The organism is Acinetobacter sp. V110_1 (genome assembly GCF_031798975.1).
In the GTDB taxonomy this organism is placed as follows: Bacteria; Pseudomonadota; Gammaproteobacteria; order Pseudomonadales; family Moraxellaceae; genus Acinetobacter; species Acinetobacter nosocomialis_A.
Map to the genome: position 1 here is coordinate 55,575 of NZ_JAVQNN010000017.1, position 57,671 is coordinate 113,245.

The window sequence follows — 57,671 nt, forward strand, 5'->3', positions numbered from 1 at the left end:
ATGGATGAATGGCGAACACCCAGATCGCGTCTTTTCTGCAAAACACTCGTGTCCTGAATGTGACCGTGCAGTGGCAGAGCTTGAGCCACGTTTATTTTCATTTAACAACCCATTCGGTGCCTGCCCTGTTTGTGATGGTTTAGGTACACGTAGCCACTTTAGCTCTGAAAAGCTCATTCCAAATCCTGAGTTGGCAATTAGCGAAGGTGCTATTCGTGGTTGGGATCGTCAGCGTCCATATTACTATTCGATGCTACAAAAAGTTGCCGACCATTTTGGCTTTCAACTTGATACGCCTTGGAACCAGTTAGATAAAGACACTCAAAAGAAATTTCTACAAGGTACTGGCAAAGAAAAAATCGATTTAAGTTATATCGATGAGCGTGGCCGCAAGCATACACGGGTGCAACCTTTTGAAGGGATTTTGCCGCACCTTGAACGCCGTTACCGTGAAACTGAAAGTAACTACGTACGTGATGATTTAGCTCAATATCTCTCTAATGCAGCGTGTGATGCATGCGGTGGTTCACGTCTAAATGAAATTTCACGTCATGTTCGTGTAAAAGATAAAACGATTGCCGACATTACCCGCATGTCGATTGGTGATGCAGAAAGCTACTATCAAGATTTAAACCTTGAAGGTGCTAAAGGCGAAATCGCAGATAAAATCTTTAAAGAAATCCGTGAGCGTCTACACTTCTTGGTGAGTGTTGGTCTGAACTATTTAAGTCTGGCTCGCTCTGCCGAAACGTTATCAGGTGGTGAGGCACAACGTATCCGTCTAGCTTCACAAATTGGCGCAGGTTTGATGGGTGTGATGTATGTACTTGATGAACCGTCTATTGGCTTACATCAACGCGATAATGATCGTTTATTACAAACCCTCATTCGCTTACGTGATTTAGGTAATACAGTTTTAGTTGTTGAGCACGATGAAGATGCCATTCGTGCAGCTGACCATATTATTGATATTGGTCCAGGTGCTGGTGTACACGGCGGTGTGATTATTGCTGAAGGTACTTATGATGAATTGGCTAAACATGCCGACTCACTCACAGGACAATACCTTTCTGGCAAACTCAAAATTGAAGTGCCAAAAAAACGGACTCAATCACCACGTCCAGATGAATTTATCAAACTTTCTGGTGCAGCAGGCCATAACTTAAAAAATGTCGATTTAACCATTCCACTTGGCATTATGACCTGTGTGACTGGCGTTTCAGGTTCGGGTAAATCAACACTTATTAACCGTACTTTGCTTCCATTGGCTGCAACACAACTTAATGGTGCAACGACCTTAACCGCTGAAAAGTTTGATTCAATTGATGGTCTACAACACCTTGATAAAGTTGTTGATATTGACCAAAGCCCAATTGGACGTACGCCACGTTCTAACCCTGCAACGTATACAGGGTTATTTACGCCAATCCGTGAGTTATTTGCGCAAACACCAGAGGCAAAAGCCCGTGGTTATAGTGCAGGCCGTTTCTCGTTTAACGTGAAAGGCGGACGCTGTGAAGCCTGTGAAGGCGACGGCATGATTAAAGTCGCAATGCACTTCTTACCAGATATGTATGTGCCTTGCGATGCATGTCATGGCAAACGTTATAACCGTGAAACACTTGAAGTCGGCTATAAAGGCAAAAACATTTCTGATGTTTTAGAAATGACGGTTGAAGATGCTGCTGAGTTCTTTAGTGCTATTCCAGTTATTCACCGTCGTTTAGAAACCTTAACTCAGGTAGGTCTAGGCTATATTCGTTTAGGTCAGGCGGCTACTACTTTATCTGGTGGTGAAGCACAGCGTGTCAAACTCGCACGTGAGTTAGCAAAACGAGATACAGGTAAAACCTTATATATCTTGGATGAACCGACAACAGGTCTACATTTCCATGATATTGCCAAGTTGCTCGATATTTTGCATGAGCTACGCAACAAGGGTAATACCATTGTAGTGATTGAACATAACCTTGATGTGATTAAAACAGCGGACTGGGTTGTTGACTTAGGCCCTGAAGGTGGTTCGGGTGGTGGTATGATCATTGCCGAAGGTACACCTGAACAAGTCGCTGAGGTCGAGATTTCCCATACGGGTCGTTTCTTAAAACCGATGTTGAAACAATAAAAAAAAGCCGGAAATCATTTTCCGGCTTTTTTATCCCTCTACAACATTTCGGCCCCGAGCTTTAGCTTTTAAAAGTGAACGGTCTGCTTTTTCTAACAGTTCCATCCAGCTTGTTGCTCCAATCGCAAAACCAATACTGACCGATACATGCAATTTTTCATGCGTATTAGATAAATTAACTTCTTCTAAAGAAATCGCAATACGAATTTTTTCAGCCAAGAGACGTGCATCTAAAAATGGTATCTGTTCTAATAAGATTAAGAACTCATCGCCACCATAACGAACGATTAAATCCGAAGCGCGCACATTCACTTTTAATTGATCTGCAATACGTTTAATCACTTGATCACCGACAATATGACCATATTGGTCATTCACATCTTTAAAGCGATCTATATCAATAATCATTAAACAAGTTTGTGAAAATTTTTGAGGGTAGCTCTCTACAATTTTTAGATATTCAGATAAAGCCAAACGATTGGATACACCTGTTAAAGGGTCTGTATTTGCAATATTTTTAAGTTGGAATTCAAAAGCATCTCGCTGCTTAAGCATTCTTTGTAAACGGTCAATCGCTTCAAATAGTGAAATAAACTCACCCTTTTTAGGATTCAACTCATCTACCGGATAATCTTTGCTATGAGACAAATCAAGAATTAAGGTTCGGGCCTGAATAAGGGGCTCAAATACCCTTCTCTTTGCATAAATTAAGGTAAGTAAAGCAGCCGCTAACGATATGCTAGAAATAAGCAAAGTCAGAAAGAATTTCTTTTTTGCCAAATAATTTTCTTGAGAAGCGATAAAGACACTTTTATTAAGTAGGAAGTTTTGTAAATCGATGACTGTTGTAAATTTATCAACAATTTGGTCTGTCAGTTCAGTTCCATTTAAATGATAAGCCTCATTTTTTTGGCTTTCTTCTAAAAGTTGACCAACAATAGGCACGCCTTTATCTAAAAATTCAGTTTTAACTCTCGCATAAAGGCGATGATATTCTGGAGTCTTGGCCTGCTCAGACTGTAGCGTATCTACAAGTGCCCATAAGTACCGAGCTTGCTGTTGAGTCTGCAAAGAGCGCGCCCGATTATCATTGGGTATGGTTTCTTTAAACGTCACTGGTGCAATAACATTAGATGCGGTGCGACCAGCCTGATCACGCATATCGGTTAATACAACAATCAAAGTAAAATAGTTATTAATTTGACTGTCTTTACTTTTTAACTGCAACATGAGCTTTTGCAAAATTTCTCGGCAACTATCCCAAGCACCGAACATACCCAAAATTGCATGATCGAATTGCATAGAGGTTCGTGCCTGTTCAGGTGTTGCAGCATAGTAGTCGACGACAGCCCGCGCCTGCTTCAAATCATCTTTAAATTTAGTATCTAAAGTATTTGCTAAATCGGAATAGCCTTCTTCCTTTAAAATACGAATAGTTTCATTAATTTGCTGATCGACAGTAAGTCGGTATTCTTTTAGCTTCTTCTGATTTTTTAAAAAGTCGGTAGCGTTACTCGACATTAATTTATTTGCTGGTGCACGCTCTTTAGATACCTTATTTGCAACTTCAGCAATCGATTTTAAGCTTTTGATTTCAACCAAAGCTTGTTTAGTTTTTAAATACTCTTGATAACTGCTAACAATAAGAGGCACAGCCATAAACAGTAAGGACAGAATAATGACCAACATGAAGAAAAATAGTCGATTACTGATATGTTCTGAACGTAATCCTGACATTTCTAGCTGGTACTCCGTAAATGTCCTACCATCATCACAACTATAGAATGAAGTAATTAACTCGCATCCTAGCACTTTAATGAGCAGAAGTTCAGCAACAAAGTTTGAATAACGCAATATACGCATTCATTGTTGGTATTTCATAAAAATCTGATCGAAAGAGCAAATGATGGCTATAGCAAAACTCCATTTTACAGCTGAAGTAAATTTCGCAATCTTATAAAAAGATTCTTTTTCCTCTTGGATGCCACTCCCAGCATCCGAAACCCAGCGCTAAGCTGGATTCTTTTTATACAAACTAAAAAGAAGAAATTTCATGTAATTTTTTTAACAAATGTTAATGTTTTCTTATAGATAAAAAAAAGCTCAACCTTGGGGAAAGCTGAGCTCGTAAAGTCTGATGTGATAACACATCGTATCTGGGAAAGCACTGCTAACTATAAAAATGTTAGATAGTGAACTTTGCAATTGAATTGTGTGACTTATCTCTAATTTTGTAAAGTTGATTAAATTGATCAGAATTAATTTTTTAATCGTTTTTTTGATTTAAAAACGTATTTTTTTTGCCTTATTCAATTATATAATAATTCAAAATAGATAGATTATTTAGATAAACTTATCAAAATAATGTTAACTATTACTCAAAATATATAAAAATTGAAACAAGAATAATGTTTGATCGATTATTTATTAATCATATCGACATTTTTATTAACGTTAAATCCGATTAATAAAATCATTTTTTCCAATTATAAATGTAATTATTTTTAAACTATTTAATGCCAAATCCTTAGGAAGCTTAAGGTTTAGCTGCTTGTTAATGTTCATTTTTTTAGCAGGTTGACATAAAACACTTCAATTGGTCTTTTTTTAACCATTTTTAACATAAGTGTCAAATTTCATTAACATTCCGTTTCATCTATTATTGACTTCATAAATTGTTACAATACAATGACCCAAGCTTTATCTCTTGTTAACGCTGGAAATGATTATGAAAAAACTTGGTTTAGCCACTGCTGTATTATTAGCCATGACCGGTGCTCATGCTTATCAATTTGAAGTTCAAGGTCAATCTGAATATGTTGACACAACTGCAAACGATAAAAACTTCACTGGTACTGCTCAAGGTACTTATTACTTCAAAAATGTTGATGCGTCTAAAGGTCCTTTAGCTGAAGCAGCTTTCTTAAACCAAGCATCTAACGTTTCTGTTGCTTATAACTATATCAAATATGATGAGAAAGACACTGTAAACGTTGAATCTCACACTTATGGTGTTAAAGGTGAAGCATACGTTCCAACTCCTTACGTACCAGTTTATGCTAGCGCATCTTACAACCACACTATCAATGATTTTAAAGATGGCGTAAGTGATGACAACGGTGACCGTTATGCATTAGAAGCTGGTGCAATGTTGTTACCTAACTTCTTAGTTGCTGTTGGTTATACAAGTGTTGCTGATCAAATTTCTTTAGATGCATTCGGTGTTAATAAATACGGAATCGCTAAAGCAGTTGGTGAATCAGTTGCTATTGATGAAAAACAAGATGCTGTAACTGCTCGTACTAAATATGTTGGAAACATTGATGGTACTAACATGGCGATTGGTTTTGAAGCATTTGCTTTATTTGCTGAAGATAATGCTTACGGTATGAAAACTGATCTTTTCCTAACTCCTAAGTTAAGCGTTGGTGCATCTTTTGCTGATGTATCTGCATTTAATTCTGGTTACGACCATGTTTGGGGCGGTCATACTCAATACTTCATCACTCCTGCTATAGCAGTTGGTGCTGATTTCGTTAAAGCAAATGCGAAAGATGGCAACCCACGTGATACACAAACTATCGGCTTAAATGCTAAATTCCGTTTCTAATTTAATTTAGAAATTGAATTCAAAAAAAGGACTCTATCGAGTCCTTTTTTTATGGTTGTTAACTTCGTACGATATTTAAGAAATGTAAATGACGCTCATACTGGTCAATAATATCCTGAATCAAATCCTCTTGAGTCCAGTCCATTACATCATAGTTTTGTCCGCCCTCTCTCAAAAATACCTCGGCTTGGAAATATTGCCCGTCTTCAGCTTCTGTACGCCCAATTAAAAAACTTGGTGGTACTGTTTCACGTGAAACAACTTTATAAATAAAATTAATTTCATGATGGTGATCGACTCGAAGTTGCATACCATCTTCAACTTCACTAATCGATACCTCAAGGTGGCGACGCTTAAACTCATGCTTAATATTTTCAAAAGCACTATAAACTTGCTTTTCAATATATTGCTTAACCTCTTCTTCACTATGTGGATAGTGCATGATTAGGCCTAAACGTTGCTGCCAGCTTCTCGGATTATGAATTGCACGTGGGGTAATTCGGGCTTCCTGAATTGCTTGCATTTTTGTGACATCAAGATGCAAAGCTTTTATTAATCCCCAGCTCATTAAAAGCATGACCACAGTAAATGGTAATGCACTCATAATGATTGAAGACTGCAATGCAGCAAGTCCACCTGCTAAAAGTAAAATAATAGCCAGCACTGCCATGAGTACTGTCCAAAACAAACGTTGCCACGTCGGTGAGTTATCAGTTTTTGCTGTTAAGTAATCAGTAACCAGTGCACCAGAGTCAGCCGAAGTTACAAAGAAAAGAATAACTAATATTGTTGCAATAACATTCATGACACCTGACCATGGCAGGTGCCCTAAGAATTCAAACAGTGCAACTGATGAGTCTTGCTGAACAGCCTGAATGAGAGTGGTTTGATGTTCATGAATAATGCTAAATAACGCAGCATTTCCTAAAAAGCCCATCCAGATAATGGTAAAGCCTGTTGGAATAAGAAGAACGCCTACAATAAACTCTCGAATGGTACGACCACGTGAAACCCTCGCGATAAACATGCCCACAAATGGTGACCATGAAATCCACCAAGCCCAATATAAAATAGTCCATCCCCCAATCCATCCATTTGGCTGATAAGCATATAAATTGAATGTCATGGTAAAAAGGTTAGATATATATTGCCCAGTGTTTTGAATAGTGGTTTGAAGTAAATAAATACTAGGGCCAGCAATGAAGACAAATACTAATAATATTAAAGCTAAAACTAGATTTAGTTCTGATAAGCGTTTAACCCCTTTATCTAGGCCTAAGAACACAGATAATGAAGCTAAAATGCTCACAAAAATAATGAGCAAAACTTGGATATTGGTACTTTGCTCGACACCAAATAAATAATGTAAACCAGAGTTAATCTGGGTGACACCAAATCCCAGAGAAGTCGCTACACCAAATACCGTACCAATGGTCGCAAATATATCAATGCTATCGCCCCAAGGACCATAAATCTTTTTACCAATGAGTGGATAAAGAGCTGAACGGGTCTTTAGAGGCAAATTATGACGATAAGCAAAATAAGCTAATGCTAAACCGACCACAGCATAAATTGCCCATGCATGTAAGCCCCAGTGGAAAAAGGTCACACGTAGAGCTTGTTGGGCTGCATCAATGGTCTGTGCATCTCCACTTGGTGGATTGACATAGTGCATGACAGGTTCAGCAACACCAAAGAACATTAGGCCAATACCCATACCCGCAGTAAACAACATGGCAAACCATGAACCGTTACTGTATTCGGGCTGACTATGGTCAGGGCCTAATTTAATCCGACCTATCGAAGAACAGGCAATATAAATCAGTAGTATAAGAAAGAAAGCAACCGATAAAACATAAAACCAGCTAAATGAATCAGTGATCCACTGTTTTAACTGCTGCGTGAGAAGTTCAAAAGAACTCGGAGCGATCACAACAACTGCTAGGAATAAAGCAATAATGATGACCGTACCCAAAAAGACATTGGGATTAACATTTGCGAACCAACTCGTTTGTTTGGAAGGCATAAATCCTCCATATTATTTTAATGAAAATGACAGGCTTAAAGCCAATAAAGACATTCAGGAATGAACAAAGTTATATCTTTCAATAGAGAAAGCCGATAATACTTTAAGTAAACTTAAATAATATTGCAGTTACAAAGGTGTAAATAAACTCAACACCTCCTTCTTTATTTATCAGAATTCTTTTTAGGTGCGTGTGAGATGTACTGTAAAGCGATTAAACGTGTAACAATTAATGCCAAGTACATAACGCCACAAAACATTTGTAACATCGCTAGAACACGTGCTGGTGGGCTAAGAGGCATGAGGTCAGACAGCCCTGTTGCTGACTGCAAACTAAAGCTTAAAAACAGTAAATCTAGCCAAGTTTGTATGTGATGGACATGGTTTGGATTTTGAAAGCTATTGGGAATTAATAGCTGACAAATGTTGTATAAAAATGCAAAACCCCAAGCGATTAGGGTAAAAACAGCTGCTGCTGCAAACAATTCATCCCGTGTTAGATATCGGTCGGCAAACATATAACGAAATAAACCATAAGCTGCCGAGAAATAAGCTAACGCTTCACAACTATGGGCAAAAATCTGGATCGTTAAATTGCTGTAGCCTAATAAAATAAAAACTGAAGATACAATTGCCCCACTTACAAATGTGAGGCCCAGAAAAGTGAACATGGGGGTCTGACGAATAACCTTAGCAATAATGAGTAAAGCGAGAACTCCCAATGCCCAAGTGAAGGTTCTATACGCCTCATTATCAAAAGTCAGCATGGCAAGAATAAGTAAAATGAACTGCACAAACAGCAACCATGCCGAAGGCAACAATCGAAAGCCTGCCCAAAACTCGATGATAGATCGCATTTAATTATTTTCCATTTTTTCTTTATGTTTTGAATTATAGAAAATCATACTGTACAAAAAATAGGATAAACAAGTTGTTCTTTATTAAGGAGCTTCTTTTGAGTAAGCCATACAAGAGAAACAAAAAAAGCCCCGTAGGGCTTTTTATGAGATGTTCAATATATTTTGATTAGTGATCCGATGCGCCAGAAGCCCCAATACCTGTCATTGAACGTACATATTGTGCATCGAAAGAAGCGCGTTCTTTTTTCGCACGTGCTGAGTTGTCAGTCACTGAGAAGAACCAGCAGCAAAGGAAAGACAATGGCATCGCAAATAATGCAGGACCGTTAAATGGATTGATTGGTGTATCAGAGATTTTTAACGTATCAACCCACACTGCTTTAGACAAGATGATCAGTACAACCGCTGTTACCAAGCCAACCACACCACCGATAACTGCACCACGTGTAGTCAAACCTTTCCAGAACATTGAAAGAACAAGTACCGGGAAGTTTGCACAACATGCTACAGAGAATGCCAAACCTACCATGAATGCTACGTTTTGTTTTTCAAACAAAATACCCAAAATCATGGCAAAGATTGCTAAACCAAGTGTTGCGATTTTTGACATACGAAGTTCAGAAGCTGGAGTCGTTTGACCTTTCTTAAATACGTTAGCGTATAAGTCGTGCGAAATTGCAGACGCACCTGAAAGTGTTAAACCAGCAACAACAGCAAGAATCGTTGCGAACGCTACTGCTGAAATGAAGCCCATGAACAAGTCACCGCCTAAAGCGTCACTTAGATGCACAGCCGCCATGTTGTTACCACCAACCAGCTCAAGCTTGCCTGACACTGCCATTTTTGCAACATCAAGGAATTGCGGGTTGTTTGATACGAACAAGATCGCACCAAAACCAATAATGAAAGTTAAAAGGTAGAAGTAACCAATGAAACCTGTTGCTACCACAACCGACTTACGTGCTTCTTTTGCATCTTTTACAGTGAAGAAACGCATAAGAATATGTGGAAGACCTGCAGTACCAAACATAAGCGCTAAACCAAGAGATAAAGCATCAATTGGATTTGCAGCAAGTTTACCTGGCCCCATAATTTTTGAAGCATCTTCAAAGCTTACGTTATGAACTTTACTAAACACTTCAATAGATTGGGTGAACATGTTGCTGAAGCTAAAACCAACCGCTTTCATCACCATGAATGCCATGAAGGTCGCACCGCTCAGTAACATGACCGCTTTAATGATTTGTACCCATGTGGTTGCCAACATGCCACCAAAAATTACATAGGCCATCATTAATAGACCAACGATGACTACAGCGATGTTGTAGTTCAAACCAAATAGCAATTTAATGAGCTGACCTGCACCCACCATTTGCGCAATCAAGTAAAACGCGACAACAACAAGCGAGCTAAAAGCAGCTAGAGTACGAACTGGTTTTTCTTCAAGACGAAATGACACAACATCGGAAAGGTTATATTTACCGAGGTTACGTAAGCGCTCTGCTACCAAGAATAAAACGATTGGCCAACCTACCATGAATCCAAGTGAATAGAGCAAGCCATCAAAACCTGAGCTAAATACCATTGCGGAAATACCAAGGAATGACGCCGCTGACATATAGTCACCTGCAATTGCCAAACCGTTTTGGAAACCACTGATTCCACCACCCGCAGTATAGAAATCTTGTGCAGATTGGGTTTGCTTTGCAGCCCATTTAGTAATGAACAGTGTGAAACCAACAAAGATGACAAACATGATAATGGCATGCCAGTTGGTTGCTTGTTGCTCTGCTTCACCTAAATCTGGGCTTGCCATAGCAACTGTTGAATATAGCGATGCTGCACCCAATAGGGCTTTCGCTTTTAATGAGTTCCATTTCATATTAGTGTAATCCTTTCTCGTGCGTGATGGCTTCAACTTCCTTCAACGCTTCTTCACTCAACTGGTCAAGGGTATTATTTGCGATATAGGAATAGACACCACAGAGTAGGAAAGATAAAACAATAATTCCTAAACCAAGCGGGATACCCCATGTCGTTACACCACCACTAAAGGAACTCATCAAAAATTCTTTGTTGTAGCCCACAAGTAGCATAAAGCCCACATACAGCACTAGCATGATGATGGTGAGCGTCCAGCTTAATGCACTTTTTTTCTTGACCATTTTTTGAAACTTTGGATTGTGTAGAATCTGTTCTACTTGGCTCTGATCCATAACCAAACTCCTTACCTAGTGCCCAACCTTGGTCACTTTTTTTTAATGTATTTTTTCATAATTAAAGTTAGCAAGATTCCAGCTTAGTCGTAACTTAGACTTTGGTCGTTAAAATTTAATCAATTTATAGCTTTGTTTCGGCTTGGGGTATGATAGACATAAGGTTTCACTTATGTAGGTCATATGAACAGCTGGCTGATTATTGGGGTTCTCACTCTTTATATTGCGCTTTTATTTGTCTGTGCTTTTTTTGGTGAGAAGCATGCCAGTCGTCTCGGCACACGTGGCCGCATGTTTTTATTTAGTTTAACTTTAGGTGTCTACTGCTCTTCATGGACATTTTATGGTGCAACTGGCGCTGCCGTACGTGAAGGCGTCATCTTCTTGCCTATTTATTTGGGTCCACTGTTATTTGTCTGGTTTGGTTATGATATCTGGCGGCGTTTAGGTCGAGTTCGCCAGCATCATGCGATTTCGTCAATCGCTGACTTTGTCGCAGCACGCTATGGTAAAAGTGGTGTACTGGCCTCATTAGTGACTATTCTTGCCGTTATTGCGATTATTCCCTATCTCGCGTTACAGCTCCGTGCGATTGCTTTAAGTACCTCTGTCATTATGGAGCAAAGCTCGCATATTCATACGACGACTAACAGCGTGTTATTGCTCACCAGTGTGCTTGCGATTTTAGCCATGATTTTTGGTACAAGGCAGATTGCAAACACAGAACAACACGGTGGACTCATGCTGGCGGTTGCATTTGAGTCATTTGTGAAGTTATTTGCCTTACTTTGTGTCGCTTTATTTTTTATTTTTGAATCACCGGCTAACCTCAGCCAAATGACCTCGGATGTAAACCAGACTTTTCAAGAAGTACAACTCTTTGGTGTCCCTGAAACTTTCTGGATTCAAACCTTACTGGCAGGCTTAGCCATTATTTGTTTACCACGTCAGTTCCACGTGGCAGTGGTTGAACTACGCGATGAAAAGCATATTCGCGGTGCTCGTAAATGGTTCGCGGTTTATCTCATTTTAACTATTCTTGCCATTATTCCAATTGCAAGTTGGGCTTTGCATGCCGCACCAAAGTTCCTGACTGTGCCCGATGTGGCTGTACTGTCCTTGCCTTTAAGTTATAACCAAGAGTGGCTCGCCTTACTGGCCTTTTTAGGCGGGTTCTCTGCATCAACAGGTATGTTACTGGTGTCATCAGTTGCTTTGTCTATCATGCTCAGTAACGACCTAATTATGCCAGCCTTGTGGCGTTTTAAGTTGCTGTCACGTCACGACAAACATTTACCTAAAGTTCTTAAATTTAGCCGTCGTATCAGTATTGTTGCGGTGATGCTGCTTGGCTTTTTATTCTTCCACTTCTTTAATGATATTAACCAACTTTCAGTATTTGGTTTACTGGCTTTTAGTGCGGTAGCACAATTTGCACCTGCACTCATTGGGGGATTGTATTGGCGAGGTGGAAGCCGCCAAGGTGTTTATGCAGGACTCATCATTGGATTTTTAATGTGGAGTTATACTTTACTATTTCCAACGATTTTACGTAGCTTGCCTGAAGCCTATCAGGATGCTGCTCAAAGTATCTTGCTTTTTGGTCCTTTTGGCATTAATGCCTTACGCCCAGAGTCTCTATTTGGTTTTGAGTCATTTGCACCTTTAACACACGGCGTGATTTGGTCGCTCGGTTTAAATATTCTTTTATATATCTGGATTTCTAAGCTTTACCGACCAAGTGTGGCCGAACAAATTCAGGCAGAAAGCTTTTTTTATTATGAAACCAAGCCGTTACCATCACCGCATACATCTACTGATTTAACCTACCTCCCCCATGATGCAGCTCGCTTAAAAGTAGGTGATTTATTTGCCTTAGCCAAAAGAATTACAGGTGAGCAACCCACTACACAAGCGTTCGAAAACTTTTGTGAGCAAAACCACCTCACCCTTAACCCAAATAGTATTGCCAATGGCATGTGGTGGCGTTTTACCGAGCAATATCTGGCAGGTATTATTGGTGCCGCTTCTGCACGTACATTGCTGACTACAGCAATGATTAATAACGGTCTCGCTTTAGGACAAGTCGCTAATATTTTAGACCAAGCCTCACAATGGCAACGTTTTAATCAGAACCTACTTATGACCATGATTGACCACATGACCCAAGGAGTAAGTGTGGTTGATAAAAATATGTGTCTGGTCGCGTGGAACAACCAATATTTAAAACTATTTGGTTATCCAAAAGACCTTGTTTATGTCGGCTGCCCAATTGCCGACCTGATTCGTTATAACGCTGAACGCGGCGAATGTGGCCCCGGTTCAGTCGAAGAGCATGTACGCAAACGTCTTCACTGGATGAAAGTCGGCAGCGCCCACGAGTTCGAACGTATCCGTAAAGATGGCCGTGTAATTCAAATGCGAGGCAACCCTATTTCTGGTGGTGGCTTTGTGACGACATTTGCTGACATTACCGCTTTCCGTGCGAACGAAGCAGTCCTTGAAGCTCGTGTAAAAGATCGAACCCAGCAGCTTGCTGATGCCTTAACAGAACAACAGCTTGCACGTGAACAAGCTGATATGGCCAATATGTCAAAAAGTCGATTTATTGCCGCGGCAAGTCACGACTTATTGCAACCTATGCATGCGGCTCGTCTGTTTAGTACTGTTCTTGAGCAAAGTATTTCGACAGAGGAAGACCGCCAAACCTTACAACAACTTGACCGAGCACTCTATGGTGCCGAAAGTATGCTGTCTGCCCTGCTCGACATCGCTCGTTTAGAAGGTGGCAGTATCCAGCCAAAAAGACAGCCTTATCCTTTGCATGATTTACTCAGTGACCTTGAGTTGCAGTTTAAATCGATCGCTGCACAGCGGAACATTTCATTAAAAGTTCATGATGTGTCGTTCTGGATTGATACCGACCCACAGTGGATCCGTCGTATTATTCAGAACTTTGTCAGCAATGCCTTACGCTATACCGCCAAAGGTCGAGTGGTGGTTGGTGTGCTTCGTTCTGCACAACAGCCGAATCATATACGAATTGGCGTTTGGGATACTGGACCAGGTATTGCTGAAGAACAACGAATTAAGCTTTTCCAAGAGTTTGAACGTTGTGGGCATTTATCACCTTGGGGTGAACAAGGTTTAGGGTTAGGGCTTGCCATCGTCCAACGTATGACAGGTTTGCTCAATTACCCAGTTCATGTGTACTCGGAGTTGGGCAAAGGCTCATGTTTTATGATTGAAGTGCCTATTGTCGAGCCACCAAAAGTTGCAACTCCGCCTGTACAAGCAGTGCCTTTAAAAACTAAAGCTTACCGTATTTTATGCTTAGACAACGATGAAACTATTTTAGAGGGTATGAGTAGTTTATTAGGTCGATGGGGTTATCAGGTGTTCAAAGCTACCGAACCTGAGCAGGCTTTAGACATTATTCAAAAAGAAAATATTCAGGTTTGGCTCATTGACCAACACTTGAATAACAACCAGCTAGGCGTGGATTTTATTAATCAAAATCGTCAAGAAGATGTTCCCGTTGCTTTAATTACAGCAGATTCTCACCCTGAGTTACCGCAGCAACTTAAAGAGCTGAATATTGTTTTACTTAAAAAACCACTTAAACCTGCCTCATTAAGAGCTTGGTTATCTGGGCTTAAAATTGCCAGCACAGCAGACTAATCTTTTTTCGCTCCTCAACCTTTTATAGGTTTGGGAGCGATTCTTGGCAAAAATGTTTGGCTAAATTTAAGCCAATAGGCAGAACTGCTCAAAAAGTTTACTTTTACCTAATAAATTATTGACCAAAATTTCCAAAGACTCTTTTTCTATGGCAAAGCCCACCTTTTTTGTAAGTGAACACGTGTACACCTAGTTACAATTTAATAAAGCATTGTTTTTATAATTATTTATTTACTAAAAACCACCATATACGACTTTAGTCGTATTCTACTTGCTTTCTGCATGACACATAAATATTCAAAACGCATTTTATTCGTCTGAAAATTTATTTTGCCTTATCGCACCCCTGCTCATGAATTAACGCAAAGGACCACTGCCATGAATATTTCTGATAACAACCCGCAAGGGCAACTTTCATCTCAACAATTTTATCGTCAATACAGTGCCAATGCCTTACTTCCAGAATTAGATTGGCAGAGTATTTTCCCACATAGCAAGCTAAGCGAAGCACATATCAAAGCACTTAACACAATTTATCAGTGTGCAGTCCCACTCGCGCTTAATGTATTTCACGATCTAAATTTTGATGTATTTGCACCTGCTGCTTATCATCCACAAGGCTTGGGCTTATTCGACAAGTTAGCGCAACAAGAAGAGAACTTCTTAAAAGTCCTTACTGCTGAAAGTGAAAATCTTGACCATGAGACACGCCATCAAATCTGGAGCATGCTACTCCGTGGTGGTGCTGTTCTGGTTTTCAAAGCTTGGCTAGGTCATGTCAAACTTGGAGAAAACCAGTTAGATATGACTCAATTTGATGAGCTTTCTGACTTGCTCTTTATTAAAACACCTCCACATCAACTTGCTGAACGTTTGCATGTAGATGAAAAAGCGAAACTTGACCATATCTTCTTAATGTATGGCAATGACATTTTCCTTGATCGATTCAACAGTCTGGAAACAGCTGCTTTGTTTGTTGATTTAGGCGTTTATGATGCAGCTTTCTTAAGCTTGCGTGATGACCGTGTAGCTGAATATTTAAAAAGCAAAGGCTATGTGACCCAAGAACAAATTGATGATTTGCAATGTGCGCTTAACCCTCTGTACTGCGACAGCCTAACACCAAAGCAAGATTGCCTTGCCTAAGTGGAACATATAAAAAAGACCTCAATTGAGGTCTTTTTTTATTTTTAGATTTTCTTATCTTCAATATTTAATGCGCTAATTGCCAATACAGCCTGAGTACGATTTTGTACGCCTAATTTTCTAAAAATAGCGGTTACATGGGCTTTAATAGTGGCTTCTGAAACATCGAGCTCATAAGCGATTTGTTTATTTAACAAGCCTTCTGCAACCATCATCAAAACACGGAATTGCTGAGGCGTTAAAGACTGAATACGTTCAGCCAAAGCAGTTTCATCTGCCGCTCGCGGGTCAAGATTAATATTTGATGGTAGGTTTGGTGGTAACCAGATTTCGCCATCTAGAACTTGACGAATCGCTTCGCCAATATGACTTGGATGAGCCGATTTAGGAATATAACCCATTGCACCATGTGCAATCGCACGTTGAATAATTGAAGCTTCTTCGTGTGCAGAAACCACAATAATAGGAATAGCTGGATATTGTGCTCTTACATAGACCAGAGCCGAAAAGCCTGAAGCACCCGGTAAATTTAAATCGAGTAATACCAGATCAGGTTCTGCCCCATTTTCCAAACGCTCATAAAACTCATCAACCGAAGCTGTTTCATGAATTTGTGCCTGTGGCAGGCTATAACGTACTGCTTGAATTAAAGCATGACGAAACAAAGGATGATCATCAACGATTAAAATATTCATAAGCGATTAAAGTAATCTTGAGCATAAGTATGGCCTATTGTAACCCTACTATTTAGATGAAAGATATGCTCATCTTATCCATTTTTATGCAAAATGTTGATAAATGCTGAACTTAGCCTCAATTTTTAGATGTTTTTACCTTTTAATCAAAATTAATCTGTTTTTTATATAAGCTTACTTTTTATTATAAAAAATATATCACCTATAATTATATGAAATAAAAACAGCAACTTAAACAAATTACAAAGTATAAAAATCAACTATTTAGGTTTTATATTTAAAACTGATAAGGTTGACCAATTTCGTTATTTTACAGTTTGCCGTCATTGTTGATTAATAAGTCCAATGTTGTTTTTTAGGCTTAGGAACCAAATCATGACTGGTATCGCATCATCAAAACCTTTAAATATTGTTGCCGTTTCTGGTGGATTAAATACCCCATCTAAAACCGAAAGTCTGGTTCAGGCCATTCTTGATGAGTTATCTGAAGCAATTGATATTAAAGTTCACTTTATTAAATTAAGTGAAATTGGACCATTATTAGGCGGTGCATTTTATCGCAACCAACTTCCACAGCGTGTACAAGATGACCTTGCAGCAGTTGAAGCAGCAGATGCTCTAATTGTCGGTACTCCTGTTTACCGTGCTTCTTTCACAGGTCTTTTCAAACACTTTTTCGACTTTGTTGAACAAACGGCATTGGTCGATGTGCCTGTACTTTTAGCTGCATCAGGCGGTAGTGATCGTCATGCACTCGTACTCGAACACCAACTCCGCCCATTGTTTAGCTTCTTCCAAGCGCAAACTTTACCAATTGGCGTATACGCGACAGATCGTGACTTTACCCCTGAATATACAGTGAAAAGTGAGCAATTAGCTGACCGTATTACCCTAGCAGTAGCGCGTGCATTACCAATTTTAGAATGGGCGCCAGCAAAAGGTAAACGTGCCGAGGTGATCAAATCTAAGACCCAGCAAGCGAATCAAGAGCTAGGTATTAACAAGCAAATTGAGCAAGAAGAAGTATTACCTTCAGCGGCTGTACCAAATCTTGATGCAGCAGAGTCTCGTTTGCATCACAAGTCTGGCAAATCATTAACGCATGTTGCCTAAGCTCAACATGGCTAAATAAAAATAACGAATGGGGAGAGCGCACCATGACGCAATTACAACAACCGATTAAATTTGCTTATTGGGTACCAAATGTAAGCGGAGGCCTTGTAGTAAGTAACATCGAACAGCGTACAGACTGGAGTTATGACTACAATGTTCGACTTGCACAGGCTGCTGAAAACAATGGTTTTGAATATGCGCTCACCCAAATTCGTTTTACGGCGGGCTATGGGGCAGAAAACCAGCATGAATCTGTGAGTTTCAGTCATGCATTACTTGCAAAAACTGAAAAACTTAAAGTGATTGCTGCGATTCTGCCCGGCCCTTGGAAACCGGCACTTGCAGCAAAACAACTCGCGACAATCGACTATTTAACTCAAGGCCGTATTGCGATTAACGTGGTGAGTGGTTGGTTTAGAGGCGAGTTTGATGCCATTGGTGAAGAGTGGCCTGAGCATGATGAACGTTATGTCCGCTCCGAAGAATTTATTCGCACGCTAAAAGGAATCTGGACCACCGACAACTATAGTTTCGATGGTAAATACTACCAGTTCCAAAACTACACGCTTAAACCGAAACCTTTGCAAAAGCCTTATATTGAAGTTTTCCAAGGTGGTAGCTCACGTGCTGCACGTGACATGGCTTCTCGCGTTTCTGACTGGTATTTCACCAACGGCAATACCGTCGAAGAAATTCAAAAACAAGTAGAAGACATTCGTACCAAAGCAAAAGCCAATAACCATCAGGTTAAAATTGGTGTAAATGCGTTCATTATTGCCCGAGATACCGAAGAAGAAGCAAAAGCAGTACTTCAAGAAATTATTGATAAAGCCAACACTGAAGCAGTAAATGCGTTTGGCGATGCAACTCGTGAAGCAGGTGCAGCTTCTCCAGAGCAACAAGGTAACTGGGCAAAATCAACTTTTGAAGATTTAGTTCAATACAACGATGGCTTTAAAACCAATTTAATTGGTACACCTCAGCAAATTGCAGAGCGTATTGTGGCGCTTAAAAATGTAGGTGTCGATTTGGTACTTTCTGGATTCTTACACTTTATTGAAGAGGTGGAATATTTCGGAGAAAAAGTGCTGCCGCTCGTTCGTCAGTTAGAACTTCAACAGGAAAAGGAGGTAGAAATCCAAGCGAAATCAGCCTAAAAAACTCCAGTTAAAACAGCGCAAGATAATAAAAACAACAAATTAAAATAAAGTTTTATTGGCTCCAAGACTCGGCTTGGAGCTTTTATTTTTTAAGGTTTCTCAACTTCTCGAACGACTGTTTCAACCGAATATCGGCACCATTTTGAAAGAACCTCAATAAATTCATTTAATGCTGCAGGTTCAAAATGACTGACTATCATATAACAAGCATTGCCCATGACTTTAAAGCATTCATCGATTTGTTCGTATTGCTTCACTAAATTTTCAATTTCTTCAAAAGCGCGTTGTTCATTTAAATGCAAATGAATAAATTGTTTATACGAATAGTGAACGGCAATGGTGTAGTTTTTGATAACCCCAGCATCCATTAATTGAGCAATTCGAGCACCCACAGCCTGCCCCGTCCGGTGAACTCGCTGCCCGATTTCTTTATTTGTCAGACGAGAATCTTGTTTGAGTAATGCAATAATTTTTAGATCAATCGGGTCTAATTCAATATTCATTTTTCATGGCGAAAGAAAACTAGCGTTAATGCTTTCATAGGACTATAGCCGATTTTACTGACAGAGAATAACCTTGTTTTATCTTATATGAACAAGAGTGTTCTCATGAAACAAGCACTGTTAGTTATCGATGTTCAAAATGATTATTTTAAAAATGGCAAAATGGAATTGGTTGGGCCAGATCAAGCGCTCGATAAAATAAAGCAGCTGGAACAATATTTTAACGAGAAAAACTTACCCATTATTTATGTGCAGCATATTAACCCGCCACAAGCCAGCTTCTTTCAAGAAAATACAGATGGAGTGTTACTTCATCCAGAACTCAGTGCTGGCAGTGATTCATTAATCGTGACAAAGCATTATCCAAACAGTTTTTTAGAAACCAATTTAAAAGAACTTTTAAAAGCACACCAAATTGAACAACTCGTGATCACAGGTATGATGACACATATTTGTATTGATTCTGGCACACGTGCAGCCAAAGAGTTAGGTTATCAGCCCATCTTAATTGCAGATGCTACCGCAACACGTGACTTAAGCTATGCTGGAAAGACTACAAAAGCAGAAGACGTACAAACAGCTTTTTTAACTGCGCTTAGTACGTTTGCAAATGTACAAAATACTGCTGACTTTTTAGCAAACGCTTAATAAAGCTTAATAAAAAAGCCCCAAATGGGGCTTTTCTTAGAGATTATTTTTGCTTATCGGGATAAACTGTGGTGATTAACTGATCTACCACAGCAGGTTCAGCCAACGTAGAAGTATCACCTAAACTATCCAGCTCATTTGCCGCAATTTTTCTTAAAATACGGCGCATGATTTTACCCGAACGGGTTTTTGGTAATGCTGGCGCCCAGTGCAGGGCATCTGGCGAAGCTACTGGCCCGAGTACTTTACGTACCCAGTTAATTAACTCTTTACGCAGTTCTTCCGACTCTGGAACACCCGCTTGTAAGGTCACAAAAGTACAAATACCCTGACCTTTAATATCATGCGGCATACCTACTACGGCTGCTTCTGCTACTGACTCATGCGAAACAAGAGCACTTTCAATTTCAGCCGTACCTAAACGGTGGCCTGAAACGTTTAAGACATCGTCAACACGACCTGTAATCCAGTAATAACCATCTTCATCACGGCGAGCACCATCACCTGTAAAATAAGTATTTTTAAAGGTCGAGAAGTAAGCTTCAATAAAGCGATCTGGGTCACCCCAAATGGTACGCATCTGACCCGGCCATGAATCTTTAATTACAAGATTACCTTCAGCCGCATCCTCTAGCTCATTACCTTCACCATCTACAATGGCGGGTTGAATACCAAATAACGGACGCGTTGCCGAACCCGGTTTTAATGCCGTTGCACCCGGTAATGGCGCAATCAAAATACCACCTGTTTCAGTTTGCCACCATGTATCAACAATCGGGCAACGGCCTTCACCAACAACGTTGTAGTACCAGTTCCAAGCTTCAGGATTAATAGGTTCACCCACTGAACCTAACAAACGCAGGCTACTACGGTTACTTTCACGTACATACGAATCGCCTTCTCGCATCATGGCACGAATCGCGGTTGGCGCTGTATATAGAATAGAGACTTTATGTTTATCGACCACATGACCAAGACGTGCCCATGTTGGATATTGAGGTACACCTTCGAACATTAAGGTGGTCGTACCATTTGCCAACGGACCATAAATCAGATAACTATGCCCTGTAATCCAACCAATATCGGCTGTACACCAATACACATCGTCTTGTTTTAAATCGAAGACTTCTTTAAAAGTACTGGTTACATAGACCAGATAACCGCCTGTGGTATGCAATACCCCTTTGGGTTTTCCTGTTGAGCCTGAGGTATAAAGAATAAATAAAGGGTCTTCTGCCTTCATTGGTTCTGGAGGACAGTCAGCATCCACCTCCATAATAATAAGGTGATACCACAAATCACGGCCTGGCTTCATTTCAATTGGGTTTGCATTGCGGTAAACCACAATTACGTTTTCAACGCACTCGGTACCCGGCAATGCTAAAGCCAAATCGACGTTTTCTTTCAGGGGTAATAGTTTGCCAGCACGTAGACTTGAGTCTGCGGTAATCACCAGTTTAGCTTGGCTGTCTTCAATACGACTTGCCAATGAGTCTGGCGAAAAACCGCCAAATACCACGCAGTGCACCGCACCAATACGAGCACAGGCTAACATGGCAATTGCAGCTTCTGTCACCATTGGCATATACAACACAACGCGGTCACCTTTACCAATGCCATATTTCTTTAAAACGTTGGCAAAGCGGCAGACTTCATCATGTAATTCTTTATAAGAAACAATTTTATGACGAGAAGGATGGTCTCCTTCCCAAATAATTGCAGGTTTATGAGGATGCTCTTTAAGATGCCTGTCCAAGCAGTTTGCTGATACGTTCAACTCACCATCAGCAAACCATTCAATCTTGAAATTGTCTTTGTCAAAACTGGTATTTTTAACTTGGGTAAATGGCTTTATCCAATCGACAATTTTAGCTTGCTCTGCCCAGAATTCATCTGGGTTCTCGATAGAGTGTTGATAACGTTTAAAGTAGTCTGCTTCAACAGTACGAGCAGTTTTTTTAAATTCCTCTGGTACTGGATAGATCTCATTCATACGCAACTTCCTTGATCTTGTGCATCCCATCTCGAGACTGTGGCTATTATTTTACTGGATCTTATTTGTATGCCTTTTCAGTATGATGACTCTCTCAAAGTCAAAACAATCCGACTTTGGTCATATATTGACCACTTACTCAAACATACGAAATTGTGAACATTTTTATAAAATTAAGTTGATTTAAAACATTTGTCTATAGCTTTTACTTTTATAATTTTTTGAAGATTTGATGGTTTTGACCATCAACAAAGATTATTTTAGCTTTTAGACGCAGCACAGGAATAAAATAATATGTTTGCCGAAACACCCTCTTCACGTCCACCACAACTTCCATTTAAAGACAGCCCGTTTTCAATTCATGGTCGCTTTAACCGCATGAGTTATTTGGGTGGTTATGGCCTAATTTATTTAGTCACCCTTATAGGTTATTTCATTTTGGCTTCATTTCTTGGAAGTTTTCAGCTTTCAAGTAATCTATTTAATTTTGAGTTTTACAGTTCTCTTTCTGGCGTAAGTGCTTTAGTGGTCTGGGCTTTTTGGCTATTTTTGATTTATTTAAATATTGTTCTCGTTGTTAGACGTTTACACGATTTAAATAAAAGTGGCTGGATGGGGCTGCTGTTATTTATTCCAGTCGTACAGTTCTTTTTCATGATCTATCTACTGCTTGCCTCTGGTACAGCAGGCACTAATCAATATGGTCCAGCTCGACCTTCAACATTTATAGAAAAACTGATGGCTTGGCTTATTTTGTTAGCTATTTTAATTAGTCTCATTTCCACAGCAGGCTTTTTTTATTATTTCTCTGGGACCGATACCCTAGAAACACCAACACAAATCTTACAAAAAGGAACGCAATACTTTTAATTAAAAAACACTTTATTATTTAGTTGAACTCATTATAGTAGGCGCACATTTTATCTCCTACTATGATGGAAGCTGAAAAATAGCTTTCATGAATTTATTCAATCGAGACTTGTCGTGGCTGATGAACAAAAATCCTTAACGGATGTTGCAAAAAATACAGGCGAACTATTGCAAGAAGCGGGTACTAAAACCACTCAAACGGTTTTAGCACATACCGAGAAATATCATGATGCCTATACCACTATCGACAAAATTGTAGATAGTTTCTGGGAACGTGTACCTTATATTTGCATTGCGATTACCGTTTTTATTATTTTTTGGCTACTGACCAAATTATTTAAATTCTTTGTGCGTAAGACTTTAGAAAATCGTTCTTATACTCGCCAAAATCTGGTTCTTGTTTTAAACCGTGTCGGCAGTACAACAATTTTATTCTTTGGTTTCTTAATTGCTCTCGTCATTATGATTCCAGGGTTCACACCGGGCCAACTCATGAGTGCCTTAGGTATTGGTTCGGTCGCAATTGGTTTTGCGTTTAAAGATATTTTCCAAAACCTACTTTCAGGTATTTTAATTTTATTGAGCGAGCCATTCCGTATTGGCGATTCAATTGTTGTGAATTCGCTTGAAGGAACTGTTGAAGATATTCAGATTCGTGCAACCTTCTTACGCTCGCCAGATGGCCGTCGTATTGTTATTCCAAACGCAACTGTTTATACAAGTGCCTTAACGGTAAATACAGCCTATCAACAACGACGCTGCGAGTTTGTGGTTGGAATTGGCTATGACGACGATGAGCAAAAAGCGAAGCAAATTATTTTAGATATTCTCAATAATGACCGAAATGTATTGAGTCAGCCTGCTTTCTCAGTTAACGTGACAGCTCTAGCCGACTTCTCGGTTAACCTTACGGTACGCTGGTGGATTAACACCACTGAGACAGATATTTCATCATCTACAAGCACTATTCAAGCCGAAGTAAAACAAGCCTTCAATGCAAATGGCATTAATATTCCTTACCCAATTCAGGAGTTAAAAATGACTGCAAATCATTTGCCATTGAATGCGGATAACTCAACTAAATAAACGACCTAAAATATAAGAAATAGACGTTTCAGTTCTTAAAATACGGTTGCCTAAGCTCACAGCTTGGCAGCCGTTTTTTGTGAGTAAATCAATTTCATAGGGAATAAAGCCACCTTCGGGACCCACGATAATACTGCAAGCATGGTCAATGTTACTTGGCATACTCTGCTCAGCATAAGGATGAGCCACATAGACAGGAGATTCTTCTGAAATGAGTGTTGGCAAAACGTCTTCAACAAAAGGTTTAAAACGTTTATACATCTGAACTTCAGGAACGATGGTGTCACCCGCTTGTTCAAGTCCAAGCGTAACGTATTGATCAATTTGTTGTAAAAAAGGGGTTTGCCAATAGCTTTTATCAACGCGATAACTATGAATTAGGCTTATCTTTTCAACACCTAAAGTCACGCTATCCATAATTAAACGGCGTAAAACCTTAGGTCTTGGCAAAGCCACAATTAAATGAACTGGAAGTTTTGCCGGTACTGCTTCTTTAAGAATGGGGCGTACACCAACTTCTTGCTCATCAATCGAAACAATTTCTGTGACATAACGTGCGCCATTACGAATACCAACTTTCAGATTTTGGCCAACCGTAATATCAAGATGTTCACGTAAATGTTGTAATTGGCGCTTTGAATGAATCGACCAGATTTCTGACTGAGTATCTTCAGGTTCTAGTAAAACAATATTCATGGTTTTTCGGCCAAATACCGGTTAATCACCCCAATATGTTTTTGCAAGGAACCTTGGTTACGCTGCAATACTTTATGCGCCTGTACCACTAACTGTTCAGTGGCTTCAGGTTCTGCCAGACAAGCCAACCAGATATCAACGACCTGCTGTGCATCTTGAGCAATCAGTACGCCATTTTCATCAATGAACTCATCAACAATTGTTTGAAAGTTGAAATAACGAGGTCCAACCACTGTAGGTACATTTAAAACCATAGGTTCTAAAATATTATGTCCACCACCCGGCTCATTTAAAGAACCGCCTACAAAGCACACCTGACTTAAGGCGTACCATAACCAAAGCTCCCCCATGCTATCAGCCAAGTAAACCTGCGTGCTGGCATGAATACTCTGCCCCATGCTTCTTCGATGAGTGACTAAATTTAAATTTTGGCAAACCTCAAATACTTCATCGAAGCGTTCAGGATGGCGCGGTACAACTATACATACCAACTCACGATCTGAATTTAAATGAGGTGCAAGTGCCTCCAAAATTTGTTGTTCTTCGGGTGCATGTGTGCTGGCAATCGTCACAACCTGACGATTTGCCAAATACCACTGCTGATGCAATTGGGCAGCTTGCTTAATAAAAACCTCAGGCGCATGAATATCAAACTTAATATTTCCAACAACCTGACTTTTATGCTCGTCTAAACCAAGCTCGACATAACGCTGACGGGTTGCACTATCTTGTGCTAGTACCCAGTCGATTTGCTTTAACATACCAGCAGTTAAACCTGAGACTTTGCTATAACCTTTTGCTGACTTTTCAGATAAACGAGCATTAAGTAACAAACAAGGCACATGCTGCAATTTGGCTTGATCGATTAAATTTGGCCAAAGCTCGGTTTCAACTAGTGCTAAAAGTCTCGGTTGGTATGACTCGAAAAATTGTTTTAAAAGCGGTTTTTGGTCTACAGGCAAATAAACCGCTTGGAATAAATCTAGATAGGGTTCTTTTAAAAAAAGTGACTTGGCACGAGCCTGACCTGTTTTTGTAGTATTGGTCACTAAAACTGGCTGCCCAAGTTTGAGATAGTGCTCAATGAGTGGCTGTGCAGCATTGGTTTCCCCGACTGAAACAGCATGAAACCAGATGGCTTTTACATTCTTCGGATCTTCAAACGGCCCAAATCTTTCCAGACATTCCTGATGATATAATTCCAGACTTTCTGCACGTCTTTTTATCCGCCAGCGATAAAACGGTTTTAATAAATGGAGTGCTGTGTTGTACCAAAATGGGGTCGCCAAGCGGTTTGCCTCAAATAGTCAAAATTTAAAAACTGGGGAAAATATAACATAGATAAAAAAAATGGCAGAGTTTCGATACCTAAAGTCTACCATATACAAGAAAAGTCATTGACTGAACTCACAAAAGAGTAAGTTCAGCAAATAATAAATTTAAACAAAATAACGATTTTATGAAGCTTCTAAAGCAGGATAGTCCGTATAACCTTCAGCGCCTTTAGCATATAAAGTTGTTGGTTGAAGCTCATTTAATGGTAGACCTTGCTCTAAACGTTGTAACAGATCTGGGTTCGCAATATAAGCCTTACCAAAAGATACCGCATCTGCCTGACCTTCACGCAAAATACGTTTTGCTGACTCTGGTGTTAGGTTCTCATTGGCAATCCATACACCATTAAATTTTTCGCGAAGTTTAGGACCAATACTATCGGCAGCTTCATACTCACGAGAGAAAATGAAAGCTACATTACGTTGACTCAATTGTTCAACCACATAACCGAATGTTGCTAACGGGTTTTCATCACCCATATCGTGTGAATCGCCACGCGGTGCAATATGTACACCTACTCGGCCAGCGCCCCACACTTCAATAAAGGCATCAACCACTTCTAATAATAAACGAGCGCGGTTTTCAACCGGACCACCATATTCATCATCACGTTGGTTGGTATTACTTTGAAGGAACTGGTCAATTAAATAACCATTTGCAGCGTGTAACTCAACACCATCAAAACCTGCTGCTTTAGCCAGCTCTGCTGAATGTTTATACTGAGCAACAACTTCTTGAATTTCTTCAATTGAAAGCGCACGTGGTTTTACATATGGGCGCTTAGGACGTAATAAACTCACTTCACCCGCAGGTTGAATCGCACTTGGTGCAACAGGAATATCGCCATCCAAAAGTTCAGGATCTGAAATACGGCCCACATGCCAAAGTTGAACTACAATTTTTGAACCTTGCGCATGAACTGCTTCAATAATCTTGTTCCACGCTTGTGCCTGCTCTTGTGACCATAGTCCAGGAGTGTCTGCATAACCCACAGTTTTTGAACCAATAACTGTTGCCTCAGTGAGAATGAGACCAGCATTTGCACGTTGCTGATAATATTCCACCATTAAGTCGTTTGGAACACGGCTTTCGCCACTACGTGCACGTGTTAATGGGGCCATTACCAGTCGATTTTTAATTTCAAAATCACCAACTGTTAAGGGAGTATTGAGTTCAGCCATGATCGCCTCGACTTACACTTTATTTGTTTTAAAGTGTTTGTTTTAAATGTTCGATATATTGCTGAATCAAAGCTTCGTTACGTGAAAAATAAGACCATTGCCCATATTTTTGGACCTGAATGAGACCGGCCTGCTGTAATACAGACAAATGATTGGACATTGTAGACTGAGCTACTTTACCCAAACGTTCAATATGACCTGCGCAAACCCCTTTTTCAAAACTACCACCACACTCTTCTACCGGTAAATAATGCGCAGGTTCTTTTAACCATTGCAGAATCTGCCGACGCAGAGGATTGGCTAGGGCTTTGCTAATTGCATCAATATCCATAGGCTCAACACGTCTTTTAAACGAACAAAGCTTCGTTCAGCATTTCGAAAACATAATATCGCATTTTTTCGATATTCATATCCATTTTTTTCGATATTCATATCGTATTTTTCCGATTAACTTCCGATCACTGAACTGCTTTGCCGTTTTAATCGCTAAAAATTTAAGAGTTTTAGAGAACTAAAAGTTCAAAAGACTCTTATAACCCCTGCTTTAAACTCGCTTCAATGAAACGATCAAGGTCACCGTCAAGAACTGCACCAGTGTTTGAGTTTTCAACACCTGTACGTAAGTCCTTAATACGAGAGTCATCAAGTACATAAGAACGAATTTGGCTACCCCAACCAATATCAGACTTCGAGTCTTCAAGTGCTTGAGCTGCTTCATTACGTTTTTGCATTTCTAGTTCATACAATTTTGCACGTAACTGTTTCCATGCATGATCACGGTTCGCATGTTGTGAACGCTGGTTTTGACACGCAACCACAATACCAGATGGAATGTGCGTCAAACGAACTGCTGAATCTGTTTTGTTAATGTGCTGACCACCTGCACCAGATGCACGGTAAGTATCAGTACGAACATCCGAAGGATTAATATCGATTTCGATATTGTCATCAACTTCCGGTGAAATAAACACCGCAGAGAATGACGTATGACGGCGGTTACCACTGTCGAATGGTGACTTACGCACTAAACGGTGTACGCCAGATTCTGTACGTAACCAGCCATATGCATATTCACCTTCAACACGAATCGTTGCAGATTTGATACCTGCTACGTCACCATCAGATACTTCCATAAGTTCTGCTTTAAAACCGTGACGTTCAATCCAGCGCATATACATACGTAATAACATTGAAGCCCAATCTTGTGCTTCTGTACCACCTGAACCTGCTTGAATCTCGACATAGCAAGGATTCGGGTCCATTGGGTTGCTAAACATACGGCGGAATTCAAGTTTTGCTAATTCTTCTTCGGCAGCGCCAAGCTCAGATTGCACATCTACCAGCAAGCTTTCATCATCAGCTTCAACAGCTAAATCGAGCATTGCTTTAGCATCTTCAAGCTGTGTAGACAAGCCATCTAATACATTAATAACGTTTTCTAGTTCGCCCTTTTCTTTTGCCATTGCCTGAGCACGGTTTTGATCATTCCAGATCGCAGGGTCTTCTAACTCACGTAAAACTTCTTCTAAACGTTCTTTTTTCAGATCGTAGTCAAAGATACCCCCGTAGTGTTTGGCTACGATCAGTTAAGTCTTTCAATTGGTTTAGATAAGGATTAATTTCCACGCGAGTGTTCCCATAAAAGCAGATAAACAGTCGAATATTTTATCATAGCTTGTCAGTATCGAACAAAATCAACGAGACTTATTATTTTTTATTATTAAACTGATAGTTCAAAATATAATATTATTGTTTAATTTTAAAAAATATATTAAAATTAACAACTTAAAATCTTTATAAATTTATAACACTTATTCTAAGAGTTTTATCATGAATAAATCAAATTTTTTACTTGCCCTCATTACGACCGTTTGTGCTTTCAATGCTAATGCCTATCAAACCGAAGTTGGTACTATGTATGAATTTACAGATATGGATGGTGGAGAAGTTAATAGTTTTGGAATTAATGGCAAATATTATTTTAATCCAGTTGAAACTAAAAATTATCCTTTAGCTGAAGCCGCATTTTTAAATAAAGCCTCTAATATCGGTGCTGGTTATACGTATAGTAAAGTAGAAGATGATCAAGATTATGCAAAACTTGAATATAATTCTGTAGGAGTGGCAGGAGAATACTTTATTCCAAATAGCCAATTCTACTTGTCTGGAGCCTTTAACCGTACAAAAAGAGAAGTTACTGTAAATAATTACGGTTCAGCTGATGAAAGCGGTAATGGTTACGCTCTAGAAGTTGGTTTCCTACCAATAGATGGCTTATTACTAGCCGCTGGTGTAGCTGATCTTTCTGAAAGTTTTGACCCAATTCAAGCAGCTAAATATGGTTTCCTTACTTCTTTCACTAATGCAACAACAGTCACTGGTGAAGATGATGATAAAGCCGTAACACTGCGCGCAAAATATGTTACTCAAATTGGTAATTTTTATACTAACTTTGAAGGACAAACTTACATTGGCGATGAGACAACTTACCGTTTAGGTGCAGATATTTATCTAGATCCTACTTTAAGTATTGGTGCATCTTTTGCTAACTCAACGGCAGATGATTCAGATACCATTTTTAGTGTACGTGCCCAAAAATTCTTTACTCCACAAGTAGCAGTAGGTTTGTCTTATACGACAGTTGATGATGCAGATTCTTTTGGTATTAATGGAACCTTCCGTTTCTAATGAATAAGAATTTATAATTTTTAAATATAAAAGCTCAGATAGAATTTATCTGAGCTTTTTTTCATTTCATTTTAAGCTTTACTCGTAACATCCCCATACAAAATTGGGTACTTTTCCAGCATTTTTGAGTTTCTACACAAAATCTCCTCAATTTTAATAAAATAAAACATTATGTTTTTATATTTAAAAATCAATAAGTTAAATTAAATATATTTACAAAAAAAGCACATGGTTACAGTACGGTTACTTGTGCAAGATTGACGGTAAATGATTTTGCTCTAGACTAAAAGTTGTAACAAAACATTTATAAAATCGTTTTTAGAGGGGAGAGATTCCATGAAAAAACTAGCAATTGCATCAGCTCTTTTATCTGCTCTTGCAGTAAGCGGCGCAGCAAACGCTTACCAAGCTGAAGTTGGTGGTTCTTACACTTATCTTGATCCAGATAACGGCAGCAGCGTAAGCAAATTCGGTGTTGATGGGACTTATTATTTCAACCCTGTTCAAACACGTAATTCACCGCTTGCTGAAGCAGCATTCTTAAACCGTGCAAGCAACGTTAACGCACACGTTAACTATGGCGATAACAGCGGTACTAAAGATACTCAATATGGCGTAGGTGTTGAATATTATGTTCCTAACACTGACTTCTACCTTAGCGGTGATGTAGGTCGAAATGAGCGTGAAGTCGACAACACCAATATTGACAGCAAAGTAACTACTTATGCTGCTGAGGTAGGTTACTTACCAGCACCAGGTTTGTTACTTGCTTTGGGTGTTAAAGGTTATGACGAAAAAGACGGTAAAGACGGCGCAGATCCTACCGTTCGTGCGAAATACGTAACTCAAGTTGGTCAACATGACGTAAACCTTGAAGCGTATGGCGCGTTTGGTGACCTTGACGAATATAAAGTTCGTGGTGACTACTACATCGATAAAACTTTAAGTTTAGGTGTGGACTACTACAACAATGACTTAACTGATAAAGACGAATGGGGCATTAATGCTAAAAAATTCTTGAATCAGCAAGTAAGTCTTGAAGGTCGTATTGGTTTCGGTGATAACGACAACACTTATGGTGTTCGTGCAGCATACCGCTTCTAATCTTACCTAGATTAAAAAAAATCCGCTCAATTGAGCGGATTTTTTTTATTGATTTAAATGCACAATTCGCAGCTGTAAGCTCACATTGCCATTAAAAACATTACGGTCTATTTCATAGACCAAATGTACATGGTCACGCATTGGATCAAACTCGAAGCGGCCTGCTGCGTTAAAAGCAATTGCATCGAAACTATATTGATCTAAAGCCAATTTAAGTTTTAAGTGTGTCTCTTTGAGCCAACGGAAATCGATAACTTTAAAATATCCTTCAAATTGAGGCAGTGGAAATTTTTGTCCCCACGGGCCTAACTGCTCAATCCAGTTTAAGGTATCTAACTGCAAAGCAGAGACAGGTAACTCACCATCGGTCCATAAAGTCGCTTGAAAGATTGATTCATCCATCGCAGCGACACAATCATTAAATACCGTTTTAAAGGCTTCAAAGTTTTCTTTACGTATAGTCAAGCCCGCTGCCGCCGCATGACCACCAAAATGGCTCACCAATTCAGGATGTTGTTCGGCAACTTGTTCAATGGTATCTCGAATGTGGACACCATCAATTGAACGTGCTGAACCTTTAATATGAATGCCATCTTCATCGGGTGCAAAAACAATTGTAGGCCGATGGAACTGTTCTTTTAGACGGCCCGCGACTATACCAATGACGCCTTGGTGCCAATTTTCTTCAAATAGAACAAGCGCCGCAGGAATATCTTGCTGTGAAAGTTGCAGAGTGTCTAAGGCCGATAAAGCTTGTTGCTTCATCTCCCCTTCAATTTGGCGGCGATCTATATTTAACTGATTTAATTGCTGAGCAATCGGATATGCAGTTTCCATCGTCTCTGCTAATAAACACTCGATTCCGATGCGCATGCTCTCCATGCGCCCTGCTGCATTAATGCGTGGCCCAAGCACAAATCCTAAATCTTGCGCACGTATTGAAGTTGCTTCACGACCAGCAATATCCAGTAAGGCTAAAATTCCAACTCGACACTGATGTTGCTGAATGCGTTTTACACCTGCATCGACCAAAATACGGTTGTTATAATCCAAAACAGCAACATCTGCATAAGTTCCCAAAGCGACTAAATCTAAATATTGGGTGACTTTACTTGTGCTTTTGCCTTGTCTATTGCGTAGGCTCGCCAGATTGGCAAGCACATAAAAAGCAACGCCAACACCTGCAAGTGCCTTACTTGGAAACTCACAACCTAATTGATTTGGGTTCACCACCGCTTCAGCAAGCGGAGTTTCTTTAGTCGTTAAATGATGGTCGGTAATAATTACTTGCATGCCTAGGGCATGTGCTGCATCAACACCAGCATGGCTAGAAATTCCATTATCGACTGTAATTAATAGATCGGGTTGATAAGTTTGATGAGCAAGCTCAGCAATGGCTGGAGTAAGACCATAACCATATTTAAATCGGTCTGGAACCAAATAGTCGACTTGTGCTCCCATGTCGCGAAGCACGAGCATCATTAAAGCTGTGCTGGTTGCACCATCAGCATCATAGTCCCCCACAACCACAATTTTTTTCTGTTCATCAATGGCTTGATCCATTAATGCGACAGCAGCATCCAATCCTTTGAGCTCTGGAGCAAGCAGATTCTTAAGTTTTAGCTCTAGTTCTTGTTCAGACTGCACTCCACGTCTTGCCAAAATCTCGGCAATAAACGGAGGCACGCCCTGAAACTGTTCAGGGCGTGTCAATAAAGGTCTTTGTTTAATTTGTATTTTTGTCATTTAAGGCATCAGTCGGTGCAATGTCCATTGACCGTCGATTTTTTCATAACTCAAGCGGTCATGTAAACGATTTGGTCGTCCTTGCCAGAATTCATAATAATCCGGTTGCAGACGATATCCGCCCCAAAACTCTGGCTTATCGAGTACTTCACGGCTTTGAACTTGTTGTTGCAAGTCTTGGAAACGCTGCTGTAACAACTCTCGACTTTCGATCTTTCCGCTTTGAGGCGTACTGATATGAGCTGCAATCTGGCTATCGCGTGGACGTTTATGGTAATAGTCCGTAGATTCCTGTTCAGGAATCTTCACAACATACCCACCCACTCGTACCTGACGCTCTAGACTTGGCCAATAAAATAACAGCTCAGCATATGGATTTTCTGCCAAATCTGCCCCTTTCTGGCTGTCATAGTTGGTATAGAAATCATACCCTGCTTCTGTCGCACCACGTAACAATACAGTTCTGACATGCGGACGACCGTTAGCACTGGCAGTTGCCAACGACATCGCATATGGTTCGTGCAAGTTAGCAGCTAAGGCATGATTAAACCAACCTAAGAATTGCTCATGTGGATTGCTAGCTACTTGTGTCTCGTACAATTCACCTTGTTCATAGCTTAAGCGTAATTCACTTAAGTCTTTAATGACATCACTCATGCCATACACCTTATGCGACTTGTGCTTGTGAACGGACTGCATTTGCTAAATGTTCAGCCAAAGCATTCACTTCTTGTTCGTCATCACCTTCAACCATGACACGAATGACTGGCTCAGTTCCAGACTTACGAACTAAAATACGTCCACGACCTTTAAGTTGCTCTTCTGCTTTATTAAACTCAGTCACTAATGCTGGAATAGAATATGGATCAAGCATTTGTTCTAAACGTATATTTACAAGTACTTGTGGGAATAATTTAAAGCCCTGAACCAATTCATGGAGCGCTTTATTCTGCTCAACCATTACCGTTAACACTTGAAGTGCTGCAATAATCGCATCACCTGTTGTGCTCTTGTCTAACGTTAAAATATGACCAGATGGCTCACCACCTGTAACCCATCCATTTTCATCTAATGCTTGTAATACATAGCGGTCACCAACTTTTGCACGAACAAAGCCAACATTTGCTTTTTCAAGTGCCACTTCAAGTGCCATATTACTCATGACAGTACCGACAATACCTACTGGCTTATTTTTCGCCTGAGTCGCTAAAATATATAAGATATGGTCACCATCAATTAAGTTACCAAACTTATCAACCATTACGACACGGTCAGCATCACCATCAAAGGCAATTCCTAAATCGGCTTCTTGTTCAACCACTGCTTTTTGTAAGCTTTCTGGATGCGTAGAACCACAGTTTTCATTAATATTTAAACCATCTGGTTCGTTGTAGAGAGCCACAACTTTGGCACCTAACTCACGGAAAACTGAAGGCCCAACGCTATAAGCTGCACCATGTGCACAATCCACAACAATTTTTAAATTATTTAAATCGAAGTGGTATGGGAATGTCGATTTACAAAATTCGATGTAACGGCCATTTGCATCATTTACACGAACACTTTTACCTAAATTCGCTGTGTCTTCAATAAACAAATCTTTTTCTAATTCTTTATTAATTTCTTCCTGCAATGAATCTGGTAATTTTTTACCTTCACTTGAGAAGAACTTAATCCCGTTATCAAAATATGGGTTGTGCGATGCAGAAATAACAATGCCTGCGTGTGCATGTAAGGCACGGGTAAGATGTGCAATTGCCGGAGTCGGTAATGGACCAAGCAAATGAACATATACGCCAGCCGCATTTAACCCCGCCTGTAAAGCAGACTCTAAAATATAGCCAGATAAACGAGTATCTTTTCCTAATACCACAAGCGGTTTATTTTTTGGACTCGTTCGTTTTAATACCTTCCCTGCGGCAAACCCGAGTTTTAAAGCAAACTCTGGTGTAATCGGCATTTGCCCAAATTTTCCACGAATACCATCCGTTCCAAAATAACTCATAGCTTATCTCATTTTACGCCACTTCAGCCGTGGCTCATTTCATATATGGCCATTCTGCCATATCTCTTTTCATTAGATTTACTTTACACCAAAAACAAAAAGCCGTCAGTGTACTGACGGCTTTCTTGATTGATTTGGTTACCAAAATCTAACCAACACGATAGTTCGGAGCTTCTTTAGTAATCGTTACATCATGGACATGTGACTCAGACATACCCGCTGAAGTAATTTTCACAAATTTCGCATTTTGACGAAGATCTTCAATCACTGATGAACCCGTATAACCCATAGATGAACGTAAACCACCCATCATTTGATGAACAATGTTACCCATTGGGCCTTTATATGGAACACGACCTTCAATTCCTTCTGGTACTAACTTTTCAGCGCCTGCTTTTGAGTCTTGGAAGTAACGGTCAGCAGAACCTGTTGCTCCAGCCATTGCACCTAATGAGCCCATACCACGATATGCTTTGTAGTAACGGCCTTGGAAGAATTCAACTTCACCTGGTGCTTCTTCAGTACCCGCTAGAAGTGAACCAACCATGATTGTGCTTGCGCCCGCACCGATCGCTTTTGCCATATCGCCAGAGAAACGGATACCGCCATCTGCAATTAAAGGAATTTGATCTTTCAGTGCATTAGCAACGCTGTCAATCGCAGAAATTTGCGGCATACCAATACCTGCCACAATACGTGTCGTACAGATAGAACCAGGGCCAATACCTACTTTTACAGCATCTGCGCCTGCATCTAATAATGCTAATGCAGCATCACCAGTTGCGATATTACCGCCAATCACTTGTACTTGAGGGAAGTTTTGTTTTACCCAACGTACACGTTCAATAACACCAGCAGAGTGACCGTGTGCTGTATCAACAACAATAACGTCAACACCAGCTTCAACCAACGCTTCCACACGACTTGGTGTTTCAACGCCTGTACCTACCGCAGCACCAACACGTAAACGACCAAGATCATCTTTACAACTGTTTGGATAACTCTCAGCTTTACGGAAGTCAGTTACCGTAATTAAACCTTTGAGTTCGTTGTTTTCGCCAACAACCAAAACTTTTTCAATGCGATGCTTTTGCAATAATGCTTGAATATTTTCTTTAGACTCGCCTTCACGCACTGTAACCAAACGATCTTGGCCTGTCATGATGTTACTAACAGGTTGTTCCAAGTTAGTTTCAAAACGCGTATCACGGCCTGTCACAATACCAACAACCTTGCCGTCTTTAACAACAGGTACACCGCTAATGTTATTAGCGCCGGTAATTGCAATAAGTTCACGTACTGTAGTTTCTGGGGTTACAGTGATTGGATCTTTCACCATACCCGCTTCGAATTTTTTCACACGGCGTACTTCTGCAGCTTGAGCAGCAATATCCATGTTTTTGTGCAAAATCCCGATACCACCATTTTGCGCCATTGCAATCGCCATACGTGACTCAGTCACTGTATCCATTGCAGCTGAAACTAATGGGATATTTAAATGAATGCCGCGAGTTAAACGTGTCTTTAGAGAGACATCTTTTGGGAGAACAGTAGAGTAGGCAGGAAGTAATAAGACATCATCGAAGGTTAGCGCTTCTTGAACGATGGTCAGCATAACAATCTCACTGGTAAATTCCGTGAGCTATTATAAACAAATTTCAATGCAATTTTCATATTATCTTTGCCTTTTTCAGCAATAGATATTCACCTACTCTAAATATTTCTCACTTATTATCGTGTTAGCTCATATTTAACTCACCTGATCATAGTCATGATCATTTTCTGAATCTGCTGGGCTTACCTCAATTAAAGGGATCAACTGGTGGGCTAGGCGCGCTTTGTTACACTGTTCATCAGCAATCTGTACCTCTCTACAGGTAGAACTACGCACAGCATAGATAGAACAGCCCACCTCTTTACCAATTTCACCCGTCAAAGCCTGACATCGTGGCTGAGCCTGATTGGTTCCACGCATACACGAATAAACGGGTGTCAAAGGTTCAACGAGATGTTCATCTATTAACTCGGCCTCAGCCCAGTAAAATGAAACCCGAAAATGTGCACAACATGCCCCACAGCGAAGGCACTCATCTGGAGTCGCAACTTGAGATAACATTTTTATTCAAATTCTCGTCATCAAAAATTTTTCTGTGACGCAAAATCCTAAAAAAATTTCAAATTGGACTCAAGATATTGAACTTAATTTTTTTATGTTGGACAGCTGAAAATTTGTTCAGTCATTAAATCTACACCGCATGGCAAGGTCTCAATCCAGTCTAAAAACTGGTTAATCATTTCTTTGCCAATAAATGGAGTCCCATGCTGAGGCACAATCATCTCAATATCCATTTGACGAACCATGTTGACCCATAAACGGATGACTTTATTGGAACACATATAGCGTTGGTGAAAAGCTTTCATTTTCAGCACATGGGCATCGAAATCTTTGAGAGGCTGACTTGCATCTTCAACAATAGAAGCCCCCATATCACCAGAAAATAAAATTTTGGCAACTGGATCATAAAACTGAAAATTACCCACCGAATGTAGAAAATGTGCCGGAACCATGACAAGCTTTGATTCACCCAATTGAATCACTTGACCACGATCTGGCAACTCAATGAGACGGTCTTCCCAATTTCCTTTCATACGCTCACTCATAAATGATGAATTTAAGTGAGGTAAAAATCGCGCCCATAATTTAGAGGCAACCACTTTAGCATCGGTATAAACCAACCAACGAGGCATTGAAGTAATAATATCTGGGTCTTGATGTGAAGCGATTACATAGTCCAGATTTTTAAGACGAGTATATTTATTAAGTTCCATCGTCAATGGAACATAGGTCAAGTCACCACCTGGATCAATAACAGCTGCCCTTTCATGATCAATAATTAAAAATTGATTGGCTTGTATGCCTTCCCCTTTCACCAAACTGGTAAAACTAATACATTTATGTACGCCATTATCAAATAGTATCTGCGATGTTGTTTTTTCAAACCCCATACAATTCCCCAAAAAAACTTTAAATATTAGATATTTTTATATCCCTACTAAAATAAAGGGATTCTAAAGCACTTGCAATGAATTGATTGATATTTCTCATAATATTTTAAAATTGATTTTACTTTTCTTATTCTATAAATGAATCATCAATAAATTGAGCAACCCTCTAGCATCTCCTTAAATAAACAGTATCGTGAAGTTTAACTACTTAAACACTCAATAAAAAACGCACTCTTAATGAATGCGTTTTTATATAAAGCGAAAAGTATTTTAGAAGAAATAATGTTGTACTAACGTAGAAACACCTACGATAAAGAAAATAGCTGCACCAATTTTATGAATGAGCGAGATAGATAAACGTTCAGCCAATTTATTACCAATAAATACAGCTGGTGCATTCGCGATCATCATCCCTAGTGTTGTACCCAGCATCACCCAGAAAATGCTGTCATAGCGTGCAGCTAAAGCGACAGTTGCAATTTGGGTTTTATCACCAATTTCTGCTAAGAAAAATAAAATAAAGGTTGCACCAAAAACACCAAATTTTTGCCATTTATTAATACTATCAGTCTCATCATCAAGCTTATCTGGAATAAGCATCCAGAACGCCATACCAATGAAACCAACCGCGAGTACCCAAACTAAAATTTCAGGACTGAGCACAGTCGTAATCCATTGCCCAAGCACAGCAGAAATACCATGGTTAATGAGTGTTGCTAAAAGAATCGCAATTAAAATAGGAATTGGCTTACGGAAACGCGCAGACAATAAAAGTGCCAACAATTGAGTTTTATCACCCATTTCAGCGAGGGCAACAATCGAGGTAGAAATCAGAAATTCTTGCATGTCGGTTCTCTGGCTAGCATAAATGCCTATGACCTACCCCTCCTGCTAGCCACCAAATATCATAAAATGATTGCAGAGTGGTAAATCAAAGGTCTTGCCAACTCAGGAACGATGAGACGTTTAAGCTATGATGACCATGTTCTGTTGAACAATTATGTTGACCATCACCTATTCACATTTGCTGTGAATAGCGGCTACTCCCCAATGAAGTATGTGTTTATTATATTCAAGTCACTCTATTTTTCAAACATTCAAGCAATAAATTTTACCCACGCCCACACCAATAAACGCGCAAGACCTAATAACACTGCAAAATAAGCACTTATATGAATGAAACCAATATGGCTACTGCTCGTTCCAGCCTGATATTCAAAGGGCAAAATCAAAGTAGCGACAAACACCTCAAAACCCATCACCACATAAGTCATCCATTCCCACGGGAAGTGTAAAATACTGACCCATACTCCCATCAATAAAAATACAATCAACAGTAAGGGCAACATAATTTTCAGGAAACCCAACATTTACTATTTCTCCTTTACCTGATAACGAGAAATTTCTCCTCACGCTCAATAAGCCTTGCTTAGCCTGTAGATTAACCCAAAATTTAATTAAAGAGATATCAAAAACAAAACCCCGCCGAAGCGAGGTTTTAGTCAATTATTTCAAAGCATTAGATTAATAAAGTACGAATATCTTTAAGAAGCTTCGTAAGTTTATTTGTAAAGCGAGCTGCATCTGCACCATTAATTACACGGTGGTCATAAGACAATGACAACGGCAACATTAAGCGCGGATCAAAGTCTTTACCATTCCATACTGGCTGCATTGTTGCAGGTGAAATACCTAAAATTGCAACTTGTGGCCAGTTCACAAGAGGTGTAAATGCTGTGCCACCTATTGCACCTAAGCTTGAAATGGTGAAATTCGCACCTTGCAAGTCTTTCGGTGATAATTTCTTATCACGCGCTTTTTGACCTAACACACCCAATTCAACTGCAATTTGCTTAATTGATTTTTGGTCTGGGTTACGAAGTACTGGCACAGTTAAACCATCAGGTGTTGCTACTGCAATTCCCATATGGATTTCATTGCGCAAGAGCACTGATTTACCGTCATCAGATAGATGACCTGCGAACTCACGCTCTTCTTTCAACAAATGCGCAACCGCTTTGATAATGAATGCCATAATCGTCAGGCTGATACCTTCTTTTTTGAAGTTGCCTTTCAGTTCATTACGCCAATCTTCTAACTCAGTAATATCAGCCAAATCAAACTGGGTGACTTGCGGAATAAAGTTGTTCAACGACAATTGCGGAATTGATACCTGCTGCAAACGCGTCAGTACTTTTTCTTCCACGCCACCAAATGCAGTAAAGTCAGGAAGCTTTGGCAAACCCGAAACCGCTGGTGCAGCTGCAGCAACTGGCGCCGCCGCTTGCGGTGCAGTTAAACGACTCTTCACATAAGCAAAGATATCTTCTTTAACAACACGGCCATGCTCACCAGAAGTTTTAACTTGTGACAAGATCACACCAAGTTCACGAGCCAGCTTACGAACAGCAGGGCCTGCATATACTTTAGCATTTTCAGCTTCTTGCTCTTTCGTTAACTTATCAGCACCAGATGTTGACGCTACAGGCGCAGGCTGAGTCGCAGCAGGAGCTGCCGCTTTAGGAGCTGCTGTCTGTGGAGCCGGTGCAGCTTCTGCTTTTGCCGCTGGAGCTGCTGCAGGTGCTTGACCTTCAGCTTCAATTGTTGCAAGCAACACGCCTTGTGAAACCTGTTGGCCTGCTTGTAAGTGAATTGCTTTTACAACACCCGCAACAGTACTTGGAACTTCTACAGTAGCTTTATCAGATTCAACCACAACAAGGCTTTGGTCTACATCAACTTTATCGCCAACTTGCACTAAGATTTCAGCAACAACTGCTTTATCTACACCTAAGTCAGGAACATTGATATCAACTGGACCAGATTGAGTAGCAGCTGCTACAGTTTCTTGCTTTGCAGCAACTGGTTCAGCTGCCGCAGCTGGAGCTGCTGTAGGAGCAGGAGCTTCTACTTGCGCACTTGATGCAGACGTCGTTTTGACTTGAATAAGAACAACACCTTCTTTAACGGTATCGCCTTCTTTCACTTGAATACTTTCTACAGTACCAGCAACACTGCTTGGAACTTCTACTGTCGCCTTATCTGACTCTACAACAACAATACTTTGTTCAACATCAATTTGGTCGCCCACTTTAACGAGGATTTCACCAACCAATGCTTTTTCAACACCGATGTCAGGTACAGTCACGTCAACAGTTGCAGTTGATGTAGCGGTAGCAGGTTGAGCTGAAGCTTGAGTTTGTTGTGCAGGTGCTGGAGCAGCTGGTTTTTCAGCCGCAGGAGCCGGTGTTGGCTCTGGTGCTGCTTGTGCTGCACCTTCTGCTTCGATCTCAATCAAAGCAACACCTTCAGTCACATCATCACCTTGGTTAATCAAGATGCTTTTTACCACACCTGCTGAAGTGCTAGGTACTTCAACAGTTGCTTTATCAGACTCAAGCACAACGATACTGTCGTCAACTTCAACGCGGTCGCCAACTTTTACTAAAATTTCAGCGACGTTTGCTTTATCTACACCAATATCAGGGGTCTTAATTTGCATGCTTAGTTCCCCTCACCTGTTTGCGTTTCATTGTATTCAGCAACTGGCTGAACTTCCGGATGTGCTTGTGGAGCCCATGCAACCGGACGGTCAGTATCTAACTCAAAGTTAGAAATTGCATCTTTCACTAAACGTGCATCTACTTCACCTTCGTCAGCTAGTTTTTTCAACGTAGCAACAACGATATGTGCAGCATCAACACCAAAGAAACTACGTAAGTTCGCACGTGTATCTGAACGGCCATAACCATCTGTACCCAATGCAACAAATGGACGACCATCTGGAAGGTACGCACGAATTTGTTCGCTATAAGCACGCATATGGTCTGTAGCAGAAACGACAATACCTTCTGTACCACGTAATTGCTTAGATACCCAAGATTCTTTCACTTCTTCAGCAAGTGGGTGTAGGCGGTTGTATTCTTCACATGCCATACCATCACGAGACAACTCATTGAAGCTTGTTACACTCCAAACGTTTGAATGGATTTGGTATTCATCACGTAAGATTTTCGCAGCTTTAATCACTTCACGAAGAATGACACCTGAACCAAGTAATTGAACAGTTGCTTTTTCATCTTTTTCGAACAAGTACATACCACGTTTAATACCTTCCTCAGCGCCTTCTGGCATTGCAGGATGCTCGTAGTTCTCGTTCATTACTGTTAAGTAATAGAACACACGTTCTTGGTTCACATACATACGTTTTAAACCGTCATGTACGATTACAGCTAACTCATAACCAAAACATGGATCATAAGATACGCAGTTTGGAATCGTGTTTGCCAAGATATGTGAATGACCATCTTGGTGCTGTAAACCTTCACCGTTCAATGTTGTGCGACCAGCAGTTGCACCTAACAAGAAACCTTGAGCTTGTGCATCACCAGCTGCCCATGCAATGTCACCAATACGTTGGAAACCAAACATTGAGTAGTACATGTACATTGGAATCATTGGCAAGTTATTCGTTGAATAACTTGTCGCTAACGCAGCCCATGCACTCATCGCACCAGCTTCGTTAATCCCTTCTTGAAGCATGTGACCGTCACTTGCTTCACGATAATGCATTAACTGTTCTTGGTCTTCTGGAGTATATTTTTGACCGTGAGCAGCATAAATACCAAGCTGACGGAACATACCTTCTAAACCAAAAGTACGTGCTTCATCTGGAACGATTGGCACTACGCGATCTTTAATTGCTTTTTCTTTAAGTAAAGCTGCAATTAAACGCACCATTACCATCGTAGTAGATTGTTCTTTACCACCTGAACCGTTTAATACAGCATCAAATACAGATAATTCAGGAATCGCTAAAGTTTCACTCTCACGACGACGTGCAGGTAGGTAACCACCTAATGCTTCACGACGCGCCTTCATGTACTTCATTTCTGGAGAGTTTTCACTTGGGCGGTAGAATGGAAGCTCTTCTAACTTATCATCTGTAAATGGCAGGTTAAAACGGTCACGTACATATTTCAAAGAGTCGATCTGCATTTTCTTGATTTGGTGAGTTTTGTTCACCGCTTCAATTTCTTCAGACAAACCGTAACCTTTAACAGTTTTCGCAAGAATAACTGTTGGTTGACCTTTAGCTTTCATTGCTTCTGCATATGCAGCAAAAACCTTGTACGGGTCATGACCACCACGGTTGAGATTATCGATGTCTTCATCGCTTAAGTCTTTTACAAGTTCCGCAGCTTCTGGGTACTTGCCAAAGAATTTCTCACGTGTATATGCGCCACCTTTTACTTGATAGCGTTGGTACTCACCATCAACAGTTTCTTCCATTACCGCTTTTAAAGCGCCTGTGCTGTCTTTTGCAAGTAGTGGATCCCAATGACGACCCCATACTACTTTAATGACACGCCAGCCTGCACCACGGAATAAAGATTCTAATTCTTGAATAATTTTACCGTTACCACGTACAGGACCATCTAGACGCTGTAAGTTACAGTTCACTACCCAAATGAGGTTATCTAACTTTTCACGACCAGCAAGTGAAATTGCACCAGTACTTTCTGGCTCATCCATTTCACCATCGCCGAGATATGCCCAGACTTTACGATCTTCTTCTTTGATCAAGCCACGGTTCATCAAATATTTTTGAATGTGTGCTTGATAAATCGACATGATTGGACCAAGACCCATTGATACAGTTGGGAATTGCCAATAGTCCGGCATTAAATATGGATGTGGATAGCTTGGTAAACCGTTACCGCCAACTTCACGGCGGAAATTACTTAACTGTTCTTCAGTTAAACGTCCTTCGAGGAATGAACGTGCATAAATACCAGGAGCACAGTGCCCTTGGTAATAAATCATATCTCCGCCAAAGTTATCGCTGTTTGCGCGGAAGAAATGGTTAAAACCTACGTCATATAATGTTGCACTTGATGCGAAACTCGCCAAGTGACCACCTAAATCATCACCTGTTTTATTCGCGCGAAGTACCATTGCTAAGGCATTCCAACGAATCAATGCACGAATACGGCGTTCCATATCTTGGTCGCCTGGCATTGCAGGTTGTTCTTCAACAGAAATTGTATTTAAGTAAGGTGTATTGAGACGTTGAATTGGAACATGCTTAGCAATTGCTTGTTGGTAAAGTTTTTCCAACAAGAATGCCGCTCGCTCAGTTCCCATATGTTGTAAAACTGAATCGAATGCATCTTGCCATTCTTGGGTTTCTTGTGCGTCGGAGTCACCGTAAAACGCCATAATTCACCTGTTCCTTGTTCTCTAATCTACTTTGTATTTTTACCACGTTTTGCCCCTCTCAAGTTATTGCCACGGGTGAATGTGAGGGGGCCCTATTATTTTCTGAATGAATAGTCATTGACCGAGCATGAGTCAAAATAACAAAAAAACGCCAATATTGGCGTTTTTTTATACGATCATTGCGTTAAGAAAGGTTTATGTTCATTTTCAGATTCACAAATTCAATAACCTTGATCTTTTAAGAAATGCAATTAAGGCAACATTGCTAAGTAAGTTGATGGATTCTTACGTTGACCATCTTTAACTACTTCATAGTGTAAATGTGGTCCAGTACAACGACCTGTACAACCCACATTAGCAATATGGTCACCAGCAGAAACCTGATCACCCACACGAACCATTAAACGTGAAGCGTGTGCATAGCGTGTTAAATAACCATTACCATGGTTGATTTCAACATACTGACCATAACCTGTACCCCAGCCTGATTTAGTTACAATACCAGGACCTGTTGCATAGATTGGCGTACCACTTGGCGCAGACATATCTAAACCACCGTGGTGCTCTGCACGACCACCCATGGTACGGCCACCAAAGTTAGAAGAAACACGTACGCTATCCGGAAGAGGGTGAGAAACTAACCAAGAATAAGGATTTGAAGAAGAGGCATTGAAAGAGCTTTTAGCGGTCGTATGACCATATTTTTTTGCCAGTGAGTCATTGTTGAGCTCAACTGTTTTTGGGCGTAAAGTGACTGAAACTTTAGCACTTGCCGGAAGATCTAAATCATCAGGATGCGTATATGAACCTTGAGATAATGTTTTTGATAACTGTTCCAATCGATCTGAGTCAGTAGATTGGTTAATATTTTGATAATCTGCAAAAGCAACCGATGCTGCCGAAGCGGCAAGTGAAAACGCTAATAAAATACGACGCGTGTGCATAAAAACCTCTTGAAACTGTTCTTACTCAAGTTCCTTATGATCTCTTCCTTGATATCGGTTGAAATGAACGCTTAAGATTAGGACAAGAAACCATTCGAGAACGATCAATGTCTAAACCCGATAACGTTTTTCAACAATCCGGAAAACACATAAAAACAGGAAACCTTACGTTTCTAACAACGCAAGTCGCGCAATGGCAAAGACTTACGAAAATAATCCAACCCTTATTGCCCCAACCGGAACAATGGCAGGTCGTGTGTTATCAAAATGGCACTTTAATTATTACTGGTGAAAATCAGGCAATGATTAGTCAACTCAGCTATTTACAGAGCCAATATATATCTAAATTATCTCAACTTGAAGGATTAAAAGACCTACAAAGAATTCAAGTTCGCCTAAGAAATAAAACTATTTCTACAGCGCCCCCATCTGAGCCTTCTAAATCCATCCCCCCGGAAACACAAGAAATGTTACGTAGTGCTGCCGACTTCGTGAGCGACCCTAAGCTTAGCCAAGCTTTACTACGTTTGGCAAGCAATAAAAAATGATGAGCTTTCTATTCCTTAATTAGAATCGTTCTTATTATGTGACTAAAATCACAATTTCCATTGTTACATTATAACGTAGCCAAATAAAGACAATGACTTATGTCACACTCACGTATGGAATTGGACAGTCTTTCTCGTCATTAAATGTTACAATTTCATAATTACTCGGATCACTTTGAACATTGCGTAATAGCTGATTATTTAAAGCATGTCCTGACTTATAACCATCAAACTTGGCAATAATTTGATGACCAAGTAAATACAAATCACCTACTGCATCTAAAATTTTATGTCGAACAAATTCGTCAGCAAATCGTAAACCTTCTTCGTTCACAACACCTGTATCATCTACACCAATGGCATTATCCAGACTTGCACCTAAAGCTAAATTATTTGCTTTGAGGTAATCTAAGTCTTTCATAAAGCCAAAAGTTCGTGCTTCACTGACCTCATACACAAATGTTTCGGTCGAAAAATCGATAGTCGCAGATTGATATTCTTTGGCAAAGGCAGGATGATCAAAATCAATGGTAAAGTTAAGTTGAAAACCATTATGCGGTCTAAAAATTGCTTTTTTATCATCAATTAAAGCTTCAACTGGCTTTAATATTCTTATAAATTTTTTCGGAGCATCTTGTTCACGCAGACCACCTTGCATGAGCAAATAAATAAATGGTCCAGCACTACCATCCATAATTGGAACTTCAGATGCTGATACTTCTACGATTAAATTATCGATTCCTAAACCCGCAATCGCACTCATTACATGCTCAATTGTCCCGACCTTAATATCACCAGTGACAAGGTTTGAACACATAAATGCTTCTTGGATGAGCAATGCATTGGCAGGAATATCGACAGGTGGATCCAAATCGATACGGCGAAATACAATACCTCCATCCACGGTATGTGGAATGAAATTGATCATCACTTTTTGACCGCTATGAAGACCTATTCCACTCGCTTTTACCACACGATTGAGAGTACGTTGTTTCACCATGCTTTGTAACTTCTTTTTTAAAACCGCTATACGTTAGCATATTTAGTCATTGATCAAAAATAAAAAAAGGCAGTGTTTATACACTGCCTTTTAATAGATTGGACGCTAAATTACTTACGTTGCTGATTTTTCAAGTAATCTTGAATACTCATTGGCGAAGAACGCGGTGATGAACTTGGGGCATTATTCACATCATTTTCAGCATTTTGACGTTTATTAATTGCAGGAACATCATCTTCATCTACAGATTGTGCAGATTGAGTTGCAGTATGGCTTACTGTATTACGCTTTCTTGGTTCTGCATCAGCTGCATTACGAGTTAAACCAGTCGCTATAACAGTCACACGTAATTCATCGCGCGCATCTGGATCAAATACTGTACCGTAGAAGATTTCACCTTCATCAAGGTCAACAATTTGGTTAACCACATCAGTAATGATTTCAGTTTCGCGCAAAGTGATGTCATCACCACCTGTAATGTTAATTAACACGCCTTTCGCATTAATAATATTCACATTATCAAGTAGTGGACTACGAATTGCCTGTTCAGCAGCTTGACGCGCACGGTCTTCACCACGGCCTAAACCAGCACCCATCATTGCATAACCGCGAGTACTCATTGCAGTTTTCAAATCGGCGAAGTCAAGGTTAATGTGACCACGGTTAACAACAAGGTCAAAGATACTACGTACAGCGTTTAACAATACATCGTCTGCCTTTTTATAGGCATCTTTCATTGAAATATCACCATACACGCTTAATAAACGTTGGTTAGGAATAATAATCAATGAATCAACATGTGCTTCAAGCGCTTCAATACCACGCTCAGCAGATTTTTGACGACGACGACCTTCAAAGTTAAATGGAGTTGTTACAACACCAACAGTCAAAATCCCCATTTCTTTAGCAACTTCGGCAACAACCGGAGCAGCACCAGTACCTGTACCACCACCCATACCAGCGGTTACAAATACCATGTCAGTTCCTTCAAGGTGCTGACGAATAATTTCACGGCTTTCTTCTGCGGCAACCTGACCTACTTCAGGGTTAGCACCAGCACCTAGACCACGTGTACTTTGCTCACCTAACTGAATTTTGAAAGGGGCATTCATACAATCAAGTGCTTGTTTATCTGTATTGGCACAAACGAATTTAACACCCTGAATATCAGACTGTACCATGTGCTGAACGGCATTACCGCCACCGCCACCTACACCAAATACAGTGAAACGGGCTTGACCGTTGCCATCGTTTAGTTCATCTTCTATAAATTCAAATGAGGCCATGACCTTTAGGGTTCCTAATACATTATGGCAGTCACTTCAGCCCGTATACTGCCTTGATTTTCAAAAATAACTAATTTTAAGAATGCTGTGCAATACAAACCTTGTCAAGTACAGTGGTTTTCTCTTACAACTTCCTAACAATTCTACCAATAAATCCATACATCCTAAAAAATGGCTTTAAGTTTGCTATTAAACGCATTCCAGCCATTCACCATTCGTTCCCATACCGAACGGTCATTCCCCTCTTCAGGTTCCTCAACAGCTTCTTGTAATTCGCTTTGGCTAAACATAAGCAAACCAGCTGCTGTCGCATACATTGATCGGCGTAATGCAGCTTGATGCTGATCATCAGCATACACCTGTAACGGTGGATTACCTAAATGAGCAGATACACCTAGCATACGACGCGCTAAACTCACCATACCTTCAATCTGGCAAGCATCACCTGTCAATACAACGCCATGATATAGGCCATGGATTGCACCGCTTTGTTCGAGTTCTTCGCGAATCTGGCTGAAAATCTCTTCATAACGCGCAATAATAATTTCTGATAACTCAATACGACTAATCGTTTGAGGCCCATCAATGCCCTGTACCTGAATCATATGGTCAGGCTTAACAGCACTTAGATCAACACAACCATGCAGAATTTTAATGCGTTCAGCTTCTTCAGTGGTTGTTTGCAACACAGCAGCAATGTCACGTGTCACATGTTCACCACCACGTTGTAATGTACGTGCTAAAGCCAAACGACCATCTAAATAAACTGCTAAGTTGGTAATACCTGCACCAATATCAACTAGACAAACGCCATATTCTTTTTCATCTTTCAGCAAACTTGCTTCAGCCGTAGCTAAGCAAGAGACCACCATTTTCTCTACACCAATGTTCGCACCTTTCATGGCACGATCAAGGTTTTGCATAGTGGCAATCGGCATCATCATGAGTTGATAGTGGCCAGTCATGCTATGAGCGGTCATATTGATTGGGTTTTGAACCCATTCAGCAGAGTCGCCTAACTCAAACCCTAACGGGACAGCACTTGCTAAATAGTAGTCAGAAGTCACATGGCTTGCTTTTGCTAATTCTAATGCACGTACAACTTCATTGGTTGTAATCACATGTGCTGGATTAGCAACAGGTGTGCGTCCAGAAGCATAGAAACTTTGCAGCTCGGTACTCGGAATAGATACCCACGCACTATGAATGCGACATTCGGCCATATTTTCCGCTTCAGCAACGGCGTTTTTAATCGCAGCAATGACTTTATCGAGACTTACAATTTTTCCTTTGTTCATGCCTCGATTGCGAGCAGTTGCCATACCGATAACCTGAATGTTATCCGGCGCATGAATTTTTCCAATCAAAACTGAAACTTTATGCGTCCCAATGTCAATCGCAACAACTGAGGGAACAGCTTCACTCATCACTCATACCATTTCTTTGTTGTCTAATACCAGGCAAATTGCCTATTTTAAAGCCACGTATTATGGCTTTGCTTTTGCACCACCTGCAATGCTTGTGTCATCACTCGTTACAACAAACTGACCATTCACAATTTTAGGTGGGGTTGCATTCTTCCATTGAATAGATAATCCATTACGATATCGCAAATCAATGGCTGAGATTTTCGTCCACACAGGTTTTAGGTCAGATTGTGCCAAGTGACTTAAACGTTGCAATTTATTCATTGTTTGGTCTTGGTCAACAATAATTCGTAAACCAGAGTCAAACTGCATAAACCAAGTCATTCGCTCTGTTAGATATAACTCTTTTAAACGCAAATTAACAGGATGGAATAACTGATTAATTTCATTATAGCGTCGCATCATCATTTTCGACTGGCTTACCGGACCATGTAACAGCGGAAGCTCAGGATGAAGTCTCGGTTCTGCCTCACTAAATACGTCACCACCATCGCTTAATAAGCGACCTGTTCCCCAACGGGCGATCGCATGTCGAGGCATCACACGAACACGAATACCATTTGGCCAGGCACGAGATACGACAACTCGGTCTACCCATGAAATTTCTAATGCTTTATCACGAATCTGTTCTAAGTCAGACGTGAAATAATTATCTTTTACAATCGGTTGCACATATCGCATCACTTGCTGATTCTCAACCGGAGTTGTTGAACCTACCACTTCAAGTTTTGCGACAGTTGCATCAGTAATAACTTTATATAGACCGTAAATTCCGGCTGCCAAGACTAAAAAGGCAATAACCAGCAACACCCATCCGCCAGCATTGGCAAGCTTTTGCTTGCGCGTAGGCGGTTTTTCATGAATGGAGGTAATCGCCGCACGTTTACGGCGCATGGAAGCCGGAAGTTGTGCCATATTTAAGCCGTACCTTCCAATGTTTGCTCAAGAATTGCAACACACAATTCATCAAAACTATAACCCACAGCTTTAGCTGCTTTTGGCACAAGCGAGTGGCTGGTCATACCTGGTACGGTATTTACTTCTAAAAGCCAGAAATTACCTTGCTCATCCTGCATTGCATCAATACGGCCCCAACCTTCTGCACCTACGGCTTGGAAAGCACGTAAACATAAGGCTTGTAGGTTTTTCTCTTCGCTCTCGCTGAGACCACAAGGAATACCATACTCGACATCATTACGTTGATATTTTGCTTCATAGTCATAGAAAGCAACATCTGCTGGTGGCTGCAAACGAATAACAGGTAAAGGCTGACCATTTAAAAATGAAATCGTAAATTCACGACCCGTAATCCATTTTTCTGCCATCACTACAGCATCGTGCTGAGTTGCTTTTTCAATTGCTGCTGCAAAATCTTCAGCTTTCTCAACCTTACTCATGCCTACACTTGAACCTTCATGTACAGGCTTGATAATGACAGGCAAACCTAATTCAGCAATGACTGAATCTAGGTCTGTTTCTTTAGTAATAATGCGATACGGTGCTGTTGGTAAGTCACTGCCTTGCCAAATTTGCTTGGTTTTGACCTTGTCCATACCAATTGCAGAACCTTGCACACCTGTTCCTGTATAAGGAATGTTTAACCACTCAAGTGCGCCTTGGATTTGACCGTCTTCACCACCACGACCATGCAATACAATAAATGCGCGGTCATAGTTTACAAGTTCAGTTACGCTACGGTCTTGCGGATCAAATGCCTCAGCCTGAACACCTGAACGTAACAAAGCGTCCAGAACTGCCTGACCACTATCTAAAGACACAGCACGCTCAGCCGATTTTCCACCAAGTAACACAGCAACTTTGCCGAATTTTGTAGCATTTGACACGTTTAAATCCTTAACCCGATAATTCAATACTTTTTGTTTATTTCACATACAAATGATGCTGTGCAAGTTCTACTGAAATTGCTCCCACGTTACCTGCACCTTGCGTTAATAACAAGTCATTTGGTTGTAACACATTTTGCATGATGTTTTGCAAATTACCGTCAACCGGATCAATCAAAATCGGCTCAACTTGACCGCGCAAACGAATGCTACGCGCCAAAGTACGGCTATCTGCGCCAACAATTGGTTTTTCTCCAGCCGGATACACTTCTAATAATAATAATTGGTCGACTTGAGATAAAACTTCAATAAAGTCATCAAAACAATCACGAGTACGAGAGTAACGGTGGGGTTGGAAAAGCATCACTAAACGACGGTCAGGGTGGCTCTGACGAGCAGCTTTAATTGTAGCTTCCACTTCTTTCGGGTGGTGTCCATAGTCATCAACTAATTTCACATTACCTTCACCAAGCTCAAATTCACCTTGTACTTGGAAACGACGTCCAACACCACTAAAGCCTTTTAATGCACGGCTAATTGCTTCATCTGAAACGCCTTCATCGGTAGCAACACCAATTGCAGCCAAAGCATTTAAAACATTATGCAAACCAGGTTGATTAATCGTTAGACGTAACGGTTCACGGCCTTTACGTAATACCGTAAAGTGCGAGCGCATGCCATCTTGCTCTACATCAATCGCACGGATGTCATTATCTTCGTTAAAACCATATGTAATAACTGGACGGCCTACACGTGGCAAAATCTCACGAACGTTTGCATCATCGCCACAAACTACCGCTAAACCATAAAACGGTAAGTTATGTAGGAATTGTACAAACGTATCTTTTAATTTATCAAAGCTACCTTCATAAGTGTCCATATGGTCAGCATCGATGTTGGTTACAATCGCTGCCATTGGCTGTAAATAAAGGAAAGATGCATCTGATTCGTCAGCTTCAGCGACAATAAAACGGCTTTCACCAAGAGCTGCATTTACACCAGTACTGTTAAGTAAACCACCGATCACATAAGTTGGGTCAAGGTTCTCTTCGGCCAACATAGTGGTTAACAAACTCGTTGTTGTGGTTTTGCCATGTGTACCTGCTACCGCGATACCATGACGGTAACGCATAAGCTCACCGAGCATTTCTGCACGACGTACAATCGGAGTACGTTGTTCAATCGCTGCTTTAATTTCCGGATTTTCCGGATCAATAGCAGTTGAAACCACAAGCACATTGGCGTTTTTAATATTTTCTGCTTCGTGTCCGATATAAACCTTAATGCCATTTTCTTCTAATTGTTGTGTAGTTTTAGAAGCTTTAATATCTGAACCGGAAATTTTATATCCTTGGTTAGCTAACACCTCAGCAATACCACACATACCTGCTCCGCCAATACCCACAAAATGAATGTGTTTGATACGGCGCATTTCAGGCACTTTAATCAATTTTTTTGCTTGGTTTGCAGCTGTTATTGGAGACATAGTAAATCCGATTACATTTTTTGAATAAGATCAACCACATGCTGAGTTGCATTTGGTTGGGCATGTTGACGCGCTTTCACTGCCATTTCTGTAAGTAATGGGCGGTTCATCAACGTGGTAAACAATTGATTTAAAACTTCTGGTGTCATAGTCGATTGCTGGCAAATTTTTGCAGCACCGACATCGGCCAGAAATTTGGCATTTGCAGTTTGGTGGTCATCCACCGCAATAGGAAGCGGTACAAAAACTGCTGCAACACCAGCTGTTGCTACTTCTGTCACAGTTAAAGCACCAGCACGGCAAATAATCAGGTCTGCTTCGCTATACGCCTTTGCCATATCTTCAATAAAAGGCAAAACCTGTACAGTTAAATTTGCTGGCACATCTGCATACAAAGCTTGAGTCGCCTCAACTTGTTGCTGACCACACTGATGGAAAATATTCAGTGGAACTTGAAGTTGTTTTAATGCTGGAGGTAAGCGTTCATTGAGTGCTTTTGCACCTAAAGAACCGCCTACAATTAAAATATTTAAAGGTTTACCCGCTTGCTCACGCTCATCGTAACGCCACTTTGGGCTTAAGATATCAGTGATCTCGCGACGTACCGGATTTCCAGTCGTTACCACTTTTTCGCTAGCAGGAAAAGTATTTGGAAATGCTTCACACACCACTTTAGCCACGCGTGATAACTGTGCATTGGTAAAACCAGCAACCGCATTTTGCTCATGAATGAGAACAGGAATACCTAATAAGCGCGCCGCCAAGCCACCAGGGCCTGCAACATAGCCACCAAAGCCAGCTACCGCATCAACTTTAAGCTGTTTCATATAGCGCATTGCACTAAAAGTTGCTTTTAAAATTTTAAAAGGTGCAGCGAGTTTACGGATGACTCCATTTCCGCGCACACCTTGAATATCAATTTGATAAATTGGAATATTTTGATCTTTTAATAAGCGATTTTCCATACCTGTTGGCGTGGCTAACCATGAAACCTGACAACCTTGCTGTTGAAGTTGTTTGGCTACGGCGAGGGCTGGAAAAACATGTCCACCAGTACCGGCAGCCATCATCATGACATGTTTAGGTTTGCTTTGCTGTGAATCTGTCACGGTCTAATTCTTCAACTCAAAAAACAATGGAAATTGTCATCTATTTTTGTAGCCGTTTATTTTAATCCTAAAGCTTCATTAACGAAAAGCGAATTTCACTCGTTTATAACAGAAAGATGTGCTTTTTTGAAAATATGCCTACAAAGCGCTAGCGTATTTCATATTGTGGTTTTATTAATTCATATATTTTTAGGTGATTTCCCAATATTCGCTTAGGAAATCACCCAAAGTAGATTATTAAGCAGGACGGCCAGTTTCTAATACGTCAAATAGATCATCGGCAATTGAAGTACCAAATTGAGCATCAATTTCACGAATACAGGTTGGGCTGGTGACATTAATTTCAGTGACATAATTACCAATTACATCAAGCCCAACAAATACCAAACCTTTTTCACGCAAGAAAGGACCAATTTTCGCTGCAATCTGCTTATCGTTTTCAGTAAGTGGTCGTGCTTGACCTAAACCACCAGCTGCCAAATTCCCGCGCACTTCACCATTTTGTGGAATACGAGCAAGACAATAAGGAACAGGCTCACCATTTACCATTAAAATACGCTTATCCCCTTCTACAATTTCAGGAATATAACGCTGAGCCATAATTGGACGAGTGCCTAATTCTGTCAACATTTCCAATGTAGAACCAATATTTACACCATCTTGGTATAAACGGAAAATTCCCATCCCACCCATACCATCAAGTGGCTTAACAATCACATCGCCATGTTCTTTAATAAATTCACGAATCAAGCTCTGCTGTGATGTCACAAGTGTAGGCACTTGTAGCTCTGGAAACTGCGTTGCAAAAAGTTTTTCGTTGCAATCACGCAATGACTGAGGCTTATTAATAATCCATGAACCTTCACGCTCAGCTTGTTCAAGCACGTAAGTCGTGTAAACAAAATTCATGTCAAATGGTGGGTCTTTACGCATAAGTACAACATCGTAAGCCGCGATAGATTCTTTTTTCTTTTCGCCTAACTCATAATAATGGTTGTAATCTTCGAAAACTTTTAACGGAGAGATGAGACCGTAAGCCTTACCTTGATCGATATATAAATCTTGTTGTAATGCATAGCCTAACTCATGTCCACGACGGCTCGCCGCCCACAACATTGCCATGGTTGAATCCTTTTTCAGATTTACGGTTTCAATCGGATCCATGACGACAAGTACACGCATGCTCAAGCTCTTCTTAAAATTTAAATTAGCATGAGTATAGCTGAGATTTTTCACTCGTTTTTCTTAATTTTAGTAAAACCTTATCGGTTATTTCTTTATCTTGAATTAAGGTAAATTCAGTTAAACTACTCCCATAAAATATTATTTTTAAAGGCTAAAGATGAAACTTTATCGCTATTTAACCGGACCTGATGACTCTGCTTTTTGTGCACGAGTGACTAAAGCACTTAATCATGGTTGGGAGCTCTATGAGGCACCTACTATGACTTTTAATGGCTCTCAAGTTATTGTAGGCCAAGCAATTTGCAAAACAATTGATGAAAATTATGATCCAGAAATGGATATTTTAGATGTTCTCAAAAATAATGCTTAACTCCAAGGGTGCTTTTAGCCGTAGAGCACCCTCTTCAAAACCCTATTCATAAATAAAACTAATCATTTCATTCAATCGAATTTTTAATAAATAAATTATATTTTAAAAATCAATTATTAAAAAAACAATCAATGTAATTTTGCAGGCAATAGTTCTTTTATTCTAAACAATTAAATGATTATAATTATCATTTATACTTTTATTTTTGTTAACTGATTTTATTTTTATGTTAAGAATTTCTATATCATCTCCCCAAATTAAGCGTCTTTTCCCGCTGAGCTTACTCAGTTTAATGATTTTGAATATTCAAGGTGCCTATGCAGAGGAATTAGCTGACTCATCTTCAAAAGTTGCAGCAGTTATGCCAACTATAAAAATTGAAGCGATGAGTGAACTCGATCCCATCAAAAGTTATATCGACTACGACAAAGCCAATGTCACACGTAATGGTTTAGACAAAAAAGATATTCCGCAAACTATTGATACTATTGATGTTCAAAAATATAAAATTTATGGATCAAATGACTTAAGCGTCATGCTGCAAGGTACACCAGGTGTATCAACCAGTTACGATATGCGCGGCGATGGGATCACGATTCGTGGTTTTGGTGCCGACACAGGCGATATTTACCGTGATGGTATACGTGAAAGCGGACAAGTACGTCGCAGTACAGCAAATATCGAACGTATTGAAATTTTAAAAGGCCCCGCTTCTGTTTTATATGGTCGTAGTGCTGGTGGCGGGGTTGTGAATATGGTGAGTAAGTTCGCCAATTTTGACTCTAAAAGTTCAGTTGGTGCATACGCAGGTTCTTACGACAACTACGGAACAACTGCCGACATTAATCAAGTCATTAATGACAATTTAGCAATACGTTTGACTGGAGAATATGGCGAGTCAGGCAGCTTCCGCTCTGGCATTGAAAATAAAATTGAAATGTTTTCACCAAGTTTCACTTATAAAAATGACGATGGAACACTCACTTGGACCACACAATATACTTATGACAAATTAGGTCGAGTTCCTGACCGTGGGCCAACGCGTGATAATCTACCTGCAGGTACATCTATCAAAACAGGATTTGCCCAAGATGGCGATTATGTTGATGATATTTTGCAAGTGGTACGTACCGATGTGAATTATGAATATGCGCCTGACTGGAACTTCCACTGGGCAGCGAGTTACCGTCAAGCAGAACAAAACTTTGATCATTTTTATTTTGGAACTTATTGTGGGTTAGATGGCAAAGATTTAAAAGGTAAAACCTGTACAACAAAAAAAGGCTATATCAATCAAATTTACTACTGGCAACAAACTAGCAATAAGACCACGACCAATACCTTTGATATTAAGGGCAAGTTCAAAACGGGGCAGCTCGAACATCAAATTATGGTCGGTACAGATTGGACTTATGAACAACGAGAACCGCGCCTAGCCAATAAGACTCAAAACGGTTCAGCCATTTATGGTTATGTTAATCCGCTCACTGGTGAGCGTGAATATAGCCGAGGTAATGGCCCTCTTTTAATTAGCCAACATAACTACAATGAAGGCACCACTTATGGTGTATTTATTCAGGATTTAATTGGTCTAAATGACCAACTCAAACTCATGATGGGGTTACGCTACGATTATTTTGACTTTTCAACAACCAACAAACTTAACAATGATCATCGTAATGTAAAAGATAGCAGTTTTAGTCCAAATGTGGGTTTAGTATGGCAACCTGTTCCAGAGCATAGCTTTTATACCTCTTACTCTAAGAGTTTTACACCATTTGGCGGACAAATGGGTGTTAACCAAGTTACTGGAAACACCGATGTCACAAAAATGGATAAAGAGCCTCAATATAACGAGCAATATGAAGTGGGTGTAAAAAGTGAATGGTTGGATAATCGTTTAAATACACAATTTTCTGTCTTTGATATTCGTAAAAATAATATTCGCTATAAACCAAACCCAGACAGTGAGCCAGATTTATGGGCAACTGCCGGTCAGCATCAATCTCGTGGTCTTGAATTTAGTTTTATTGGCCGTGTACTTGATAATGTCTTTGTTCGCGGTGGGTATGGCTATACCGATGCAAAAGTAAAAGAAGACAAACAAAATCCTGAACGTGAAGGCAACTATTTAGCAAACACATCTAAGAACACAGGTAATTTATTTGTTCGCTATTTACCAACCGAGCAGTGGTATACCGAGGTAGGTGTGACTTATGTTGGGTCGTATTATCCAAATATTAATAATCAAGTAAAAATGGAAGGCTTTAACCGTGTCGATGCAGCGATTGGCTACAGTGCCGACCCTTGGAATGTCACACTTGCGGTAAATAACCTAACCAATAAAGAGTACTGGCGTTCGGACAGTATGCCAGGCACACCACGTAATGTGTTATTGCGTTTAAATTATCAGTTTTAAGTAAGTATTAAAAAGGCATACCCCTATTTAGGGGTATGCCTTTTTATTTTTAGATACCGTATTTCTCACGATAAGCTTGCATATTGGCTAAAGCTTCTTTTTCGTCTTTAGTGATAACCGAATAGGGATCAATGAAAATTTGGGTACCCTCTTGGAGTGTAAGAAGTATGATGGGAAGGTCGGCTTTTTGCTTTTCTTAGGTAACTAAAAATATTTAACTAGTTAATTTTAAATAACCAAAATTATAGTATCCAGAATAAACAGTTATTATGTTAAATAGAGGTATTTTCTTCATTTGATTTAGAATTTTTTTGTTTTAGATACTCTCTTAAAAGTTG

The 57,671-nt window shown here is 40.1% G+C and carries 46 protein-coding genes and 1 riboswitch (1 of these 47 only partly in view); of the genes, 14 read left to right on the forward strand and 32 right to left on the reverse strand.

Translation table 11 applies throughout. The features are described 5' to 3' along the window. Positions 1-2,125: the 3' portion of an excinuclease ABC subunit UvrA gene (gene uvrA / locus RMA95_RS06435; protein ID WP_311069929.1), read on the forward strand. Its footprint begins 710 nt before the window's first position; only the last 2,125 of its 2,835 coding nucleotides appear in the window; its start codon lies off the left edge, out of view; it ends in the stop codon at positions 2,123-2,125. Positions 2,126-2,155: 30 nt separating this feature from the next. On the opposite strand, the gene RMA95_RS06440 is transcribed toward uvrA, so the two are convergent. After that, positions 2,156-3,862, reverse strand: a complete 1,707-nt coding sequence (locus RMA95_RS06440) for a GGDEF domain-containing protein (RefSeq protein WP_311069968.1) — start codon at positions 3,860-3,862, stop codon at positions 2,156-2,158. Between the two features lie 991 nt (positions 3,863-4,853). Between RMA95_RS06440 and omp33-36 the strand changes: the two genes are divergently transcribed. Continuing rightward, entirely contained in the window at positions 4,854-5,735 is an 882-nt protein-coding gene (gene omp33-36 / locus RMA95_RS06445) for a porin Omp33-36 (protein WP_311069930.1), read from the forward strand. Positions 5,736-5,793: 58 nt separating this feature from the next. On the opposite strand, the gene RMA95_RS06450 is transcribed toward omp33-36, so the two are convergent. The 4 genes from RMA95_RS06450 to RMA95_RS06465 all read right to left on the reverse strand — a co-directional run bounded on the left by RMA95_RS06450 (position 5,794) and on the right by RMA95_RS06465 (position 10,837). Continuing rightward, positions 5,794-7,761, reverse strand: coding sequence for a choline BCCT transporter BetT (locus RMA95_RS06450; RefSeq protein WP_311069931.1), 1,968 nt, complete (start codon positions 7,759-7,761; stop codon positions 5,794-5,796). A 164-nt stretch (positions 7,762-7,925) separates the two neighbouring features. Next, complete coding sequence (locus tag RMA95_RS06455) at positions 7,926-8,618, reverse strand: ion channel (protein WP_311069932.1); 693 nt, start codon at positions 8,616-8,618, stop codon at positions 7,926-7,928. Between the two features lie 169 nt (positions 8,619-8,787). Then, a complete protein-coding gene (locus RMA95_RS06460) occupies positions 8,788-10,503 on the reverse strand; it encodes a cation acetate symporter (protein ID WP_263614801.1) in 1,716 nt (571 codons plus the stop codon). Between the two features lies 1 nt (position 10,504). Continuing rightward, positions 10,505-10,837 (reverse strand): DUF485 domain-containing protein, encoded by a 333-nt coding sequence (locus RMA95_RS06465; protein WP_170248029.1) that lies wholly within the window; start codon positions 10,835-10,837, stop codon positions 10,505-10,507. Between the two features lie 183 nt (positions 10,838-11,020). Between RMA95_RS06465 and RMA95_RS06470 the strand changes: the two genes are divergently transcribed. Both RMA95_RS06470 and RMA95_RS06475 read left to right on the forward strand, forming a co-directional pair. Further along, entirely contained in the window at positions 11,021-14,518 is a 3,498-nt protein-coding gene (locus tag RMA95_RS06470) for a PAS domain-containing hybrid sensor histidine kinase/response regulator (protein WP_311069933.1), read from the forward strand. A 378-nt stretch (positions 14,519-14,896) separates the two neighbouring features. Continuing rightward, a complete protein-coding gene (locus tag RMA95_RS06475; RefSeq protein ID WP_311069934.1) occupies positions 14,897-15,664 on the forward strand; it encodes a hypothetical protein in 768 nt (255 codons plus the stop codon). Between the two features lie 44 nt (positions 15,665-15,708). Here the strand turns inward: RMA95_RS06475 and RMA95_RS06480 are convergent, their stop codons facing one another. Beyond that, entirely contained in the window at positions 15,709-16,359 is a 651-nt protein-coding gene (locus RMA95_RS06480) for a response regulator transcription factor (RefSeq protein WP_031955588.1), read from the reverse strand. Between the two features lie 375 nt (positions 16,360-16,734). Here RMA95_RS06480 and msuE point away from each other — a divergent pair, with 375 nt between their 5' ends. Both msuE and sfnG read left to right on the forward strand, forming a co-directional pair. Continuing rightward, positions 16,735-17,472, forward strand: a complete 738-nt coding sequence (gene msuE / locus RMA95_RS06485) for an FMN reductase (RefSeq protein ID WP_031955587.1) — start codon at positions 16,735-16,737, stop codon at positions 17,470-17,472. A 44-nt stretch (positions 17,473-17,516) separates the two neighbouring features. Then, the gene (gene sfnG, locus RMA95_RS06490; protein ID WP_311069935.1) at positions 17,517-18,629 is read left to right on the forward strand and encodes a dimethylsulfone monooxygenase SfnG; all 1,113 of its coding nucleotides are present in this window, start codon (positions 17,517-17,519) and stop codon (positions 18,627-18,629) included. A 92-nt stretch (positions 18,630-18,721) separates the two neighbouring features. Here the strand turns inward: sfnG and RMA95_RS06495 are convergent, their stop codons facing one another. Beyond that, entirely contained in the window at positions 18,722-19,135 is a 414-nt protein-coding gene (locus tag RMA95_RS06495; protein ID WP_263614804.1) for an Lrp/AsnC family transcriptional regulator, read from the reverse strand. A 105-nt stretch (positions 19,136-19,240) separates the two neighbouring features. Here RMA95_RS06495 and RMA95_RS06500 point away from each other — a divergent pair, with 105 nt between their 5' ends. After that, positions 19,241-19,783, forward strand: a complete 543-nt coding sequence (locus RMA95_RS06500) for a cysteine hydrolase family protein (protein WP_311069936.1) — start codon at positions 19,241-19,243, stop codon at positions 19,781-19,783. Between the two features lie 43 nt (positions 19,784-19,826). On the opposite strand, the gene acs is transcribed toward RMA95_RS06500, so the two are convergent. Then, the gene (gene acs, locus RMA95_RS06505) at positions 19,827-21,776 is read right to left on the reverse strand and encodes an acetate--CoA ligase (protein ID WP_311069937.1); all 1,950 of its coding nucleotides are present in this window, start codon (positions 21,774-21,776) and stop codon (positions 19,827-19,829) included. Between the two features lie 294 nt (positions 21,777-22,070). On the opposite strand from acs, the gene RMA95_RS06510 reads away from it, so the two are divergent. Next, positions 22,071-22,646, forward strand: a complete 576-nt coding sequence (locus RMA95_RS06510; protein WP_311069938.1) for a DUF805 domain-containing protein — start codon at positions 22,071-22,073, stop codon at positions 22,644-22,646. Positions 22,647-22,760: 114 nt separating this feature from the next. After that, a complete protein-coding gene (locus RMA95_RS06515; RefSeq protein ID WP_311069939.1) occupies positions 22,761-23,732 on the forward strand; it encodes a mechanosensitive ion channel family protein in 972 nt (323 codons plus the stop codon). Here the strand turns inward: RMA95_RS06515 and RMA95_RS06520 are convergent. The 5 genes from RMA95_RS06520 to prfB form a co-directional block, all read right to left on the reverse strand. Then, positions 23,721-24,428: a 16S rRNA (uracil(1498)-N(3))-methyltransferase gene (locus tag RMA95_RS06520; protein ID WP_311069940.1), complete on the reverse strand. Its 708-nt coding sequence runs from the start codon at positions 24,426-24,428 to the stop codon at positions 23,721-23,723. The genes RMA95_RS06515 and RMA95_RS06520 overlap by 12 nt on opposite strands. Further along, positions 24,425-25,717: a 3-deoxy-D-manno-octulosonic acid transferase gene (locus tag RMA95_RS06525; RefSeq protein ID WP_311069941.1), complete on the reverse strand. Its 1,293-nt coding sequence runs from the start codon at positions 25,715-25,717 to the stop codon at positions 24,425-24,427. The genes RMA95_RS06520 and RMA95_RS06525 overlap by 4 nt, the downstream gene beginning before the upstream one ends. A gap of 168 nt (positions 25,718-25,885) precedes the next feature. After that, positions 25,886-26,944, reverse strand: a complete 1,059-nt coding sequence (locus RMA95_RS06530; RefSeq protein WP_311069942.1) for an alkene reductase — start codon at positions 26,942-26,944, stop codon at positions 25,886-25,888. A gap of 28 nt (positions 26,945-26,972) precedes the next feature. Continuing rightward, positions 26,973-27,275 (reverse strand): helix-turn-helix transcriptional regulator, encoded by a 303-nt coding sequence (locus RMA95_RS06535; RefSeq protein WP_002053977.1) that lies wholly within the window; start codon positions 27,273-27,275, stop codon positions 26,973-26,975. Positions 27,276-27,474: 199 nt separating this feature from the next. Then, positions 27,475-28,570 (reverse strand): peptide chain release factor 2 gene (gene prfB, locus RMA95_RS06540; protein WP_099143691.1). Its coding sequence is split into 2 segments (ribosomal slippage): positions 27,475-28,497 and positions 28,499-28,570, totalling 1,095 coding nucleotides; the frame shifts between segments, so codons are not numbered across the junction. Positions 28,571-28,774: 204 nt separating this feature from the next. On the opposite strand from prfB, the gene RMA95_RS06545 reads away from it, so the two are divergent. Beyond that, positions 28,775-29,632: a putative porin gene (locus RMA95_RS06545; RefSeq protein ID WP_311069943.1), complete on the forward strand. Its 858-nt coding sequence runs from the start codon at positions 28,775-28,777 to the stop codon at positions 29,630-29,632. 336 nt (positions 29,633-29,968) lie between these two features. Further along, positions 29,969-30,736, forward strand: coding sequence for a putative porin (locus RMA95_RS06550; RefSeq protein ID WP_311069944.1), 768 nt, complete (start codon positions 29,969-29,971; stop codon positions 30,734-30,736). Positions 30,737-30,781: 45 nt separating this feature from the next. Here RMA95_RS06550 and recJ read toward each other — a convergent pair whose 3' ends face one another. The 11 genes from recJ to RMA95_RS06605 form a co-directional block, all read right to left on the reverse strand. Further along, positions 30,782-32,482, reverse strand: coding sequence for a single-stranded-DNA-specific exonuclease RecJ (gene recJ, locus RMA95_RS06555; RefSeq protein WP_311069945.1), 1,701 nt, complete (start codon positions 32,480-32,482; stop codon positions 30,782-30,784). After that, positions 32,483-33,139 (reverse strand): pyridoxamine 5'-phosphate oxidase, encoded by a 657-nt coding sequence (gene pdxH / locus RMA95_RS06560; RefSeq protein WP_046879663.1) that lies wholly within the window; start codon positions 33,137-33,139, stop codon positions 32,483-32,485. It lies immediately after the preceding gene. A gap of 10 nt (positions 33,140-33,149) precedes the next feature. Continuing rightward, positions 33,150-34,487 carry a phosphoglucosamine mutase gene (gene glmM / locus RMA95_RS06565; protein ID WP_046879661.1) on the reverse strand — a complete coding sequence of 446 codons (1,338 nt, stop codon included), beginning with the start codon at positions 34,485-34,487 and terminating at the stop codon, positions 33,150-33,152. A gap of 148 nt (positions 34,488-34,635) precedes the next feature. Next, positions 34,636-36,102: an IMP dehydrogenase gene (gene guaB, locus RMA95_RS06570; protein ID WP_311069946.1), complete on the reverse strand. Its 1,467-nt coding sequence runs from the start codon at positions 36,100-36,102 to the stop codon at positions 34,636-34,638. A 135-nt stretch (positions 36,103-36,237) separates the two neighbouring features. After that, the gene (locus RMA95_RS06575) at positions 36,238-36,603 is read right to left on the reverse strand and encodes a YkgJ family cysteine cluster protein (protein WP_311069947.1); all 366 of its coding nucleotides are present in this window, start codon (positions 36,601-36,603) and stop codon (positions 36,238-36,240) included. A 92-nt stretch (positions 36,604-36,695) separates the two neighbouring features. Beyond that, positions 36,696-37,493, reverse strand: coding sequence for an MBL fold metallo-hydrolase (locus RMA95_RS06580; protein ID WP_263614816.1), 798 nt, complete (start codon positions 37,491-37,493; stop codon positions 36,696-36,698). A gap of 270 nt (positions 37,494-37,763) precedes the next feature. Then, positions 37,764-38,339 carry a TMEM165/GDT1 family protein gene (locus tag RMA95_RS06585; RefSeq protein WP_004711493.1) on the reverse strand — a complete coding sequence of 192 codons (576 nt, stop codon included), beginning with the start codon at positions 38,337-38,339 and terminating at the stop codon, positions 37,764-37,766. 15 nt (positions 38,340-38,354) lie between these two features. After that, a riboswitch (yybP-ykoY riboswitch) is annotated at positions 38,355-38,554 on the reverse strand. A 36-nt stretch (positions 38,555-38,590) separates the two neighbouring features. After that, positions 38,591-38,863, reverse strand: a complete 273-nt coding sequence (locus tag RMA95_RS06590; protein WP_311069948.1) for a hypothetical protein — start codon at positions 38,861-38,863, stop codon at positions 38,591-38,593. A gap of 149 nt (positions 38,864-39,012) precedes the next feature. Further along, positions 39,013-40,995 (reverse strand): 2-oxo acid dehydrogenase subunit E2, encoded by a 1,983-nt coding sequence (locus RMA95_RS06595; protein WP_311069949.1) that lies wholly within the window; start codon positions 40,993-40,995, stop codon positions 39,013-39,015. 2 nt (positions 40,996-40,997) lie between these two features. Beyond that, positions 40,998-43,715, reverse strand: coding sequence for a pyruvate dehydrogenase (acetyl-transferring), homodimeric type (gene aceE / locus RMA95_RS06600; protein WP_263614819.1), 2,718 nt, complete (start codon positions 43,713-43,715; stop codon positions 40,998-41,000). Positions 43,716-43,966: 251 nt separating this feature from the next. Continuing rightward, on the reverse strand, positions 43,967-44,659 hold the full coding sequence (locus RMA95_RS06605; RefSeq protein ID WP_263614820.1) for a M23 family metallopeptidase: 693 nt from the start codon (positions 44,657-44,659) through the stop codon (positions 43,967-43,969). 107 nt (positions 44,660-44,766) lie between these two features. Here RMA95_RS06605 and RMA95_RS06610 point away from each other — a divergent pair, with 107 nt between their 5' ends. Then, the gene (locus RMA95_RS06610; protein ID WP_263614821.1) at positions 44,767-45,207 is read left to right on the forward strand and encodes a DUF721 domain-containing protein; all 441 of its coding nucleotides are present in this window, start codon (positions 44,767-44,769) and stop codon (positions 45,205-45,207) included. Between the two features lie 97 nt (positions 45,208-45,304). Here the strand turns inward: RMA95_RS06610 and lpxC are convergent, their stop codons facing one another. The 8 genes from lpxC to gshB form a co-directional block, all read right to left on the reverse strand. Continuing rightward, positions 45,305-46,207, reverse strand: a complete 903-nt coding sequence (lpxC, locus tag RMA95_RS06615; RefSeq protein WP_031982274.1) for a UDP-3-O-acyl-N-acetylglucosamine deacetylase — start codon at positions 46,205-46,207, stop codon at positions 45,305-45,307. Positions 46,208-46,317: 110 nt separating this feature from the next. Continuing rightward, entirely contained in the window at positions 46,318-47,493 is a 1,176-nt protein-coding gene (gene ftsZ / locus RMA95_RS06620; RefSeq protein ID WP_002053783.1) for a cell division protein FtsZ, read from the reverse strand. A gap of 164 nt (positions 47,494-47,657) precedes the next feature. Further along, positions 47,658-48,920, reverse strand: a complete 1,263-nt coding sequence (ftsA, locus tag RMA95_RS06625) for a cell division protein FtsA (RefSeq protein WP_002053865.1) — start codon at positions 48,918-48,920, stop codon at positions 47,658-47,660. A 60-nt stretch (positions 48,921-48,980) separates the two neighbouring features. Then, the gene (locus RMA95_RS06630; RefSeq protein ID WP_002053744.1) at positions 48,981-49,835 is read right to left on the reverse strand and encodes a cell division protein FtsQ/DivIB; all 855 of its coding nucleotides are present in this window, start codon (positions 49,833-49,835) and stop codon (positions 48,981-48,983) included. Positions 49,836-49,837: 2 nt separating this feature from the next. Continuing rightward, positions 49,838-50,764 (reverse strand): D-alanine--D-alanine ligase, encoded by a 927-nt coding sequence (locus tag RMA95_RS06635; protein WP_002053928.1) that lies wholly within the window; start codon positions 50,762-50,764, stop codon positions 49,838-49,840. Between the two features lie 37 nt (positions 50,765-50,801). After that, entirely contained in the window at positions 50,802-52,250 is a 1,449-nt protein-coding gene (gene murC / locus RMA95_RS06640) for a UDP-N-acetylmuramate--L-alanine ligase (protein ID WP_033855553.1), read from the reverse strand. An 11-nt stretch (positions 52,251-52,261) separates the two neighbouring features. Further along, entirely contained in the window at positions 52,262-53,359 is a 1,098-nt protein-coding gene (murG, locus tag RMA95_RS06645; RefSeq protein WP_274785705.1) for an undecaprenyldiphospho-muramoylpentapeptide beta-N-acetylglucosaminyltransferase, read from the reverse strand. Positions 53,360-53,596: 237 nt separating this feature from the next. Beyond that, positions 53,597-54,541 (reverse strand): glutathione synthase, encoded by a 945-nt coding sequence (gshB, locus tag RMA95_RS06650; protein ID WP_304400904.1) that lies wholly within the window; start codon positions 54,539-54,541, stop codon positions 53,597-53,599. 160 nt (positions 54,542-54,701) lie between these two features. Between gshB and RMA95_RS06655 the strand changes: the two genes are divergently transcribed. Together RMA95_RS06655 and RMA95_RS06660 are read left to right on the forward strand one after the other, a co-directional pair. Next, the gene (locus RMA95_RS06655) at positions 54,702-54,914 is read left to right on the forward strand and encodes a DUF1737 domain-containing protein (protein ID WP_000781166.1); all 213 of its coding nucleotides are present in this window, start codon (positions 54,702-54,704) and stop codon (positions 54,912-54,914) included. Between the two features lie 226 nt (positions 54,915-55,140). Next, positions 55,141-57,333 (forward strand): TonB-dependent siderophore receptor, encoded by a 2,193-nt coding sequence (locus RMA95_RS06660; protein ID WP_311069950.1) that lies wholly within the window; start codon positions 55,141-55,143, stop codon positions 57,331-57,333. Positions 57,334-57,671 lie beyond the last annotated feature (338 nt).

Excerpts from the sequence above, each read along its gene's own strand:
- RMA95_RS06545 (WP_311069943.1), top strand. The coding sequence starts at position 28,775 with ATGAATAAATCAAATTTTTTACTTGCCCTCATTACGACCGTTTGTGCT.
- RMA95_RS06460 (WP_263614801.1), bottom strand. The coding sequence starts at position 10,503 with ATGAAATGGAACTCATTAAAAGCGAAAGCCCTATTGGGTGCAGCATCG.
- aceE (WP_263614819.1), bottom strand. The coding sequence starts at position 43,715 with ATGGCGTTTTACGGTGACTCCGACGCACAAGAAACCCAAGAATGGCAA.
- RMA95_RS06475 (WP_311069934.1), top strand. The coding sequence starts at position 14,897 with ATGAATATTTCTGATAACAACCCGCAAGGGCAACTTTCATCTCAACAA.
- RMA95_RS06520 (WP_311069940.1), bottom strand. The coding sequence starts at position 24,428 with ATGAATATTGTTTTACTAGAACCTGAAGATACTCAGTCAGAAATCTGG.
- pdxH (WP_046879663.1), bottom strand. The coding sequence starts at position 33,139 with ATGAGTGATGTCATTAAAGACTTAAGTGAATTACGCTTAAGCTATGAA.
- recJ (WP_311069945.1), bottom strand. The coding sequence starts at position 32,482 with ATGACAAAAATACAAATTAAACAAAGACCTTTATTGACACGCCCTGAA.
- RMA95_RS06535 (WP_002053977.1), bottom strand. The coding sequence starts at position 27,275 with ATGGATATTGATGCAATTAGCAAAGCCCTAGCCAATCCTCTGCGTCGG.
- msuE (WP_031955587.1), top strand. The coding sequence starts at position 16,735 with ATGACTGGTATCGCATCATCAAAACCTTTAAATATTGTTGCCGTTTCT.
- RMA95_RS06500 (WP_311069936.1), top strand. The coding sequence starts at position 19,241 with ATGAAACAAGCACTGTTAGTTATCGATGTTCAAAATGATTATTTTAAA.
- ftsA (WP_002053865.1), bottom strand. The coding sequence starts at position 48,920 with ATGAGTGAAGCTGTTCCCTCAGTTGTTGCGATTGACATTGGGACGCAT.
- omp33-36 (WP_311069930.1), top strand. The coding sequence starts at position 4,854 with ATGAAAAAACTTGGTTTAGCCACTGCTGTATTATTAGCCATGACCGGT.
- RMA95_RS06550 (WP_311069944.1), top strand. The coding sequence starts at position 29,969 with ATGAAAAAACTAGCAATTGCATCAGCTCTTTTATCTGCTCTTGCAGTA.
- gshB (WP_304400904.1), bottom strand. The coding sequence starts at position 54,541 with ATGCGTGTACTTGTCGTCATGGATCCGATTGAAACCGTAAATCTGAAA.
- RMA95_RS06495 (WP_263614804.1), bottom strand. The coding sequence starts at position 19,135 with ATGAATATTGAATTAGACCCGATTGATCTAAAAATTATTGCATTACTC.
- acs (WP_311069937.1), bottom strand. The coding sequence starts at position 21,776 with ATGAATGAGATCTATCCAGTACCAGAGGAATTTAAAAAAACTGCTCGT.
- RMA95_RS06610 (WP_263614821.1), top strand. The coding sequence starts at position 44,767 with ATGTCTAAACCCGATAACGTTTTTCAACAATCCGGAAAACACATAAAA.
- RMA95_RS06585 (WP_004711493.1), bottom strand. The coding sequence starts at position 38,339 with ATGCAAGAATTTCTGATTTCTACCTCGATTGTTGCCCTCGCTGAAATG.
- RMA95_RS06595 (WP_311069949.1), bottom strand. The coding sequence starts at position 40,995 with ATGCAAATTAAGACCCCTGATATTGGTGTAGATAAAGCAAACGTCGCT.
- ftsZ (WP_002053783.1), bottom strand. The coding sequence starts at position 47,493 with ATGGCCTCATTTGAATTTATAGAAGATGAACTAAACGATGGCAACGGT.
- RMA95_RS06655 (WP_000781166.1), top strand. The coding sequence starts at position 54,702 with ATGAAACTTTATCGCTATTTAACCGGACCTGATGACTCTGCTTTTTGT.
- RMA95_RS06450 (WP_311069931.1), bottom strand. The coding sequence starts at position 7,761 with ATGCCTTCCAAACAAACGAGTTGGTTCGCAAATGTTAATCCCAATGTC.
- RMA95_RS06580 (WP_263614816.1), bottom strand. The coding sequence starts at position 37,493 with ATGGGGTTTGAAAAAACAACATCGCAGATACTATTTGATAATGGCGTA.
- RMA95_RS06630 (WP_002053744.1), bottom strand. The coding sequence starts at position 49,835 with ATGGCACAACTTCCGGCTTCCATGCGCCGTAAACGTGCGGCGATTACC.
- murC (WP_033855553.1), bottom strand. The coding sequence starts at position 52,250 with ATGTCTCCAATAACAGCTGCAAACCAAGCAAAAAAATTGATTAAAGTG.
- RMA95_RS06660 (WP_311069950.1), top strand. The coding sequence starts at position 55,141 with ATGTTAAGAATTTCTATATCATCTCCCCAAATTAAGCGTCTTTTCCCG.
- RMA95_RS06605 (WP_263614820.1), bottom strand. The coding sequence starts at position 44,659 with ATGCACACGCGTCGTATTTTATTAGCGTTTTCACTTGCCGCTTCGGCA.
- RMA95_RS06510 (WP_311069938.1), top strand. The coding sequence starts at position 22,071 with ATGTTTGCCGAAACACCCTCTTCACGTCCACCACAACTTCCATTTAAA.
- glmM (WP_046879661.1), bottom strand. The coding sequence starts at position 34,487 with ATGAGTTATTTTGGAACGGATGGTATTCGTGGAAAATTTGGGCAAATG.
- RMA95_RS06465 (WP_170248029.1), bottom strand. The coding sequence starts at position 10,837 with ATGGATCAGAGCCAAGTAGAACAGATTCTACACAATCCAAAGTTTCAA.
- RMA95_RS06575 (WP_311069947.1), bottom strand. The coding sequence starts at position 36,603 with ATGTTATCTCAAGTTGCGACTCCAGATGAGTGCCTTCGCTGTGGGGCA.
- lpxC (WP_031982274.1), bottom strand. The coding sequence starts at position 46,207 with ATGGTGAAACAACGTACTCTCAATCGTGTGGTAAAAGCGAGTGGAATA.
- guaB (WP_311069946.1), bottom strand. The coding sequence starts at position 36,102 with ATGCTGACCATCGTTCAAGAAGCGCTAACCTTCGATGATGTCTTATTA.
- sfnG (WP_311069935.1), top strand. The coding sequence starts at position 17,517 with ATGACGCAATTACAACAACCGATTAAATTTGCTTATTGGGTACCAAAT.
- RMA95_RS06530 (WP_311069942.1), bottom strand. The coding sequence starts at position 26,944 with ATGGCTGAACTCAATACTCCCTTAACAGTTGGTGATTTTGAAATTAAA.
- RMA95_RS06590 (WP_311069948.1), bottom strand. The coding sequence starts at position 38,863 with ATGTTGGGTTTCCTGAAAATTATGTTGCCCTTACTGTTGATTGTATTT.
- RMA95_RS06440 (WP_311069968.1), bottom strand. The coding sequence starts at position 3,862 with ATGTCAGGATTACGTTCAGAACATATCAGTAATCGACTATTTTTCTTC.
- RMA95_RS06470 (WP_311069933.1), top strand. The coding sequence starts at position 11,021 with ATGAACAGCTGGCTGATTATTGGGGTTCTCACTCTTTATATTGCGCTT.
- RMA95_RS06455 (WP_311069932.1), bottom strand. The coding sequence starts at position 8,618 with ATGCGATCTATCATCGAGTTTTGGGCAGGCTTTCGATTGTTGCCTTCG.
- RMA95_RS06480 (WP_031955588.1), bottom strand. The coding sequence starts at position 16,359 with ATGAATATTTTAATCGTTGATGATCATCCTTTGTTTCGTCATGCTTTA.